Source organism: Akkermansia sp. 54_46, assembly GCF_001917295.1.
GTDB lineage: Bacteria > Verrucomicrobiota > Verrucomicrobiia > Verrucomicrobiales > Akkermansiaceae > Akkermansia > Akkermansia muciniphila.
The window spans coordinates 403,700-461,370 of the sequence record NZ_MNUD01000036.1 but is presented as its reverse complement, the minus strand read 5'-3'; the positions used below and the strand labels follow the sequence as shown (position 1 = coordinate 461,370).

Below are 57,671 nucleotides of genomic sequence, written 5' to 3'. Positions count from 1 at the left end.
ATGGGGGAACTTACCAAGGTGGAGGCGGAGGTTATGGCTCTGCAGTGGAATGCCCTGGAAGCGGACCGTGTGGGTTTGCCGGAAGACGCCCGCGTTTTCCGCGCAAGGGCGGCAGCCTATCAGGAGCAGATAAGCGCCATCCGTAAAAAAAGGGAAACCGCAGAACAGTATTGGCAGGATTTGGAGAAGAAATACCTGGCCTTGAAAGACGGTACCCAGAAGAAGATTGCAGATTTGAATAAGCAGGTTTCCCAATTGCAGGGGGAAGTGAGGGAGGTGGCCAGCCAGCCGAGAACGGAACGCATCATTGTCCCTCCGATTATCAGGACGTGGAATTACCCGCCGCCGCCTGTCATTATCCGGCCCCAGCCGCCCCCTCCCCGTCCCGTGCCTCCGCGTCCGATACCTTTGCCCGTAAAGCCGAGTTTGTACAGAAGTTAAAGATGCTCCGGAGCGTTCCCTTTTCTGTCCATGGGCCTGTGCCGTTTACTGGAAAAAGGGACGGACGGATGGGAATACGGGGAACAGGCCGCCCGTGCGGCTGCCGCCAAGGCCTGCCGGAACATTCCTTTGCCGCGGAGGGAAAGCATCAGATTCCGGGCAGGGGGAACAGTTTCATGCGGCCCCCCTGGAAGGAGGCCAGATGCCTGAATCCTGCCTGCCGGGCCAGTTCCCCGGCCCGCTTGAAATCCCGCCCTACATCCTCCGGCCTGTGGGCGTCTGAACTGATGGTGAGGGGAATTCCCGCCTCCGCCGCCATTTTCAGGAATTGCCCGTCCGGATATTGTTCCCCGCACTTGTTGTGCCAACCGGCTGTGTTAAGTTCCAGGCAGGCTCCGGTTTCCCGCATGGCTTCCAGCGACGGTTCATAATAACGGCGCAGGTCTCCAGAAGGGCGGAAGCCGAATTTTTTAATCAGGTCCGCGTGCCCCATGATGTGGAACATTCCGGAGGCGGCCATGTTCCGGAAGCGTTCCCAATACTGTTCCCATGCGTCCTCCACATCCGTCCGGTGCCAGAAATCCATCCTGTGGGGATTGTCGAATTCCTCCTTTTCCCCCAGATAATGGACGGAACCGATCAGGTAATCCCATGCGTGCAGGCCCTGCAGGTGCTCTATCCATGGTTCGATGCCGGGAAACCAGTCGCATTCCAGAGCGGAACGGACCGTCAGTCCGTGCAGCGCGGCGCATTCACGGGCTTCCGTGAGCCAGTCCAGGTAGGCCGGCATGTCCGCCTGCTTCATGCGCCAGTCGTCAAAAGGTTCCCCAGGCATCGGGGCATGGTCTGAAATGCCGTATTCCCGGAGTCCGGCTCGGACGGCTGCCTGCACATATTCCTGCGGAGTGCCGGAGGCGTGCAGGCACAGGGGGGTATGGGTATGGTAATCGCAGTACATGGAGGGGAATGCCCATGCTAGCATGGCGGAGCGGACGGTTCAACCCGGAGGGATGTCTTTGTTCATTATTTGCCGTCTTTGACTTTATGAGTTGATTTTATGGACAGGATTTTTTAGAGTTGCGTTAAATAGGACACGTGACATATGAGTGACTGGCAAGGCTTTTCCCCGCTGAATGATTTTACAGGGCCGCTCCTGGATAACCTGAAGCGCCACCCCAAGCGCATTGTTTTTCCGGAAGGGGAGGATGTCCGCGTGCTGCGCGTGTCCCAGCGCTTTGTGGAAGAGCAGGCCGGCGCGCCTATCCTGCTGGGGAGGAGGGAAGTCATCACGAGAATGGCGGAAATGAACGGAATTTCCCTGAAATTCGTCCGTATCATTGAACCGGAAAAAAGCTCGGATCTTCAGATGTTCTGCGACCGTTATGAACGGGCGGAGCAGATGTTCGGCAACGGGTTGCCTATGAATACCCGTGAAATTGTTTCCGAACCGGTTCATTTTGCCGCCATGATGGTGCTCTACGGCCAGGCGGACGCCATTGTGGCCGGGAACATGAAAAGGGTGGCTTCCGTTTTCCGCGCAGTAAACAAGTACAGGCAGGATCCCGTTCCCACCAAGCCCCTGTTTGCCATTTCCATTGTGCTCGTTCCCGAATTTTCCAAGAAATTCGGCGGCCGCGGCGTCTATTTTCTGGCGGATACCGGGGTAAACCCTGAACCCACGGTGGAAAATATGGCCTATTTTGCCGTAGAGACGGCCAAAATGGCCCGCCACATGCTGGGTAAAAGCGTTCGCGTCGCCATGCTGAGCGCGTCCACTTCGGGCTCCGTTCCGGAACTGGCTGCGGACCGCACCAGGGCCGCTGCGGCGCTGGCGAAGAGCATGGTGCAGAAGGATTGCCTGAACAATGAAATCTCCATAGAGGGGGAAATCCAGATTGATGCCGCTCTGTCGTCAGATTCCTACAGCGTGCGCGTGCACCGCAACTCCATGCTTCAGCCAAGTGAGGTTTGGGTCTTCCCGACTCTGGATGCTGCGGATATCTCCAAAAAACTGTTGTGCATGATGCCGTCCGTATACAACTATGGCCTTATTCTGGGCGGTCTGCTCTTCCCGATTGCCCAGCTGCCGCGGCTGACAGATGAAGACAGGATGTTCGGTACTGCGCTGGTGGTGGGGAATGAAGCCATTAAATTCCACCTGTTGTATCCGCAGGGGGTTGCTCCGCTTTATTGACCGGGCGCGGCGTGTCCGTGACCAGCAGGCGCTTTTCCTTGCGTACGGCCAGTTTTCCGCCGGGCAGGGAAGTTCGGGAAGGGCCGTCCGTATTCAGGATGTCCATTACCCGGAGTACGGCGTTTTCCGTCAGGTCCGGAATATGTTGCCGGCGCAGGTAATCATGCACGGCGCATTGTCTCAGCTCCGCAGGAAGCAGGTTGATTTTCGGCAGGAACAGGCGCCCCTGGGGATCTGTCAGGTTCATGGAGTCCAGCGCCTGGGAAAGCGCCGTGCGGATTTGATTTTCCAGGCGGCAGGCACGTGAAAAGGGAAGGCTGGTGTCCCTTTGGAACAGCGCATTCAATTTGGGAATAATCTCATGGCGCAGGGCGTTCCTGGTATATTCGGCAGACTGGTTGCTGGAATCTTCCCTCCATGGAATATGGCGATGCTCCAGATAGGAGGTGATATCCTCCCGGGAAAAATCCAGCATGGGGCGTACGACGGTCAATCCGTTGGCCCAGGTGGAGACGGGGAACATACCGTGAATGCCGGAGGCACCGCGGCAGAGGTGAAGAAGGGCCGTTTCCTGCTGGTCGTTCCGGTGGTGGGCCAGAGCCACGAGAGCCCCCGGGTAACCGGCGGCCCATTTCAGAAACGAGGCCTGCCTGGCTTCCCTGGCCGCTTCTTCAATGGCTATTCCGCGGGTATGGGCCATACTGCGGACATTGACGCGTTCCCGGACACAGGGAATACCCAGGGTGGCGGCGTAACGGAGCACAAACATTTCCTCTTCCTCCGCTTCCGGACGCAGCTGGTGATTTACATGGCATGCAACCAGATTGCATCCCGGCATGCCGGACAGCAGGGAAAGCAAAGCCATGGAGTCCCTCCCCCCGCTGATTCCGGCAAGGACGGGGCGGCCGGAGCGGAGGAGTTCCGCGGACTGGCTGTCAAAATGGTCCGGTGTCAACATGGTGCTGCTGCGAGTGAATCAGGAAAAAGAGATCAAAGGAAGCCTGCAAATAAAAACCCCGTTTTCCGGGAAGGAAACGGGGTTGGAAAATTGCTGAAGGCAGTTCTTACTTGTTGAGCTTGGGCTTGCCTCCGCTGCGGCGGACGGTGCCGAAGCGCTTCTGGAATTTGTCGATGCGGCCTTCCGTGTCCACAAACTGGTTCTTGCCGGTGAAGAACGGGTGGGAATCAGAGGTGATACCGCAGGAAACCACGAAATGTTCAACCCCGTCAATAACTTCCGTCTTGGGAGAACGAACAGTGGAACGGGTGATGAAGCGGCGTCCGGTGGTGATGTCAACAAAAACGACCGGATTATACTGGGGGTGAATATCTTTCTTCATGGTGATGTATTGCGTTTCCGACGCAAGGGGAACGCAAGTATAAATATGTTTCATTGCATGTCAAGCATCCCCGCGTAAAAATAAGGAAGTTTGTGGATGACGGTTCGGGAGCTTGCGGAAGGAACGGTTGTGGAGATGATATGACGGAAAAATGGAGCAGGTGTTGAAGAGGCCCCCCTGGTGGGCGTGGTTTTCCCTGATGGGATTGGAAATCCCTTCTGCCGCCATTGCCTGGGCTTTTGCCGTCAGTCAGTCCCATCTGGTGGTAGTTTCCTCCCCCTGGCTGTATCAATTCCTGTTTGTGGCTGTCTGGTGCGTCAATATGCTGGACCGGGTGCTGAAAATATTCCGGGGCGGTTCCGCTGTCTACACGGATGAATGCCTGCTTTTTGCCAAAAAGCATTGTTTCGTTATCTCCCTGCTCATTATGGTGGCGGCCGTGACGGGGCTTTGGATCATGTTTTTCCAATTGGGTGTGGTTATTTTTCAATTTGCCTTTCTGCCTGGCGTCTGCAGTCTGCTCTTTCTCTATTTCTCTTCCAACCCTCATCAGAAAGGGAGCCTGTCTTCCGGATTCGTCATGGGGGCGTTTTTTGCCGCCGTTTCCTTCGCTACGGGTGCCGGAATACCGGCCTACTTTTACGGGACGGTAGGCGGCGGCTGGGGAGGCCAGCTTTCCGAACCCACCTGGTATCTGGTAGCGCTGGTCATCCTCTGCATGTTCAGCCGCAAACGGTGGAGTGAAGAAGAGGATGAGGACGGGCAGGATTCCGCCGACCGCGACATGGTATCCCTGGTATGGATGGGGGTGATAGTCATTTACGTTGTATTCTGTCTGGCCGCCGCCGCCAGGGAATATACCGGGGATGCGTGGATTTATTATGGGCTGGCAATGGCGGGGGCATTCATGTTTGTGCTGGACAGGCTGAAGATGAACATGCCTCCCCTCCTCCTGCACACGCTATCCTGGGCGGCACTGATTTTCCCATTGCTGTTGAGCGGTATTCTGGCGCAGGCTTCCTCCTGATTGGCTGGGCGGATTCCTGCTATGGAGCGCGGCAAAATACAGGGAAGTTGAAAAAATAATATTTTGTGGTTGCAATATTGGGAAGAGGATGATAGATTCTGCCCCGCAAGCACGTTCTGCGTGCAGGCAAGTGGCTCGGTAGCTCAGTCGGTAGAGCAGGGGATTGAAAATCCCCGTGTCGGCGGTTCGATCCCGTCCCGAGCCACCATTTTTTCTCCCAATTTCTAATCCCTCCTTTTTATACGGGAAGTAGCTCAGCCTGGTGGAGCGCCTGCTTTGGGAGCAGGATGTCGCAGGTTCGAATCCTGTCTTCCCGACCAATTTTCCATTTGCGAGGCCTCGTAGAACCCTTCATTCTACAAGGCCTCGCGCTTTTTCAGCTTGTGAGGTATTCCACCTGATTGCATGGTTCTGCTATGCACTTTGTTATACATCTCCTCTCTGATGTATAGCAGTTACCTAAACTCAAACATACACCACAATTATGGCTGGAATCGTACAACGTCAGAAAACATGGTACGCCTGCTTCCGGGTTGGAGGCAAACTCAAGGTTCGTACCACCGGCATCAAGGTCTGTCCCTCCGTGCCTCCGGGCAAATCAAAAAATGCCGTGATGAGGGAATCAGAACTTCAAGCACGCATCATTGCAGAAGAACTGGAGAAAGAAGCAAAAGGAGCAACCCTGAATGTGGAAGTCATTGTTTCCCTCGCCGGAAATAATGCAAAGTCCGTCCTGCGCAATAAGAGATACATGCCCAGCGTCAGAGAACATTTGAATAAATGGCTCTCAGAACGCCCCAGTCTCCGTTCCAGCAACCGTTATGCCAAGGCAGTCAGAAACTTCCTCGACTTCCTGGGAACGGATCAGGACATGCCTCTTGATGCAGTCACGGAAGCCCATGCAAGAAAGTTCATGGAGCAGCAACTGGAACTCCTCCATTCCGGCACCGTCGGACTCTATATGCAGGGATTGAGCACTGCTTTCCAGCAGGCGGTCAATAACCGGCTCTTTCCCTATAATCCTTTCAAGGGCGTCAAACCTTCCAAAATAGACAGAAGTGACACCATGGAACGGAGGGCTTTCACCATGGAGGAAGTCAAACGTCTTACTGAAATTCTGCCCGGAGAATGGCCTGATATGATCCGCGTCTGCCTCTATACGGGAGGCCAGCGCTTGGGGGACATTGCCACCCTCAAATGGGAGCAGATCAACCTAGAGGGAGGCCTGATCTCCATGACCACCCAGAAAACCAAGCGGCGCATGAACAAGCCCGTTATTGCACCACTGAAAGAAGTCCTTGAAAAACGCCTTGCCTGCCGCATGAGTGATTACGTGTTCCCCGTAGCGGCCATGCGTCATGCCCAGGCAAACAACACTTCCAGCAAGCTCTCTATTGAATTTAATATCCTGTTGAAAAAATTCGGATTCATTGAAACAGAAAAAAACGTCTTGCCTGGAATGCGCCGCCAACTCTCCACATTGAGCTTCCACAGCCTGCGGGCTACTGCCGTCACCGCCCTGCGCCTGGCGGGCGTCCCGGCAGATTTGTGCCGGGTCATCGTGGGACACGGCAGTGAAATCATCGAACGCATCTACTTCCGCCCGGATGATGAAGTGATAGCTGAAGCCATGGAAAAACTGACGCTGGCATAACCGGCTTCAGCGGCGCAGGCGGTATTCCACGTCACAGGAAACAGACAGGACATAGGCATCCACATCTTCCACATTGTACTTGCGCACTCCCCCGTTGGGCTGTCTTGTCCTGATCTTTCCCGTTTCCATTCCACCGGCCAACAGGCGGCACATGTTGGACTTGGACATGTCATAACGCTTGGCGAGCGTCGCCTGGCTGGCCCACACCACCTCACCGGAACCTCCCCCCTGCTGGGACAGGAGGTCCAGCAAATGGTGGATTTGGCGAAGTTCTTCGATGACATCTTCTGCGGCAATAAAAGTTCCCGATAATGTTTTCATGGTCATGAGAGCATTTCTATGTGCTCCCCGCCATACACGGAAGGGTTCGCAGAATGAATCCCCCCCTCATGGAATGAGGGGGAGGGAAACCTCCCTTACTTCATCTCCACGGCGGCACGCTCATCCACTTCCGCCGTCAGAAAATCCCGGGGTCGAATCTGGGGCTGGAGGAGGGCTTTCTCCATTTCCTTGTCGGATGCGTTGTAATGGCAAAAGGCCAGCCCTTCCGGATCGGCGGTTACTCTCCGGGTTCCATGCCTCATCTGCCAGTACCAGTGGATGTCCGCCGCCTTGACGTCGCGTAAACGCACTAAATTCTTCTCCCCGCCGTCCGCCTGCGGCAGGTGCGCCGTGTCACGGCGGATGTCCCGCGGACCGTCCTTGCTCCATCTCCGGCGGAATTTCCAGGCTTTCAGCATGATCCGGGACACGTCGGGCGTTTTTGACTCCACCTGTTCCAGAATGGCGCCGACACTCGTTCTGGGTCGGCAGTAGAGGTATTCGTCCACGTCCAGGAACGCGCACCAGTCCAGTTCCTTCCTCCAGCGGCGGATGAAGTCTTCATAAGCCTCCACCTGGCCGTGGATGATTTGCCCCGTCTCCGGATCTCTCGGCTGCCACGGCACAATGCGCACCCGCTCCCTGCCGTACCGGGCCGCCAGACCGTCGAGCTTGTTTTTAATATCTTCGTCACTCAAATGTGCCGTCAGCCTTCCATATTCCTCTCCCCTCTTGCTTATTCCGCTGCGCTGCAACTGGCCCGCCTGGAAGACGGAATCAACCCTGCGGCTCCCAGTGCTGCCCGTATTGTCGTAAATCACGACGCGGAAGGCTCCAGCCCGCAGGTGGAATTCGATCCAGTCGCGCAGCCAATAGTAGGATTCCCTGGGCAAGGCCACCGCACACACGCCCCAGCGCACCGGAGGATCGGCCAAAGCCCTCTCCACCAGGTCAAGGGATTCCTGCCTCCTGCCGGGATTGAAGGCCGCCTTCCTGCGCAGGGCAGCGGTATGGTGCAGGCGGTAGGGCCCCTCCTCCTTGTCACGGATGAATTGTTCCCTTCCCCATCGCTCCCATTGCAGGACAAGCTCCCGCTCCGTGAAGCGCAGGACAGTTGCTTTTTCCGGGAGTTTCACGCGGCAGCCGTTCACGCCCAGGATGCGGAAGTTGTCCGTCCAGTACGGATGTTCCAGTTCCACCAGGTATTCGGCGCTGGCCGGATCGTCCGTGATGGCTTCATGCAGGTTTTCCTCCATTTCCACCAGGGGATTGTTCAGGCTGACCGCTGGAGAGGGACGTACCATGAGAAATGTCTCTTTTTCGATGTCGGAAAGGTTCCAGCCTCCGGAATGGCGGACAAGCTGCATCATCAGGGCATCGGCATCGTGTCCGTAGGCCCCGTGTTCCGGGTCCTGGCGGTCGGGGTAAAGCCCGGCAATCTTCGCCGGGTTCCGTTCGCACGCTATCAGACATTCCGCCGCTTCCCTGGTCAGTGTGTAGAAGAGCGGCCTGGCGGGTTTGGCGGGAGGTTCCGCGTACTGGACGCCGTTGCGCGTCGTCAACATACGGCATTCCCCCCGTTCACAGGAACAGTGATGCGGGGAGAGCCGGGCATGCAATCGGTTGATGCGTTCCAGAAGTCCGGAAGGGCACAGCAGTTCTTCCCTGGGAAAGACAAACAGGTCGTACGGTGAAAGTTCCACTCCTCTTATCGTGTCAATCAGATCGGAAACCTGGTTCTTGCCCGGATAATGCCGGAGCGTGACGCGCCCCTGCCTGATCCAGTGTTCATAGCGCGGCAGGACGAGGGAGGAGAAGTTGTCCGCCGTCATTCCCTTGACGGCGGCAAAGACATGGCAGTTTCCGTAAGGCTGGGCCATGAAGAGGGAGAGCAGCCTGTCCAGGTTTTCCAGATGGCGTACGACCAGGCAAACGGCGATGGAGCTCTCCGGAGTATCGGATTCAGAGACAGCTTGAGCCCGTTGCGTCCTGGGCTTCTGGTAAAAGAGGTTGCTTTCCGCAACCCGGATGTTGAGCGTTCCCCGGGCGGCGGCCAGTTCCAGGGCGCGGTCCGGAGGCAGCGGCGTATTGCAAAGGACATCCGCCACCTTCTTCCGGTGAACGGAAGGAACGACGAAGGCGTGCAGGCCGGAGACGTAGAGGGAGGCCTTGCTCCGTTCCCTGCCGGGCTGAAAAGCGGAAAAACGCAGGGATGCCACCACTTTCCGGGGATCGTTGGGAGAATGGGCCTTGTGATGGAAGAGGCGCAGGAGATGTGTCTCCGGATGAGCGTTCAGTTCCTTTTCCAGGGCGGCGCGCAGAGTAGCAGCTTCCACCAGCGGCATGGCGTCACTTTCTCCAAAGATGAGGAAATCCTCCTTTTGCCAGCGGGGATCGGCCAGCATCCGGGCCAGAGAGGCACGGCGGGAGCGGACCTCCGGCAGGTCGCCATGGCGCCAGTCGGGGGCATAGGCATGCAGCGGAAGTTCTTCCGGTTCCGTATCATCCAGGCAGGAGGCGTCTTGCCTGGAAGGAAAGGCTTCCACGGCATACCCCAGCCGGAGGAAGTCTTTTTCACCTTCCAGGAGTTCTCCCGGCGCCTGGAGCAGCAGGCAATGAAGAGGCGTATTCATGGAGAGACAGGGAAACAGTCCCTAATCCTACTGATTTATTCCAAGAAAATCCACCATGAAAATGATACCGATTCCTCATTGATATTCTAATTCGACGCTTATGTAAAATTATCTCTACAAAGGGTTATCAAGTAGTTTAAGCAAATCCCGGGCTTGCTCATGCCCTTGCTGGGCCGCTTTTTCCAACCACTTCCGGGCTTCTGCCTCATTTTCTTCCGTTCCCCTTCCTAGTTGATAAAGCACACCCAATCGAAATTGCGCGTTAGCATTCCCTGATCTGGCCGCCCTTCCATACCATCTGAATGCCTCCTGATCATTCTGTTCTACTCCGGAGCCTTCCTGGTACATCCATGCCAGGTTATATTGAGCATCCACATGCCCTTGTTGAGCCGCGGCAGAAAACCATTTCACAGCCTCCTGAGCGTTTTGGGGAATACCATTTCCTTGAAAATACAACATTCCCAAGTTATTTTGGGCATCAGCGAATCCCTGTTGAGCCGCAAGGGAAAACCATTTGACCGCTTCTTTTAAATCTTTTTCAACTCCTTTTCCCTGGACATACAAAGTACCCAGATTATTTTGGGACGGAGCATATTGTTGCCTAGCCGCAACAGAAAACAACTTGAAAGCTTCCAGCCAATCCTGTTCAACGCCCTGACCTTGCGCATACAATACTCCAAGATTGTGTTGCGCTGGAGCAAACTGCTGCTGGGCCGCAGCGGTATACCATTTCACGGCTTCTTTCCAATTTTGCTCCACTCCTGTTCCTTTTTCATAAAAAGCGCCCAGATTGTACTGAGCCGGAGCACATTGTTGGTGGGCCGCAGAAAAAAACAGTTCAAATGCTTTTTTCAAGTCTTCTTTAATCCCTCGACCTTGAGAATACAACACGCCAAGCTCAAGTTGAGCCGGAGCATATTGTTGCTCCGCAGCTTTTGAAAGCCACTTGAATGCTTCCCTATCATCTTTTGCAATCCCCTGTCCCTGTGAATACATGATTCCAAGATTACACTGGGCTTTAGCATCTCCCTGTTGAGCCGACTTTTTTATTGAATCTATCTGCGCAATACTAGAACAAGAAGATGACTGAGACATGGCAGAAGGAAGAGCCGCTTCCTGGGAAGGATATGCAACCGAAGTCAAAAAAAGACATGCAAATATGTTATATATATAAAATTTAATCTCCCTTCGCTTCAACAGAGAAGGGAGATTAAGAAATGGAATAGCATCAGGATAATTTGACATTACGATATACATATATATCACAACACCAAAATATCAAATATTTTTTTACAAAGGAATACTTATCCCTCCAAAAAACGTATATCCTACATGTCCTCCATTAGTTGGAATATTAACATTTCCACCAACCCTCCATGAACCACCTCTACTGCCAAAAGAACCACTGGCACTTGCCCCGAAACTAACGCTTGGGATGGTTCCTTGGACTGGGCTGATATTTCCACCTGTCGTAATCCCGTTTGAACCTATGTTCACGGTACCAGTTGCAGATCCCCCCCATCCAGAATTTCCGATAGGCTGTGTAAAAGTGCCAGTGAAACTAATTTTAGTCCCTTGGTCTCCAGAGTCATCACCGCCACCTTTTCCCTTATCTGTTCCTCCAGTTTTTGAAGTAGTCTTCCCCAAACTATCTTCCGCCTTTTTGGCGATCATCATGGCAATTTCTTCCAGTTTCTTTTCCAGATCTTTGCCGATTTGGGTACAAACTTCATCCGGAGTTCCTTTGGGAGCATGCTTTTTACAAAATGCAATACATCTCTGCTGGGCTTCTGCCCGAGCCTTCTTCTCCAGTCTTTCTTTAAGTTGCTTCAAGACATTATCAAGCTCAATTAATCCAAGATAATCTATCGACAACTTATTACTTACAAAGCAGTAGAGATTGAACCCGGCATTTTCCGCCATCGGATCGCGATTGATCCAGCGTCCATCAAGTACGTTGTAGTAGCGGTAATTGTAGTAAACCAGCCCAAGGTCGTCATCCAGATATTCGCTGGAGAAGCGGAACGGATTGATCTCCGCCGCGTTTCCTTCCATCTTGATGATGTCTCCATAGGGTCCGTATTCATACAGGGCGCGCCTTCCTCCCTGGATGCCAAACAAGGCCGTCGTGTTCTTGAGCAAGTCGTGCGTGTAGTACAGGTCTTCCTGATAAACACCGGCTTCGTCAAAGACACTCATGGCAAGGATGCGAGTCGCTACGGACTCCACCGGGTCCCACAGATAGGTCTTGCGCAGGATGGGGGAGGCCGTCTCCGTCTCATTTGTGGCGTCCAGTTCCGCTACCTGCAAATAGCCCAGGTAAATGAACCGCTTCCTGGACACCAGCGTTTCCCCGTCGTAGACAGTCTTTTCCACACGCCGGTTCAGGTAGTCGTACACACATTCAATGCGTTTGCTCCCCTGGGTGAAGGTGGTTGCCTGGTTCAGGGCGTTGTATGAAACCATCCATTCTCCAGTGGACGTGAGAATGGCTGTCTGGTTGCCATCCTCGTCATAGAGCATGAAAACCGTCGTGCCGTCATCATCGCAAATGGAGGAATACTGGTTAAGCATATTACTCGCGTAACTGCGCTGTCCGGACGCTTTCAGCGAATTTGTCCGATTGCCTCCGTTGTCGTAGGCAAAAGTGTATGTTCCGCCCCGGCTTAGGGCGTCGGCAATTACTTCACTGCGGTCATTGTACGTGTAGGTATGAACAAGATCCGGAGTAGGAGTATTGAAATAATCCTTCTTCGTCGCCGGGCGTCCCAGGGCGTCATACGTGTAATCCACCTTGGCCGGGTAGTTCTGGCTTCCTGGGCGCAGGTAGTCCATCTTGACCACCAGGTCCCGCTTCTCTTCCAGCGTGTACTGTCTTTTCAACGTATTGGGATAGTTCAGCGTCTCCAGCAATCCGTTGGCGGCATTGTAGCCATAGGTAAACGGAGTGGCCACCGCGTTGAGGGAAACCGTGGAAGGCCTTCCTGCGGAATCATACCCCCAGCCCGTTTGCAGAACAGTACTGCCTCCGTATTGCAGGCTGTAGCCTGAAGCTCGCCCGTAGGCGTCCTTCACTACCGCCAGGGAACTTTCTACAAGTCCCAGCGTGCTTTCCCCTTCCACTTCCCCGTACTGGTTGTAGGTGAAGCTGCGCGTCCCGCTGGCATCGGTAATGCCGGTGAGCTGGCCCAGATGGTTATAGGCCGCCGTGATGGAGGGAGTGCCGTCGCCATAAGTCTCGCCTGTCAGCAGCCCGGTCAGGGCGTCATAGCTGAACGTCATGACATTTCCTCTTCCGTTCGTAAAGGTGGAAACGCGGTTGAGCGTATCGTAACTGATGTCCTTATGGGTGTTGTCTGCATAGGTCTTTCGGGTAGGCAATCCCGTAGCGGCGTTATAATTCCATGCAGTCATGTCTCCATCCGTTCGTTCTCGCGGATCAGTCGTGATGGCTTCCGAGGAACCGCGGAACGTCGTCAGGCCGGTGATCTGGTCCGCATCGTTGTAAGAGAACACGGCTGGCTGAATCGCCGTTCCCCATTCGGCCTCCTTGCGTCCCCTGGCGTCATAGGCATAACAGGCCGTCTTGCCCATGGCGTCGGTGATGCAGGTAGGCTGGTCCAGCGGCTGCCCGTAGGCATAGGATGTGCTGTTTTCCGCGGCATCCGTCACAGAAAGGAGGCGCAGGGCTGTATCGTACACTTCCGTCGTGGTATTGCCGCAGCTGTCCGTATAGGCCATCGTCATGCCTTGAGCCGTATAGGCGCGGCTCTGGCTGGTGGAGATTCCTGCATAATCGGTCACCGTGGTGGTAAAACCGTCCACGGTATGAATCACGGCGGCATCCGATACTCCGGGCTGGGTCACTTTCCGTACCCTGGCGGCAGGTTCCCCGTATTCCGTCCAATCGGCGCTGTCATGCCCCCTGGCGTCCGTCGTAACCACCTTGCTTTTCAGCACGGGGTTCAGTGAAGAAACCAGCGTGGCTTCCTTCCGGACAATGGGCGTGCCTTCCGCTGCGTATTCCGTCGTCGTGACAAGTCCGTAGACGCCCTCTTCCCGTTGTTCACGGGTGTAGGCATATTCCATAACCCGTGAATTGAGCGTGGTCGGTTCATCGGAAAGAGCCACGGTTTCCTTCGTCTTGTTGCCAAAGGAATCATATTCATACAGGGTGGGAGCCAGTGTTTCAAGCTGGTCGCGGACAAGCTGGCCTTTGGCGTTGTAAGTCAGATGGCGGTAATTGCTGCCATTCCTCGTATGCACCGTTGCCACACGGATTTGCTGGCCGAAGCCGTCCGTAATGACGCGTCCCCGGACAACGCGCGCCGTCCCGTTGAGAACGGTCGTTGTCACGCGGAGGCCGTCACTTGCCATATCGGTTTCAAACTTGAGGTCCTGCTGGCCCGTCCCGTGCTGGCGCAGGATCGTTCCATCCGCATGGCGCTGGGTGATGAGCGTTCCTCCCATGGGAGTCGTGACGGTTTCCGTCAGGCCGTTCGCGCTGTAGCTGTGAGTGGTTATCCGTCCCAGAGAGTCTGTCTCGCTGGTGATGCGTCCCAGCAGGTCGTAGGCCGTTTCCGTGGTGACACTCATGGCTCCGGTGTCGGTCCGGGTCGCAGTGGTCCGGTCCAGGGCATCCTTCGTGTAACTGACGATGGTTTCCGGAGTTGTCGCTGTGGAGGAACGGATCGTCTCAACCAGCAGCCTCGCACTGTCGTAACCGTAGTCTGTCCGCACGCCGTCTTCATCCTTTTCCCAAAGGATGCGTCCGTCGCAGATGGATTCCTGTTCGGAGACGCGCCCGTTGCCACGGGTGCGCTTCGTCCAGCGGTTCATTGTGTCAAATTCATAGTCCGCGCTGTCCGTAAGCGTCCAGGTATTGTCGGAAAGCAGTACATGACTTTCTTCCCTCACCGTATTGCCCTGGGGGGTAATGAAGGAGACCTTTTTGACGCTCAATCCCGGAACCACTTCTCCGTTGACGCGGGTTTCCTGCGTTTCCGTATAAGCGGCTCCATGCTGCGTCGTGGCGGCATATTCATAATGGGTCTGCACGCCATTGACGGCCTGGGTCATCTTGGTGCGGCCCTGCGCGTAGCTGTTGGGAGCGCTCCCCAGCCACGTTTCCTGCACTTCGAGCTGGACGGTCTCCGTCTCAAGAGCGGTCGTGCGGATTTCCACGCGCCTGACATGATCGGCTTGGCTGTACGTGTAGGTTTTCTTCCACAATTCAATGGGGTTATTGGAACCGTCGCGCATGAGGCGGCGTTCTTCGGCAACATCGCTGCTTACCTCGCTGTCTCCATCCCCGGTCACATACCGGTATGTCGTGTCCTGGGATTTGCCGCCGCACCAGGGCTGCCTTTCCAGCGTCAGGCGTCCCAGCATGTCGTAGGACCATTCCCATACGCCTCCATCCGGACGCGTTTCCTTCTTCTTCCTGCCGTAGTAGTCGTATTCATAGGTGGTCGTCTGTGCAAGATCGCTGCCATAGCCATCCACTTTGGTAAGAAGCAGGTCGCCATAAGCCGTCGTCTGGTACACTTCGCAGACATGGGAGGCGGCAGCTCCGTCTTCTCCCCTGGAAACCGCCGTAACGAGCTGCCAGGTATCTTTCTCCAGTTCCGTCCGCGTGCGGCGGGTCACGATGGCTTCAGCATCCGTTCCCTGCGCCATGTTCCAGGCTTTGCCGTTAAGCCACCATTCCGTTTTGAAATCCAGCCTTCCCGGCGTCTGTTCGGTGACGGAGAAACGGCCCGTGGCGGCATCTCCGGCCATCACGAACTTCTTGAACGGTTCTCCCGTAACAGTGTAAAGCCCCTGTTCATCCTGCCCGGTAATCTGGGAGGGAGTGTAAAGGGCAATCGTATAGCCGTCAGCCGTGACGGCTTCAATGTTGAGCAGGCCGTCCCAGAGGTTCCATACCTGGAGGAGGTCTCCTGCACTGTCCCTGTTGACGCGCAGATAGGCGCCAATCTGCTCGGCTGTGTAAATATTGCCCCACCTGGTCGTGTAGGAAACAAGGGCTCCGGTTCTGGCGTTATACACGGCAACGCTCTTGTCCGTCTTCATCCACTGGACGCACAAAACACCGTCCACCGTTGTGAAGAAGGCACGGTTCCCGGAGGACGTAAACTCGCCGACGATCGTCAGCGTTTCCCTGTCCACTTCACATTGAACGCAAACACGCCCGGCTCCCGTGACAATATCAAACGTGCCTCCAGCCACAATGCCGACTTCCGGAATATCCAGGAAGCTTGCCAACATGGAGTCGTAGCAGAGGGCATGGGGATGGTTCAGCCCATCGGTGGAATCGGTCGCCAGCAACTCAATGGAGCCGGTGGGAATGCCGCCCAGCCCGCGGAAATGGCCGAAGTCCGCCCCCCAGTACATCAGGGAAGCGTCGCTGATTGCCTGTGCGTTTTCACCTCCGGAGGAAGTGTTTCCAAAAACGGGGGCCGCGCTTCTTGATCTTCCTGCCGGGGGCGGAGGACAGCCCCCTCCTTGACCATCAAAATTGCAACAATCGCAGGTTGGCTTTTTCTTGCCGCCTGCGGTAGCGGGACCTTCCTTGTCGATGTGGGCTTCAAATTCGTAATCACATACGGAAATATTATTTTCCGGAGGATCATAGTCGATATTACTCTGTTCCACATGCAGGGTGTATTCACCGGATTTCAAGGTGAACTCACCGCTTTCCTTGGTCCATTTGGCATGCCCTCCCTGCGGGCCTTCTCCTCCCGAAGTCATGTCGATTTCCTGGGCAACCGTGCTGGATTGTCCCACGGACATTTTGCCCCAGTCATCCACGGTAAGGGTCATGTTGCACGTCGCTTCCAATGGTTCGGGGGGAGTGGGGGTGGGGTCTTCTTCTGTCGGTTGTGGAGTGGGAGCCGACGGTACGGTAAAGGATTTTTCGGCTGTCTCCATGTGGTCTCCACTGGTAGAGGGCTTCCCTTTGTAGTAACTGTCTGAAAAGCTTTTATTCCAGACAACATGCCAGGGTTCAGGTTCCGGTTCAGGTTCCTCATTCAGAACCATGGCTCTTCCACGGGCTACTTGAACCATTTTGGGGCTGGAATACCACCTCTGGTAGACGGGAACGGAGGAAACTCCGTTCTGAATGTTCATGGAATTATTTGTTTTCATGATTTTAATTTAATTTGTTGATGTTGATATGATGGTGCAGCCGCCCTGGAAAATGCCCGGAAGGCTGGCGGCTGCCAGGGACCTTTCCGGGAGAAATAAACAGAAAAAAAAGTGCAGTGGGTTATCTCCCTCGGCAATTCATGGGGTGTGATAGCATAACGTTGGATATTTTGTAAAATAATGGATTTTTTGTATTGTCTGAATAATTGATGATCTTTACTTTACAGGCAAACATCCGGACACGTTATGCTATCGCACATTTATACCTATGCCTCTTTGCAGGGCATCAGGAAGACGGTCTTGTTGTCCAGGCGCGTGGCGCCCAGGGCAGCTTTCACGGTGATCTGTTCGCGCACGTCCACGTATTCGGAACGGGCTTCCACGCGGAACTGCGCGTCCCGCCACACCCCAAACTTGACGCGCGAGCGCAGCCACGCGCAACAAAGCCGGTTGCCCTGCTCATCAATGGGCAGCATGTTGGTCACCAGGAATTTCACTTTTAAAAACTCGTTGACTTCCCCATTAGTCAGGGAGGAAAAGCCGTAGTTCCTGTTTTGCGTTTGTTCCATGAGCAACATATCCATGTGCTGCTTGGGGGAAATAGCCACCACAATGTCGTCCCCCTTTCCGGCGCGCCAGGCGTTGATGATCTGGTAGCGGCACTTCAGTTCGGCAATCTTGTCGATGATCATGCCCGCAACTGTTTTGGTGCCTTTGGCGACAAAATCCACCGGGATCACCTGGAAAGAATTTTCCGACGTGTCAATGGCCTCCACCGTAGAACCGTCGTCTCCCGTATAATTAATTCCAAAAATTCCGCCGCAAATGCCGTCCTCCTGGGTGCGGATGCGATAGGTGTTGTCCGTGTCCTCCGTCACGCCCAGAATCACCTCGTCGTGCATCCGGGAGAGGGCGTTGCGCTGCTCACCCATCACTTCCGCGGCCCGCAGGTCCAGCGTGTCCATTTCCAGCTTGTCGTCCTCGGAGAGAGGAATGGAATCGTAAAACTTGCGCGGCTTGATGTGCCGCTTGCCAAAATCCATTTCGCTCCATTCGATCTTTAAGAGGCGCCCCGTATATTCCTTCATCTTCGTCTTGCCGTGGAAGGGCAGTTCCACGCTCTTGCCCCGGCAGTTGGGATGGAGGGTGACGAAGGGCTTGATGAGTTCCATATCCTGCTGGATGACTGTATTCCACAATGTCTCCTGCTTGGTGCGGAACATCTTGGTGATGTCAGGTGTGAGTTCCATGGTTTTTGATATTCCATGGTTTCTGAAAAACGGGAACTGCTCGCGGAATGAGGGGTAGGTGCTTGCGGAATGCCACTGTTATTTGTCATATGGAGGCAAGAGAAATGAAAAGAGGAAAAGTGTGTTCCTCTATTATTCCCTCGTTCAACCAACCCCAATCATGATGATGAAACATCCTTCACCAATCCTGCATTTAGCAACAACCACGGAACGGTTTCTGTTCCACTGCCGCTATGAAAAAAATCTCAATGAGAAAACAATTAAAGCCTATTCCACTGATTTGGAGCAATTTAAAAATTATATGAACGAATCATTAAACATAAAAGATTTACGCAAAATCAGACCTGATTCCATGAAGCACTATTTGAAATCACTATCGGAGTTCCAGCCCAAAACTATCAAAAGAAAAATGGCATCCGTTAAGGCAATGCTCAACTTTGTCGAAATGGAAGATGAGAGTTTCTATAATCCGATGAGAAGGCTTCGAATTCAGATTAAAGTTCCATTCTTGCTACCTGATGTCATGAATGCAGACGAAGTTGCTTCTCTGTTAAGGGAGCTGTATCAGGAAAAAAAATTATGTAGAAGGAAGGAAGACTACAAATATTTCGAGATATTGAGGCATATTGCTATCGTGGAATTACTATTCGGAACAGGCCTGCGTGTTTCAGAATTGTGTTCTTTATCTGTAACGGATGTCGATTTAAAAAGTTGTTTTGTCAAAGTGTACGGAAAAGGCAGCAAGGAACGCATCGTTCAGATCTGTCAACCTGCTATTCTGGAGGCTCTCAGTGAATATAGAGAACAGTTTCAAAAACTGCCTGAAAAGTATTCCAAAAATATAAATTTCTTTGTAAACAGATTAAATGGCGGAATTTCTCCTCAATCGGTCAGAGTGCTGGTAAAGAAACTTGCAGATAAAGCAGGTATCAATAAACATATAACTCCACATACATTTCGACATACATTTGCCACACTTTTACTGGAAGAAGGGGTAGATATTAAATATATTCAAACGATTCTGGGGCATAGTTCTCTGTCTACAACCCAGATTTATACGCATGTCAGTTCCACTCGACAAAAAGAAATTTTGAGGGATTACCATCCCAGGCGAAATTTAGATGTCTCCTTTTGAAGGGAAGATAACTGTTGATTATAGTATGAAAAACAACGACCCTCTATCTCTAAATAATACAAAAAATAGATATAATAATATTAAAGAGATATGGCCTGATAGTGATTTGTGGCATAAATATACTCATTCCTGCATTGAAAAATTTATTAATGATGCTTCAAAAAATTATCTGAAAAATAGAAAAAGCATATTAAATTTAGGTTCTGGCGGTAATAATCATTGTTTCAATGAAAATAATGTTATGCATGTCGATATTGCTGAAGATAAAATAAAGGCATGTAAAAATTATTTAGTATCCGATATTCAAAAAATAAATATAAACAATCGTAAATTTGATGTAATTTTATGTGTTGGAAGTGTCGTTAATTACTGTGATCCATCATTGGTCATAAAAGAGGCAAAGAGGTTATGTAATAAAAATGGAATTTTTATACTTGAATTTGAATCAAGCAGATCATTTGAATTTTTATTCTCAAAATATTATGCTCAAAGTGCCACTGTAGTATCCAGTTTTTATCAAAATGAAGAAGAAAAAATATGGGTATATTCTGAATCATATATAAATAATATATTGAAAGAAAACAATTTCAATATATTAAATAAAACATATTTTCATATACTAACTCCATTAATTTACTTTTTTACTAAAAAAAGTAATTTTTCAAGTAAATTTTCTAAAGTTGATAATATAGCTAAGCATATTCCATTTATTAGAAAATATGCTTGCAATATTATTCTTTTAGCTTCCAGTGTTTAATCTCTTTAAATAATGCAGGAATAGTAGAAAATATTGTTTGATCACGCATGAGACACCCAATTGTAATATAAGTAAAGAGAGCAAGCAAAATAGGCATTATAATGATAACAAGAATACCAACATGGTGATTATTTCCAAAAAAGTTAGAATCCATTAATATTAATGACACAGCACTAAAAATATAAACAACAAATGATATGATTATCGTGCTTTTTTGTGGCAATGCAGGAAGCACTCCATCTCCTAACGAGATAAAAGAAGAGGAGCTTCCATCCAAATCAATTTTTTCTTTACCTTTTAAAAAAGTACTTAGATTATCACGCTCTTTACACAAATATTGAAAATATTCATTATATTGATCTTCTTTTAAAAAATCTTTGTACCAAAATGCATAATGATCAAAAAATATTGTATCAAGTATACATTTGATAGATTCAACTGATATAGAATTAATAGTAGCATTATTTGGGCATAATACGAGAAAACTATCTAATTCAGTTTCACGGTTATTAATTCCTAACTCGGGTTGCTTATAAGGAATTTTTACTATACAAAAACCTAATTCTTTAACTAATCTTAGTAATGAATTTCCATAACAGCTATCGTTGAATATAGGAATTTCGGCGATGAAATAAGATATCTCATAGTCATCATTTATAATAAAATAGTCCCTTATTTGATGAACAAATTCATAAAAAGCTCTCCCTCTATAATCTTTCATTATCGCAATGTAATCAATAAAAATAAATCTACATTTTGAAAAATAAACAACTTGCGAATAACCTATTAATTCATTATTTAAGTATAAAGCAAATATTATAAATTTATTTTTACTTTTATTATTATAATTATCGATCCAATACGTAATTTCACGAGGTGATGTTAGTATTCTCATATCTATACTCTCCGTATAAATATGAAGAGCTTTATTGAAATCCAAGTCTTTACTGCCAGAAAGAACTCTTATAGTATAGGAAGCTTTCATAGTATTCATAATCAACAGTTATCGTTTATTGAGCGACAGCCGAGAACCTAACTATTATTCTCAACATGGCTTACGCTCATATCCTTGAGCGTATAACAGTCTCAGTATTCATCAAGTAAAAACTACCGGAATCAAACCCAAAAATTCTAATTCCGTTAACTCTTCTCTTCCCCCCTTCACATCACGCACACCACCCCCTGCATGACATGACCCCTCCCCCCGGAACTAGGCAGCCCCCATGCTGGGGGGATGAAACGCATCTCCTTCAACGCCGGGGAACTCTCCCCGGAACTCCTCCAGCGCTCCGATCTGGACGCCTTCCACCGGGGCGCCTCCACCCTCATCAACTGGGACGTTTCCCAGATGGGAGGCATCCGACGCCGCAGGGGCATGCTTCCCTTCGCGGAGGCCTGGGAACATTCCCGCCTCGCCCCCTACATCTACTCCAACTCCGGCAACGAACGCTTCCTCATTGAAGTCTCAGGGGATGCCCTGCGCGTCCTCTCTCCGGACTCCGGCGAGGAACTGGCCCGGTTTGACGCTGAATTCGGAGAGGTGGAATCCCTGCGCTGGAAGCAGGTCAACAACCTCCTCCTCTTCACCCATCCGGCATGCCCTCCGCATGTCCTGAAACGGGAAAACAGCCAATGGAAGTTTGAGCCCTTCTCCTTCAAGGCCCACCCCTGGCGGCACACCGGCTACCGGGATGATCCCGTTCTCATCCTCACCCAGGCGGACGGCTCCTATTCCGTCGTCCTGCCGGACTCCCTCCCGGACGCGGAACGCTCCATGGAAAGCGGAGACATCCTGCGCGCCTCCTTCTACACAGAACAACAGGAAGCCTTCTCCTACCGTTCCTCCCTGCTGGCCGGAGTCCGCAAAACGGAACTCCTCTCCCCTACCTCCTCCTTCGCCTCCGGCGCCAGGCTCGCCCTGCGAGGAGACTCCAGTTTAGCCTACTACGTCTGCATCAAGGACCTGGAGGCGGGCAGCTTCATTAATGGACTCAACGCTCCGGAAAACTACCCGGACAACTTTTTGAAAGCGGAAAGCACGGACGGATTCGATTCCCTTACCCCCATCTCCGGCCTCTCGGAACGCAACTACACCAAGAACGAAAAACTCGTCCTCAAATCCGGCTACTGGGAATACTTCACCTGCATCCGCGCCTTCTCCGGTGCGGACGACTACGTGGAAGGGGCCGTTTCACCTGCCGACTACCCCGGCCACTTCGTCAGGGGCCTACCCATCGGGGATGCCCTGCCGTGCAAGGGCAACTGGGAATTCTACTGTTCCGGCGGCTGGTACGGCTCCTACGAGGTCCGCCGTTCCTATGACGGCCCCGGCCTGGACCGGGAATGGGAAACGCGCGGCTCCTCCTTCTCCCGCCTGGGCGCTGCCAGCAATACGCTCATCACCGGTACGGAATCCGGGGAGGAATGCCATGTGCGCCTCTTCCTAACCCGCAGCAAATACGTGGATGACTCCCTGGAAAACGGGTTCCCGGACGACACCTGCTCCAACAAGCTCGTCGTCTCCTCCTACAAGCACGACATGCTTCTGAAATACACGGAAACTATGGACGAAGACACGGACGTTCCCGTCACCTCCGGCTGGCAGTACGTCAGCCCCATCAAGAACGGCTTCACCGGGCGGAGGGAGGTGATCGACTGGAGCTGGTGCGCTTTCCGCCCCGCCTACGGCTACCCCATCCTCGCGGAAATCTTCGGCCAGCGGCTCGTCTTCGCTTCCACCGCCGCCCAGCCGCAATCCCTCTGGATGTCAAAAACGGACGACCTCAACAACTTTGACACCGGCACGCAGGATGACAGCGCCCTGGCCCTCACCCTCTCCACCACCTCCCAGAACGGTATCTGCTGGCTCATGGCCCACTCCTTCCGCCTGCTGCTGGGCACGGCGGACGCGGAATACATCATCTCTTCGGGCAACGCCGCCTCCCTGACGCACGCTACCGTCCGGGTGGAAAACCACGGTTACGTCGGCAGCGCCCCTGTTCCGGCCATCATGGCCGTGGACAAAGTCCTCTACTGCGAACGCGGAGGAGGCCGCCTGTATCAATACGGCTATGATTTCCAGTCAGACTCCTACGTCTCGCGGGATCTCACCGTCTTTGCCGATCACATCCTCGCGCAGGGCGGCGGCGTCACCGGGGGAACCATCCTGCGCAAGCCGGAAGCCCGCGCCGTCTTCACTTTGAAAGACGGGACGCTGGCCCTGATGACCTACAACTCCATGCACGAAGTCCACTGCTGGCACAGGTATGAGACTGCGGGGAAAATCACCTCCGTCGTCTCTCTCCCCAACGGTACGGACAGCGACTCCCTCTTCCTGGCCGTAGACCGGGAAGAGGGGCGGTATCTCGAAGTCATCCGGGACGATGACGTATATGTGGACCATGACCGGGAGGACTACACCTCCACCCTCGTCACCAACGCCCTTACCTCCGTAGAGGCCAAAGTGCAGAAAGCCCCCGTCGCCACCGTCCAGGTCTGCCTGGCCGGGGAAACGCTGGTGGACGGCGTGGAAGTCTCCTGCGACGGTGTGCGCTGGGACAAGCTGGACCGCAACGACAGGATGCTCCCTACCGGCTGGAACAACCTCATCACCTCCGGCCACTGGGATTACGAAACCGTCGTCGGCCTCCGCGTCCGTGGGGACCGCCCCCTGCGCCTTCTCGCCCTCCAGGGCTGATAACCGCCTGTCCGCCTCCCGTATCCTTCCTCTCCTCGCTCATGGAACTGACTCCGGAACAGTACCAGGAAATCAAGACGCTGCTCGATGACCGCAAGTGGCGTCTCAACAACCTCTACTGGATCATTGACAAGGAGGGGCTGCTCCAGCGTTTCTGCATGAATTGGGCGCAGGAAGAACTCTACGACAAGCTCCACTACCGCAACGACATCCTGAAAGTGCGCCAGCTTGGCATCTCCACCTTTGCTGCCATCCTGGAGCTGGACGCCGCCCTCTTCACCCCCAACATCACCTGCGGCGTCATCGACCGCACCCGCCCGGAGGCGGAAAAGAAGATGGACAAGATGCACTTCGCTTTCGACCACCTGGACTACCTTCCGGAAAACCCCACGGAACGGGACCGCCTCATCGCCTTCATCGGCTCCCTGATCAAGGACGAGATGAAAGGGGCGGCCTTCACCCAGTCCGATGTCAAATTCCCGAACGGCTCCACTGTCTATGCCGCCACCTCCCTGCGTGGCGGAACCCTTCAAATTCTCCATATCTCGGAACTGGGAGCCATTGCCGCCCACGATCCCAAAAAGGCCTCGGAAATCATGACCGGCGGCTTCAACACTATCTCCAAAACCGGCATCATCATCAAGGAATCCACCCACGAAGGCGGACAATACGGCCTCAACTACTCTCTCACGGTGGCCGCCATGGACATGGTAGGCAAGCCCCTCTCTCCTCTGGACTTCCGTTTCTTCTTCTTCTCCTGGATTCGTCAGCATGAATACCGGTTGGAAGGCTGCAAGCCCTCCGGCGACCGGGAAATGCAGAAATACTTCAAATCCCTGGAAAAGGATTACAACATCATTCTCGATGATGAACAGAAAGCCTGGTATGAATCCATGGCCCGCACCCAGGGCTGGCTCATGCGCCAGGAATACCCCACCGTTCCGGATGAAGCGCTCAACCCCATCGCGGCAGGCACCATTTTCGGAAGTCAAATCAACCGCCTCCGGGAACTGGGCCGCCTCACGGCGGAGTTTGAGGTGGACACCTTCTTGCCCGTCTATGCCGCGTGGGACATCGGGGTGGCGGACTTCATGTCCATCTGGATCATCCAGCCCGGATCGGACGGCAAATTCTACTTCCTGGACAACATCACCGCCAACGGCCTGACACTGGACTGGTACATCGCTGAAATCCACAAACGCGAAGCCCGGGACGGCTACCACATCCGGGACTGCCTCCTTCCCCACGACTGTGAAAACCGCGTTCCTGGCGGCACCTCCTTCCTCGCCTCCCTGGAGCGCGCCGGGTTTTCCTGCCTCCGCATCCCTTGTACCCGGGACCGCTGGGCCTCCATTGACGCCGCCCGCCGCCTCCTGCGCCACGCCGTCATCCACGCCAGATGCTCGGAGAAAACGAATGTCGAGGGCATCAAGGAAGGCTACCTCTCCGGCGTCAGCGCCCTCTCCAATTACAGCTCCCACGCCGCCGATGCTTTGCGCACCTTCAGCGAAGCGCACGAAGCCGGTTATATCTCAAAACAACTCGGCTGGCGGCAGGATGAAGTGGAGGAACGTCCCTCTCCTTACAAGGGCCTTGCCAAGGGCACGGACATACTCTGGTAATTAAAAAATAATAAAAATTATAATCAATCATCTTTATTCAACATAATACGACAAGGACCACAATAATTATCATCTTCGCTAACTTCTTCAATGGGAATTGAAGAACCACAACACTCGCAACAATTAGATTGTTCATATCCACAGTTGTCGCATTTGAAAATCATTTCATCGCCGTCTTCTTCCAGCGTTTCTTCATCGCATTGAGGGCATATCCCTAAAGTAGGATCACCGCCGTTCTTGATATTGTAGTGCTCATCATGCTCACTCTGGATTATTTCTATCGGAGAATATTTCTTTTTGCAATAACGGCATTCCATAACCGGATCATCCTTCTTTCCAGTCGGACTCAATAAGGAAGAAAAACAATTAGGACATAACGAATGTTTCATTCTCGCTTCTAATTGTTCTGGGAAAAAACAAAAATTCTTATACTCCTCTTCTATCCTCTTTTTTTCTTCCTGAACGAGTTGGTAGGATTGCTCAATCTTTTTCCACTGATCTCTGTCTATCCAGTTTTCAATGGTCTCATCTTCAAATCCGTTAATGAAATTTAAAATAATACGATGAGCTTTCACCAAAAGCTCTTCCAGATAATCATCGGAAACATCCGCGCTGAAATGTTCCAATTCATTTCGTGCCTGATTGAGTTGATCCAAATACTTTTTCTGATAATCCACATGAAATTTTTTGAATAATTTTTTAATCTCATGGACATTGACGGTTTTTGCCTTTTTATTCAGTATTTTCTCATTCAGCCATGCCTTGTTTGATTCCTTGTCCGATTCCAGAAAGATGAGACACCTGTCTGTAGACAGTCTCAAAAGCCGTTCCTTGAACATGATTAGAATCCCGGCATAGATATTTCTGAGCGCGGAAATCATGCGGAATTTCTTATCCCGGTCATGCTTGTCTTTCGCCAGAAAATAATCTTCTATTCCTATTCGAATACTTCCCTTGGCATTCTCCATAAGGGGGCTTGGCTGACACGGTATATAGCTCATCACAAAAAATAGTTGTTCTTATACTGATAACACATTCCAACATGCCCGTCCATCCCGGAGCCAACGGCACCCGGAGCTCCCACGCCGCCGATGCTTTGCGCACCTTCAGCGAAGCGCACGAAGCCGGTTATATCTCAAAACAACTCGGCTGGCGGCAGGATGAAGTGGAGGAACATCCCTCTCCTTACAAGGGCCTTGCCAAGGGCACGGACATCCTGTGGTAGAGCGAACAATGCCATCTCGGACAACGGGATCGGCTGGTTTTTTTGCGCCAGGAAGGGAAAAAATGTAGAGGATTCTTGGCGGCGCGTGGAGGATGTGGTAAGGTGAGAGCCTGATCAACCATGAGCAGGGCGTTAAAAAGGATTTTCGTGCATGGGTTCCCGTCGCTTTACGGCGGGGCGGGGACGGAGCTGCACCACCAGATGATCGTGTGGCGGAAGATGGGGATGGAGGTCCACCTCATCCCGACCGGGGACGGTTTCTACCCGGAAGGCCTTTATGTGGAACTGCTGCGGCTGGGGGTGGTCATCCACGCGGCGGACGACTGGACGGCTCTGGAGCCGGGCGACCCGGTGATGGGGTTCTGCAACAGCGAGTTTCTGGACGCCATCCCGGAGATCCGGAAACATACGAAGCGCACCGTCTTTGTGAACTGCATGACATGGCTCTTCGACAAGGAGAAGGAATTGATGAAGGAAGGGCTGATTGCCATGTTTCTCTACCAGAACGAGGAAGTGAGGCAGAAGAACATGCCCCTCCTGCAAGGACTGAACGCGGACCCGTCCGTCCGGTTCATGACGTTTAAGCCGTACTTCCACAGCGACGCCTTCCCGTTCGTCCGGGGGAGGGAGGAAGAGTACTTCGGGTGCGGACGGATTTCCCGCCAGGACGCGGACAAGTTCGCCCGGAACACGCTGCAAATCTATGAATACTTCGTCTCCCCGGTGCCCAAGCGCGGCCTCTTCCTGGGGTTCGACCACCGGAGCGAGGAGAAGATCGGCAAGCCCTACGACTGGATCAGAACGGCGCGGGACCAGACGGAAGTTTCCCAGCAGGAATTTTACAAGCACTGCAAGATCGTGCTGCAACCCACGGACACGACGGAGAACTGGCCGCGCGTGGGCTTTGAGGCGATGGCCTCCGGCAGCGTGCTGATTGTCGATAACCGGGGCGGGTGGCGGCAGATGGTGGAACACGGCAGGACCGGCTGGCTCTGCGACCATGAGAGGGACTTTATCTACTACGCCTCCCGGATGGCATACGAGCCGCACTGGCGCGACGACATGGCGGAGGCGGCGCGGGAGCGCGGCCTGGAACTCGGCGGCTTGGAAGCGTCGTCCGCCAGTTGGGAGGAAGTGTTCGACGCGATGGCGAAGCTGCCCGAATAGGGACAGGAGGGTAGCGAGTCCCTACATCCGAAACCTTGGGTTCCCCCTCAATGACACGAAACGAGCTTATGAACGAGAAGAAGAAAGTTTCCATCCTGGTGGGCATCTGTTCCGGCCAGGGGCTGGAGGAACGGCGCAACGCCGTGCGGGACTCCTGGCTCCGGCACCCGCAGGAGGGCGTGGAGTGCCTGTTCTTCATCGGCGGCGAAGCGGCGGAAGAGGAAACGGGGCGATACCGTAGGGCTGGACGCCCCGGACACGTACAACGGGCTTCCGGCCAAGGTGCTGGCCTTCTTCCGCTACGGACTTGAGCACTACGACTTTGACTGGATTTTCAAGTGCGACGACGACACATACCTGGACCTTTCCCGGCTGCCTGAACTGGCGGACTCCCGGTACGGGCTGATCGGGGATGCCCTGCTGGGCGAGCGGAAAGCCCCCAGCGGCGGGGCGGGCTACTTCCTCTCCCGCGCGGTGGTGGAGGAGATTGCCGCCAGGCCGGACGTGCCGCTCACAGGGGCGGAAGACCTCATCTTCGGGAAGCTGGCCCTTGAAACCGGGGCGGAGTACCTGGTGACGCCGAGGCTCTTCCTCTCCAACGTGCGCTACCCGCTGCCGGACAACGATACGGTGACGGCGCACTGGTGCATCCCCTCCGTGCTGCGCGCCATGGACGTACTGCGTCACGGTACGCCCGCCGCCGTGTACCGGGGCATCCACCCCCACTGGGACGACTCCTTCCTCTTTTACCGGGAGGGGGTGTTCCGGAGGGCGTCCTCCCCGGACTTCGGATGGTGGAAACTCGGCGGGGAGACCCGGGACACGCTGACATTGGCCTGGAAGCGGTGGGACCCGATGGAACTGGAATGGAAGGGGGAAAATTTCCAAGGCCCCTCCGTGACCCTGGCGAGGCTGGATGGTTCCCGCTCGCTCTGGGAACTGCCGCCTCCGGACGAAGGAGCGCTGGAATCATTCTGCTAAGAGTAGTGAAGCCTCTTCATGTATGAACAGAATATTTTTAGAAGGCTAAAGCCCGTCAGAAACGTAAAACGATTGGGAGAAACCGTTCCTCCGACAAGTAGAATGGTCGCCGAAAAGCAATTATGGCAGTGAAGCGATTTCTTCGATCTTAATACTATCGGAAATAACTAACGCCCTCTCGAAACTTCCACTATATCTGTATTCTTCTCGAACTTTTTCTCCGCTCATTAACTTTTTAAGTTGATCAATACTTGAGACTCCAAAAAGGGGGAGAATTTTCTGACAATATTTTCGAGATTTCATCTTTCTCCATTTTTCTTTTTGCTCCCATCCGTATCCATCATAACAATACGTTCCAGGGAACCACAGACGAAATTCATTATCTAGAAAAAGATTGGATAATTGGAAGAGCAATAGATCTGCAAAGATCAGATTTTTACGCGTCAGGATTGGCTTACTTTCTCTCGCGAGTAAAATGTCTGCCATATTTGAAAATCTACAAGGCGATTGATTTATTTCTTCAGGATAAATTTTGTCTATGCTTTCAAGATAACATCTGAATTTAATAAAATTTGTTTCCTCTTCTAAATTTCCGTATCGTTTCAAGAAAAATGTATGATTGATTAGTTGATATATAACTTCAAATTCTTCATAGTATAACAGAGTCGTTATAGTACATATAAAAATTTCCCAGATAAAAAATAAATAATGATCGTCACCATATTGGTGAGATGAAGGTTTTTCATGGATTCTATTATAGCAAGTTTCCATAAAGTCCGTTATGAGATCTTCCAAGGAAACCTCCAGAGAAATGATTGTGGAGAGGTATTCCATATACATATCCCGGAGGGGTTTTAGTTCGCTTATTTTATCGACGACCTGCGTACCGGTTATATTTCCGGCTATCTCATATTGGGAAAGTTTTTCGATGAATTCATCCCGAAACTGCCGCAGCAGCATATCCTGCTTTTTTTTGCTTCTGCCGTCATCCGACTTGAGTTGCCTGATCATTCTTTCCAGTGAATATAGATTCACATTTTTTTCATCAAGCCACTCCGGCTTGCGGCCAAGGGCCGGTTTTTGATAAGCCGGGCAGTCGTACAAGTTCCGCAAAAGTTTTTCATATTCCCGGTCGTATATATCAGGATCAGAAAGGTCTATGTAGATTCGAGTTTTTATATAGGCCGGGCAATAAGCTTCTCCGTTATCATCTTTTTCAAAGATCACAGGAATGAATTTTTCCTGTGCAGCCTTTCCGTAAACCTCGGAAGATATAATAGTTGTTTCATTCCCCACACCGCCTTTTCTCTCATTTGCTTTCGTCGCATAGACTTCATCGCATATCAACAGCACCCGCTTGATACCGGTATCGACGACGCACTTTTCCATGAAAGCATACTTATCCTGTCCTTCCTTTAAATCCCACTTATCCCAGATCACTGAAATGCCATCTGACATCAACCGTTCCGCCAACTCGAAAACTTTTTTCTCATGCTCTTCCGTTGACCATGCGTATGAAATGAATACTGTAAGTGATGTAGTAGCATCGGTACTGACCATGCTTTGATTATGGTATTTTAAGGTAATTGCTCAAGCCATTTAACGAGTATCAAGGGAAGTTTCTTTTTCTTCATCAACTCTCTTAGGAGAGAGCCGGTATAGCAGTTGTTATGGTTTTTGTTCTATTTGGAGTCAGAAAAGAAGGCAATTCCGGGCGTGACAGCACTTCCAAAAAAAGATAAAAAGGCGGGATGGAAAAGAGTTCTGACGGTACGGAGTCCAAGGAGATCAAGGCCTATATCTACATGACGTATGAGAACATGCTCAAAATATTGGCCGGAGGAGCCCTGAAGGTGCGCACCATTGACGAGTGCAACGATCCCTATGAGTTCATGCCCGCCGGAGCGGAAGGAAAAGCCCTCCAGGAAATTTATGAACTGAGCTTTATCTGTTTTTCCTCCCTTTACAATTCCGGAGCGATGTGGGGGCATTACGGAGACAAACACAAGGGAGTATGCCTGGAGTTTACTTTTCCCCTGATTTCTTCCTCTCCGTATGAAGAAGAAAAGGATTTCCAATATCACATCCTCGACATATCCGTGGATATGAAGGAGTTTTCTTTTTCTCCCGTCCGTGATGCAGTGACAAACCGCTGGCTGCTCTTAGACATGATCTACCGGAAAGAACGAGCACAGTTTGGATTTGCATTGGCTACGTTCGGAAATGGTGGAGTTTGCGGCATTGACAAAGCCTATGTTACAAAAGACCCGGCTTGGAGCTATGAGGAAGAACTGCGGATATTCATCCCCTTGCCGGAGAAGGATGTTAGGAAGGAGGAGGACTATTTCGTAGATTGCTTCCACAAGTATTTGACGGGGATTATCCTGGGAATCAAATGCCGGAAGGACGCGGAAAGCGTTAAGAAGATTGTCGAACTTTTCCGGGAAGACGGAGACGGGCCTATCCAGGTGTACCAGGCCCAGTATTCCGAAAAGACATTTGACGTTCTCGTCCCCGGGATCGACAAGGCCCCGGGAACCCCTAGAGCCGGGGATTGAGACAACAGCAAAAGAGCGGATGCCATGTACAAGATACTCGTCGTAAGTTTGCCCGGCTCCCCGAAGAGGGAGGCCCTAAGCGCCCGGCTCCTGGAACAGGGGCTGGCCTGGGAGTGGGTGGACGGCGTGCGCCTGGAAGCCGTGGAAGAAGCTGCGCCGGAGGAGTACAGCGACCTGGAGGCCTACCGCATTCCGCGCCTGAAGACGGACCCGGACTACATCCGCCGCGCGGTGGGCTGCAAGCGGGCCATGCGGAATGCGCTGGCGTGGGCCGCGTGCTGCGAAGAGGAATGGGTGGTCATCCTCCAGGACGACGCGCGGGTGATGCCGGAGTTTGACGTGAAGCTGCGGGATATCCTCAGCAAGGCGCCAGCCACCGCTGGAGCCGTGATGCTGCATTACGAGGGGAGCGCCGTCCTTGATTGCGGGGAATGGAAGGAAGTCACGGGAGACTTGCGCAGCATGGCCGCCTTTGCCGTGCGCCCGGCGTACGCGGAGGCGATGGAAGATTTCCTCTCCTCCTGGGGAGGCGAGGATGACCGCATCTGGGCTCCCCTTGTCCGGCGAGGCGACCTGATCCTGGCCGCCAAGCCGATGCTCGTCCGGACCAACCACAAGGGAAGCGACATAACCAGCGGCATTCCGGAACTGACCGGGTATTGGAAATAGGTTTCTCAGGAAGAAGCTTTTGTGTGGAAGAGACGTTCCAATGCTTCCTTAGCTTTTTCATGTCCCTGGTCCGCCGCTTTTTGAAGCCATTTCCGTGATTCCTGGATATCACGAGGAATATCTTTAAAATATGGTATTTCCCCGGAATAACAGCCTCCCAAATGATATTGCGCTTCCGCGTGTCCTTGTGTTGCCGCTTTTTTCCACCATTCCATTGCTTTAATTGTGTCCATGCGCAATCCTCCCAATCCCAGAATATAGAATATTCCCATATTGTTCTGGGCATTAGCATCCCCCTGTTCCGCTGCTTTATTGAACCAATAGACCATTTTCTCAATCTTGCTCTGTACTTCAGGTTCTATCTGCGAATATTTTTTTTGAGCAATTTCTTGTGACTGGTCTTTTGTTTTTTCAAATATCAGTTTCGACGATTGATTCAGAATTTCCTGTACATCTTTATCATTGAAGTATAAGCAAGCCAAATTATATTGAGCATCCGGATGGCCTTGTTCCGCTGATTTTTCCAACCAATAAAATTCCTGAGAGATGTCTTTTTTTGCACCTTTTCCCAATGAATAACATGCTGCCATATAATATTGAGCATCCGGATGGTTTTGTTTTGCTGATTTTTCAAACCAGAAAAAAGCTTTCTTCTCGTCTTGAGGAACCCCTTCGGCTCCTAAATAATACATTAAGCCCAGATTATATTGAGCATTCCGGTTTCCTTGATTTGCTGATTTTTCAAACAAGGGGAAAGCTTTTTTCTCGTCTTTGGGAATTCCTTCAACTCCGTAATAATACGTTACTCCCAAATTATATTGCGCTTCAGCATCCCCCTGTCTGGCAGCTTTTTGAAGCCATTCTACCGCCAGGGGCATGTCTTTCCTGATTCCTTTCCCTTGCAGGTAACAACTAGCAACAATAGATGCTCCCTTGGCATTCCCCTGTTCGGCAGATTTCATTGCCCAGGTAAACGCTTTCCCGTAATCCTGAGTGACGCCGTTACCTTTCCCATAGCAGATACTCACTTGAGCCTGCGCATCTGCATTGCCCTCTTCAGCAGCCCGTAAGAGCTTCTCAAAACTGCCATATGTACCAAACGGAGATTCCTGCGTAACAACTGTTTTTTCAGGTGTTTCCTGTTGCTGGGCTAATGCAGCGGGCATTTGAAGAAACAGTCCCGAAACGAGCAAACAGAGAGACAGCCGGGCAGGAAAACGCCAGAGGATGTCTTGTGGAGTTCTGTCTTTGGCAGCAGCCAAAGACAAGTTGAATGTCATGTTTTTCATAATATATTTATTTTCATGGTTCAATTAATCAAAAAGTGTAGTCAAAAGAAAGGACCCCTGAATGATTACCTCTATAATCCGTCGTTCCTCCAGCTTTCATACTCCAACGTTGACTCAATGGTATACTAACTCCCGCTGAGCCCGTTGCACCGGTTTTGGTATCATACCCTGCTCCAATGTATCCTTTGATACCACCTACAGAAGCTGACACATCAACTCCTGCTGAACCGCTGCCTCCACCAGCTGATGACCCCGAACCTGTTATACCTACATCTACTCCTCCTAGAGGCACTGTCACAGTTGCTTTTCCTCCAACATCCCCATTTGTGTTTAGAGTAGAAGTTCCTTGAATTTTTGTTCCTCCAGGAGTTTTTCCTGTTCCTGTTACACTCACACCATCATCAGTAAGCTGAACTTTAATAGGTGGATCTCCTTTAGGTTTTTCCCTAATTGCGCTGGGGGGAACTTTAGTTTCTCCACCATCCCCACCATCCCCACCATCCCCACCGTCTCTTTTTCTTTCTTCTTCGAGTCGTCCTCGTCTTCCGGGGTAGTCGGATCATCAGTTTCATCATCATCATCATCATCGTTTCCCGCATTTGGTTCTTCGGGTTCGGGTTGAGGATTCGGGCAAGTCTGGCCGTTTGTCGGCGCGGGCGTGCCGGGATCTCCGGGAACAACGGGGGTAGAACCACTGCCCGATTCTTCTTCCAGGCCCATCCAGTCCGACACCATGCGGTTCCCGGCGAAGGCGTAGAGGTTGAGGCCGCCTTCCTCCCCGAGGGGATCGCGGCTCACCCACCTGCCGTCCTGCGGGTTGTAGTAGCGGTAGTTGTAATAGACGAGGCCCGTCTCTTCGTCACAGACTTCACTGCCCCATTGCACGGGGCTGGCGACCGTGCCGGAGAAGGCCTTTTTCCCGAAGGGGGAGTAGTCGTACTGGCCGACGAGCCGCCCGGTGATGTCGAACACTTCCGTGACGTTCTTGTTCTGGTCATGCCCGAAGAGGTAGGCCTGGTGGTTTTTCACCAGCGCGAGGGGACGCGTCGCCCGGGGGGCGGTCGGGTCCCACAGGAGGGCGTGGTTCACGGAACTGCCGTTCTGGAGGTTCAGGGAGGCCACCTGCACGTACCCGCGGTAGAGGTAGCGTTCATGCAGGATGATGACGGAGCCTTGGAGCGTCACTTTTTTGGAATGGCGGCGCCCTTCGGCGTCGTAGCCGCATTCGACGACGGTGGCACCGTCCGACGACGTGAAGCGGACGGGACGGTTCCACGCGTCGTAGAGGACGTTCCAGATACCGGTGGGAGTCAGGATTTTCGTCTGGTTTCCGTCCGCATCGTAGGCCGGGGTGAAGCTTTCCGCCGTCTTCTCAAGCAGGGTGTACTGGTCCAGGGAGTTGGCCGTGTAGGCCGTGGAGGTTCCCGTCTCCATGGCCGTCTGCCGGTTGCCGATGTTGTCGTAGGCGTACTGGTAGGCGTCCGTCCCCAGGGTGGCCCCGATGAGTTCGCCGCGGCCATTGTAGGAGAAGGAGTGGGACGCCGCCGCACCGGAACCGCGTTTCTGCGAACGGGCGGTGAGGCGGGAGAGATCGTCATAGGAGTAGGAACGCTCCGCCAGGGGGGAGGAGGAAGAGGATGGCCTGATCCGGGCGGATGCGAGCAAGTCGCGGTCCGGCTCGTAGGAACGCTCGTCCAGGAGGCTTCCGGGGAGCGATATGCTCCGGATGAATTCGGAGCCGGGCAGGTAATCGAAGGCGAAGCTCTGCTCCAGGGCGCCGGAGGTGAGGACTGCCGTGCCGATCCTGCCGTCCGCCGCGTATCCGATGGCCGTGGAGAACAGGCTGGAGGTGGCCGACGAGAGGCCGTATTCATCCAGCCGCCCGTGGGCGTCGTAGCTGTTGAGGAGGCTGTAGTCGGAAGCATTCGACGCGAAGGTCTCCCCGGTGATGTCCCCGTAGTGGTTATACTCCACGGTGCGGGTTCCGGAACCGTCCGTCACGCCCGTGATCCAGCCGAGGTGGTTGTACGAGTAGGTGACGGAAGGCGTGGCGGCGTCCGAAGAGACGATGGAGAGGAGTTCCCCGGTCAGGGGGTTGTAGGTGCGGGAGGAGGTTGCCCCCCGGACATTGGTGGTGGAGATCAAACGGTTCATGGCGCCGTAGGCCATGTGCTCGGAAGTGGCGTCCGGGTAGTTTTTTTGGATGGGGAGGTCCCCCTGCCAGGCGTATACCCAGGTGGTCGTGTCCCCGTCGGTGCGCCCGGTGGGGTCCGTGACGATGGAGCCGGAAGGTACGCGGGAGGTCGTCAGCGAGGAGAGGTTGCCGTTGGCGTCATACCCGCAGCAGACGGGCTGGACCCCGGTGCCGTATACGGCGGTGAGGCGGGCGCAGGAGTCGTACTTATAGCAGGTGGTGAAGCCCAGGGCGTTGGTGACGAGGGAGGGCAGGCCCGTGACGGGGTCATAGGCCGTGGCGGTTTCCTTCCCGGCGCCGTCCCTGACGAGGACGACGCGCCCGGCGGGATCGCGCTTGACGGTGACGGCAATGCCGCGGCCATCCGTCTCCGTCACCGTCGTACCGGCAGAGGTGAAGGAGCGCGAGGCGGTCGTCACGGTTCCGGAGTGGTCCTTGCGGTAGGTGGCGAAGCCGTCCTCCAGGCGGATTTCCGCCATGACGGAGGAGGTGGGGATGGTGCGCCGCCACGTGCGCTTTCCGTCGCCGTCGTATTGCGTCCACTCGATGGTGACGTTGCCGTACAGATCCGTCGAGACGGTCTTGCTTTCCAGCGTGGGGCTGAGTTCCGAAACCAGTTGCGCCCGCGACCGGGAGAGGGGCTGGCCGGAGGCGTCATACGAGGTGGCGGTCACAACGGAGTACACCCCGTCGGCACGCTCTTCATAGGTGCGGACGTATTCCACGATGCGGGAATTCTGCGGGGTGGGCTCGGGAGAGAGAGGCATGAGCTTGCGGGAGAGTTTGCCCATGGCGTCGTATTCGTAGAGGAAGGGGACGCCGAGCCTGCTCTCCGAGACGAGCTGGTTTTTCGCGTTGTAGCTCTTCTCCGCGACGAGCTGCATGGCGAGGGAGGAATCGACGGGGGCGAGGTATTCACGGCGTTTTCTGCCGAGCCAGTCGGTCTCCTCGCTGCCGGGAACCTGGGAGGAGGAATAGCTGCGGATGGTCGTACAGAAGGCCTCCTCGGCGGCATAGGAGTAGGAGACGGGACGCTTCCCGGCGGCAGCCAGGGCGTGCAGGGAGGAGTCCTTGTTGTAGTCGGTCGTTTCCTGGGCGCCCGCGGGGAGGGTGACGATTTTGCGCAGCCCCTTGTTCTGGTAGCTGTACGCAGTGGTGAGGCCCCGGGCGTCCGTCTCCGAGGTCAGGCGTCCGAGAATGTCGTAGGTCCTGGCGGTCGTGCGGCTCATGGCGCCGATGTCTTCCCGGATGGAGAGGGCGCGGCCGAAGGAGTCCCGCGTGTAGGTGGTGATGGATTCCGGAGTCGTCGCCGTGGCGGAGCGGATGATTTCCACAAGCTGGCGGGCGGAGTTGTAGCCGTAGGAGAGAATCACGCCATCCTCGTCCACGCGGCGCAGAGGGCCGCAGCATCCCCATTCCGCCGTGCTGACGCGGCCATTGCCGCGGGTGGTCTTGATCAGGCGTTTTTCCCCGTCGTACTCGTAACCGGCGGATGAGACGAGGCTCCATCCCTGGCCGGTGTGGACGTATTTCTCATTGCGCAGGAGGGTTTCATCCTCCGCGATGTACTGGATTGTGCGTTCGCTGCGGCCCGGCATGACGGCGCCGTTGACGCGGGTTTCCGTCGTAACCTTCCACCGGGCGCCGTACGAGGTTGTGTCTTCATAGACAGCGACCTTCTGGACGCCGTTGAATCCCTGTTTCATCCGGGTGCGCCCCCGGGAGTATTCATTGGAGGCCTGTTCCCCGTAGAGTTCCCGGATTTTGACGAGGGGCACGGTTTCCCCGGCTGCGAGGATGCTGGTCGTGATGCGGTTGAGGAGGGGGGAGTCCTCGTAGGTGAAGGTGGTCGTCTTGAGTACGGTCTCCTGCCCGGTGGAAACGTGTTCCAGGGAGACCTGCCTGGTGGCCGGGCGGCAGTCGTTGAAGCGCAGGTCGGCGTAGGTGGTGCGCACGACGTATTCGTAGTCCCCGTCCGTCCAGGGGGAGGCTTCCATGGTGACGCGCCCCTGGGAGTCGTACTCGTAACGGGTGTAGCCGCCGTCCGGCAGGGCCTTGACGGAGACGCGGAACTGGCTGTTATAGGTGTAGGACGTGGTGCGGGCCAGCGCGGTGCCGTAGCCCTCCGTGCGGCTCAGGACGAGCCATCCGCCGTCCGTGTACTTCTTCACGACGCGCTCGCAGAAGGAGGGGGCCGTTTCCCGGAATCCCTGGACGGTCTTGATTTCCTCCCACTTGTCTCCGGGAAGCATGTTGCGCTCATAGGTGGTGACGATGCGCTCGTCCCCCGAGCCTTCGGTGATGATGGTCTTGTTCCCCTCGATGCGGCGTTCCTTGACGAGGGCTTCGTGCCCGGCCTCCTGGGTGGTGATGTTCATCGTCCTGACGGAGGGGTTCCATTCATAGGTGTAGACCTTGACGGGAGTGCCCTGGGGGAGGGTTTCCCCGCGGGCGTTCCTGGCGAGCCGTGCCGGGGGGAAGTGGGAGATGGTCAGCTTGTTGGGCGTGCGTGCAAATTCCAGCACGCCGTCCCTGGAGCTGGCGATGCGTTCGATGTCCCCCAGGGAGTTCCTGGTGACTTCCACCTGGGAGTCAAACGAGCTTTTCGGAATGACGGCCCCGGTCCTGGTGGTCATGGAGTGGACCTGCCCGGAGGCCAGGTCAAGCGTCTGGGAGGAACCGTCCCCCTGGACGATTTTGACGAAGGCCGGGGAATTGTCCGTACAGGGGGTCATGTCCGCCTTGAGGAACTGTCCGAGGGCAATGCCCCGGCGCGTGATCCCGTCGCGGCTGGCCGTCGCGTTCCCCGGAATGCCCTTGAAGAAGAGGGAGCCGCCCGCGGACTGGTTGACCTGGACGGACCTGGTGGAAGCATCGTAGCGGACGGTCATGCCCATGGGAGTGGCGAAACCGACCTTGACGGCGCAGTTGACATCCCCCGCATCCGCAAGAGGGGAGTTGGCCACCCGGGCAGGGTTGTCCCCGGAGGGGGCGCCGCCAACGTTGACGGACCCTTCGCACATGCCGCCATCCGGCGTGCCGCCAAAGCCGATGCGCCCGGCATAGTCCCCGTCCCCGTTGGCGCAGCTTTCATTGCATGGATCGTTGCAGGGCTGGCATGGAGTGTCTTCCTGGGTGGGGGAAGCACTGCTGGAGCTGGAGGATGACTCGGAGGACGAACTGGAAGAAGGCTCCGAAGAGGAGCTGCTGGAGGAAGAGGAGGAACTGCTGCTCGAAGAAGATGGAGAAGAACTGCTGCTTGACGAGGAAGACGGCACGCTGGAACTCGACGAAGAGGATGGTACGCTGGAACTTGACGAAGAGGAGGGCACACTGCTGCTCGATGAGGACGTGGGAGGGCTTGACGAAGATGAGGGAGAACTGGAACTAGCCGACGAGGACGGAGAACTTGAGCTAGCCGATGAGGAGGGGGCGCTGGAGCTTGCCGAAGACGAGGGAAGAGCAGAGGAACTGGAAACCGGAGCAGCGCTGCTGGAGAGCGAGGGGGCCGCCCCGGGCAGACGGGAGGCGGGGGTGGCGTTTTCCGGATTGGAGGCCGGAGAGGCGGAATCTGAAACAGGCGTATTCATGACAGGACGCAAAATGAATGGTTTGAGCACACACAGGACAGAAAAGCAGGAATAAAAACCTTCCTGTCACTCTACACAATCAATCTTCAAATCCCTTGTGTCAAGATTCAAAATAAATAATTTTCCAATCAAGAAAAGATTAGGAAGGAAGATGGAAACAGATGCCACGATTTCCCCGGAAAAGGCAAAGGGAGAGAATTTTCGTTTAGGAGGAGGTAATTGATTTTAAGGGATGTATTGAAAAACTGCATCTTTGTCACCCCAGGAAGGATGCTGCCAGTTGGAACGAATGAGTATCATTCCTGATGATATTTCCTTACCTATGATCCAATCGCCAAGAATCACCCATGGATGATGTCCTTGAATATGAAACAGCTTTACCGTCACAGGAACTGTGATTCCATTGAAATTCAAGGTTCCTTTGACTTGTTTCATCAAGGATAGTTTTAAATTCTCCTTTTTTGATTCAACTTGTGCAACCTGTTTCCAAAATTGTTCGTAGGCTTTGTTTTTCAAGAGGCCCACTCCATCATCAAACCAGAAAGACGACAGCCATGAATCGTGGTCCAATGCTGTCATAAATTGTTCCATGCTGAGGGAGGGGTTCATATTCAAACGTTTTTCCCAAGATGGGTCCGGCAACCATTCCTCAGAAACTGAATTTTCCAGTGTATATCCATTGGAAAATACGATGCGATTGGAATTCCGAGATGTTTCTTTCCATACGGGGAACATGGGAGATTTGGAAAAAGCTGTTGCAAAGAGAGTCGAATACTTGGCGTGGTCGTTTTCAGCTAACGACCAATCACCCCATACGTTCAGGATGGGGGAAAAGGCATAAGAAAGCTTATAAGCCGGTCTACAAAGTTGTATTACCATAGCAATCAACAAGAGAAAAGAGATCATGCCTGCCAGGATTTTTATCTTCCGTTTTCTGGAAACACTCCAAAACAGGAGAAGCATCATAGCTGTGCCTGTGTGAAATGGTAACGGAGGCCCAGCATCTGCGACTTTTTGCAAGAGGTGTTGAGCAGAGGGACGAGACAGTGCAAAATTGGCAAACAGAGTGCTATCTCCAAAAAGGACGATGTTTCCTAAACCAAAAGGAGAAGTGAGGCCAATAGGATAGATACCAGGTATTTCTTCATCTGATATTTGGTTATCTGAAAAGAAGGAATTTTTGCTGTAGTCAGTACGTTCCGAATATCCATTTTCAACCAACCAAGTTTCTCCCCGTCCAGAAAAACTGTTAGCACTGAGTCCTTTAAATTTTTGGAAGAGATTTTGATAAGTGCCACCGTCCCCTGTCGAATCAAGGATGCAGTCCTTTTGAATACGGAGTCCCATGGATTCTAAAAGAGGATTGAGTACAGAGGCATGACCAAATAGATCTGTATGGTCCGTGATTACAACCAAGCGGCCTCCCCTGAGAACCCATTTTCGTATTTTTTCTATTTCTTGTGAGGAGAACGGCTGAGTTGGAGTAATCATCCACAAATCCGTATAGGCCTCCAACCTGGATAGATTGGGAATATCCCGACTCCCAATGATCTTTTTTACCATATCGTAGGAGTACTGACTGCGAATGACAAGTGAGTTGTCATGCGACTGGGATATCCCCCAATGCCCTCTTTCCAAATAAGCAAGAGACCGACTCTGCGTCTGTTGTAACAGGAGTGAGGGAAGAGAAGAATGCATTAAACACCATCCCGCACCAAAAAGAAGAATGATTCCCAGCAGGCGTTCTTGGGGATATTTCTCCGCCAAGCGAATCAATAGAGCTGCCAACAAGCAGATGGCTGTGGGAATACTCCAATAGACCCAAGGGCCGTGAGGCAATCCTGCCATGAGCAACGCTACTGTGCCCAAGATGATCCCCGTGTGCAGCAGAATCTTCCAAGATATAGTGGGGCGATACGCCAGCGTACTTGCAATAAGAACGACCATGCAAACAATCCCTGCCGAATAGGAACAGATGAGGGCATTGAACATGCAGAAGACGAGACCTACCAAAGTGAGCAAGCGCATGGTATTCATAAGAGAGAACGAAAATATTGGGTTTCCAATGTTGTTGGAGAACCGGTTGCTATTATGGTAACCTGCTCAAGTTTTATGATGGGGGAAGGTTGTTTTTCTCCATTTTTCAGAATAGACCGGGCATCCAGAATTCCATCCCACTCACCCATAGGAACATCCTGAGCTTCATAGATTGTTCCCTTGATTTTCACTTTGGCTCCCGGTTCTAGGATGATGATTTTTTCATTCTTCCAGGACGCAGTGTAATCTGAACCTACAACGAGTAGTTTTGTTCCTACTGATCCAAAGATCACATTCATGCCACAATCCTGAAGATGACGAACGATGCCCTCACCCAATTCAGTGTGGGGCCAGTAGTGATGATTACCAATATAACGAATTTCACCTTGGATTGGCCACCAAACCGCACACAAGTAAGCCAGTACTGGAAATAAGGGTAGCCAGGGGCAAACATACCATGGCAAGATAAAGAGGATTAAAGAACAGATGATATGGAAAGCCAGAAATCCCGGATCTGTTCCTGTGATTCGTCGGATCAGGGAAGATTGGTAGGGAGCCATACCATTTACGACGAAATCGGAATCCGCTAGAATCAATTTATATTGTTCATTGAGAGCCAAAGGGACCACGGTAAAGCCGTCCATTTGCCCATAGAGCGGATGGTAGGAATCCTGTTTGAGAGCAGAACCAATGTTGGAGATGAGGATACCATCCCTTTGGACGGCCATACGCCAAGGTTCTCCCGCCATGATGAGATTTCTACTCCAAGGACGGCCTTGGTAGAAATTGCCATCGTCCCAGTCCGTATAAGCATCATGATCTAGGTACAGAGTCCCTGCCAGAGTGACTTTTTGATACTCTGTATTATTATATACAAGCTGCCCTGCACCCGTCCCCGGTTTGCCCGTGATTTTTTCCAAGGCGCTCCCAATCTGATATCCAGGCGCAACATTTCTTTCAGGGACCGGTGAAAGATTCCATGAGGAACAAGTTGTGAATATCAACAAGATTCCGTAAATCATGCATATTCCTGTGAATCCCCAACGGAGAAATCTTGGAAAGAAGAGGAAGAAAATCGTTGCTGCCACCATTAGGCCAATGCCAAGGAAAGGGGAGAGTACAACCCATGAAGGGCAAGGAAGAAATGGACTGATTAACGTCGGAAGTTGAGAGAAAAGAAAGGAGGCTGCCAAGGAACGATGCCCTGTAACTATTAGAAGTATAGCTAAAAGGCTTGCCGAATGTCCCAGGGAAGGCTCCAAGGATATAGCCGTCAGGACGGCAATACAGCTGAACAAATTTTTGGGACGCTCAGGGTAACTTTCAAGAACTAGAAGGGATAGAACTATCCCCAAAATTGCCGTGTAAACAAAAGCATGGCCTAAGCCATTACCCGCAACAAAACAGAGGGAAAAGAACAAGATAAAGCGTTTCACACGATTCTTCTGCATGATGACAGAATGGGAATAGTGAAACGCTTTTCTGACTTACTCCAAATTCAGGCAATCATTATTTGCCGTTTCTCCCGCCACAAATTTTGCAATCTGTTCCTTGAGGAGAAGTTGTCAGATATCCGTTGGAAGATTGGTAATACCGGCACGATTGATTGTGAATTTTCCCTGAAGAATAAGTCACCCAGTAAGAAACAGCTTTTTGCGATACAGTTGTTTCGGGGGATGGTTTAGGGGATAATGACGATGTCTGCGCCGCAGGAGAAATTATCAATTTAACTGTTCCATCCGTCATGGGAGACTTCTTTTTGCCACCACATTTGGGGCAATCTTCTCCAAGTGGAACCGTGGTCGGAGACCCTTTTCCTTTGGCGAATTGAGAACAGGTGGCATTATGGATTTTCCAAGAGTATCCGTCTTCCCAGTAAATTTCCCGTTGTTGGTCTGGTTGGATCTTCGGTCTTTCTGGTTCCTTCTGGGATATGGGAGCGACCGGGGTCACTGTTTTAGAAGGTTGGGTATAAGATGATGTACGAGAAGGATAGGAAGTGCTCCTACGCGTTGAGGTACACCTCGTCGAACAACTTGTGGAACAGCTGGTAGAGCAACTTGTCGAACACCGGGTTGAGCAGCTTGTGGAGCAACTTGTCGAGCACCGGGTAGAACAACTGGATGAACGGGCTGCCAGCATCATGCTCTCCTTATCTTTCAGAATAGCGCTGGCTCGTTCCAGATCGCTCGGAGATATTTGCATGTTGCCTCCTGACTGAAAGGAGGAAGCCGCCGCCGGAGATGAAAAATCTGAGGCAGGAGTTGCTCCTGATACCAAGACCATGGACAACATTATCCAGAATATGAATGAAGAGATGAGAGCTTTCACGGTAAATTTCAACATATCATAGAATGATAATATATCAACCGATTTTTGGAGAATTACTTATTGTGATTGAAATCAAGAAAGTTATCCATAAGAGATCTTTTTCTCAAAAGAGGGTCACTTCGCCAGGTAAGAAAGGGCTTATTCTGCTTTCCAGCCAGGAAAGGAAAGACTGCCGTCAGAGGACATTGAGTATTTTGCTGGAGGGAGGGAAATCTTCATCAGGATTTTTCAACGGAATGCGATGGTGAGGGGGCTGACTCTTCTTCACTACATCTTTTCGTAACGCTGGGTGGGCCAATTTTTTTGGAAGCTTCATTGTCTATATATTGGATGTAATTTTGTATCTTCAACTTGTCCCATCTTGAAGCTCTTTTTTGAATTGTATCAAGATTCTCTCTGATAGATTGGAGACATTCCCATTCCCTTGATTTTGTATCAGTCCCTTCTCGATAAAATCTATTTGTTATGATATAGAGTAATCCGAGCCCGTTGTCGTAAGAAGCATCTTTTAGGTAATTGCAAATAAAAGAAACACCACATAGCTCAAGGATGCTAATATTTTGAAAATTTGTATTATTCAATTTATTGATTTGATCTCCTGTCAATTCTTGTTTATATAATAATTGATCTCTTAATGATTTTCTGAATCTGTCATTAATTTTATCCAAGAATTTATCTTTCAAATAATCTTTTAATTCCAACCATTCTTCCGAATCCGATTTATAAAATCCAAGTCCGTACATCCCTGTAAGGCGAGATGTTTCAAAATCAAAATTTTCCTCTGATAGGGACGATACTATTTCATCAACATACTGTCTGCATTCTTTTCCAATCTCGGCGGTTCCTTGGGTAAGCAAACCGTTTTTTGAAAAAAAGAGTCTCAACCCGAAAACGTGCAGAATGACACCTATATCAGAATATTTTCTCTCTTTAAAATCTTGTTCAAATTGTTCCAACATAGAATCCAACTCTTCGCTTTTCTGATCTCTCCAGTGCCATAGATTTCTCCATGGTTCCTTTGATGGAAAATAAACAGGAAGATCATCCAATTCCTGTTTGATGTCGTCTTCAGGAAAGAACCCATCTTCCAAAATATGAGACAGCATCAACTCGGAAAAAATGTTTCTATATGCAATGATGTTTACAAAGTATTCTCCGTATTTTGATAAATAATCTTTTTTGTTTTGATTTTTATCATTATCTTTTTCTGGATCATTTGAAGTGCTGAATAATCCTCCCATACTATTCCTTAATATATCCTGTTGCCATTCCTCTAAATCATGACAAGAAAAATGTCCGGCTTTGATTTCAAAGGAAAGGATGAAAAAGAGCATGACAAGGTCTTTCATGAACATCTCATGTTTTTTATGCTTATCTTCAAGGTAGGCGTACAGCCTTTCAAAATCATTAAGCGATTGCTGCAAGATACGTAGATTATCCAATTTGGATGTCTGGTACATCTGAATGATCAAGTCCCGTTGAGACTTCAGGAATTTCCTTCCTTCTCCCTTCTGAAGTTGATCCAGAAAATAATTGAGAGCATTCTCCGTTTCCGGCATCATCCGCAGAGTTTTACCAATGACCTTTTCTTTAATGGATTTATAGGATGCTTTCTTTTGATTGTCAGCATAGGGGGCAATTTCCTCCTCATTCCCAATAATGATCACCTTGCAGTTGTTGTTTTCCACAAAGGAATTAATGTACCCAAGTGATGCTTCTATCGGCATGCAGCATCTCTCCAAATCATCAAATATATAGATTGATTCAGGATGATAGATGTTAAAAAAATCATCTGTTTTCAAATTATCAAGATCGATACCTTGCGACTTTAAAAGAGAAGAAAATATTTTTCCAGTCAATCTGGCGGATTTCTTATTCATGAAAGGATGAAATTCCTTAATAATCATATCATCAATTTCATCCTTCGTTTGGACTCCATTTAAACTGATTTTAATTATTTTCGGAATTTTTTCTGATTCATCTTCTTGCTTAGGAAAAATTTTCTCCATATATCTGGTGATGAAAAACGTCTTGCCGATTCCCCATTTTCCTGTGAGCAAGACAGCATAGTGAGGTGCAGTCAATGCAGTATAGTAATCCAAAAAGCTTTCAATATGCGTATTATTGGGGAAGTTGCTTTGATCCGACATTCCTATAAAATATTCCTTGGAGAAGAAGAGCGCAATCTCAGAATCGAAACATAGCAGGAATGATCCTTATGACGTACGGAAATGGCACAAAATGATTGGCAATAGGCAAGGCATATGAAACCTTGTGGGCAACAAACCTCCCCCGCCTAGCCTATTAGTCCGTTGACTCGATAGTGATGCGCACACGGGGAGGTCTTTTTGTTTCTACCTATGCGATACTCCACCCCCATCTCTCCTTTGCCGGCCAGGCTTCCCTTCTCCTCAACGGGAGGATGACTGCTACCCAGCAGGGATTGATGAACGTTTGAGATGGAGGGCGGGTAGGAAAACTACTGATGGGCCCCGAGGAGAATGTCCTCGAACGTCTCCGTCTGGCCGGTTCTTCGGCGTCCATTGCCAGTCTTTCCTAGAGGGAGGGATGGACACGAATAAAGGATGACAAAAGAAAATTTGATAATTATCTCCGCGTATGGTTGAATCCTTGCAGAGGTTCGGCTGAGGAGCGGCCCCTGGTGGCTCCGATTGCATTACCTCTTTTTTACTCTCATATGGAGAATCTGTCAGCACCAGGCCACAGATTCTTTTTCGTTTGTTGGGAGGATCGGAGTAGTAAACCATTCCGTCTAAAAGGGGGGTAAAGCGGGTTACGAGTTCTTCTTTCCGTTCGTCATTCTGGATATTCTCGAAACAGTTTTTCCTGTACCCCCAGTTCAGCAGGTAGATGCACAGGTCCGCCAGCTCGATAAAGTAACTGTTTACGGAATCCACAAAAAGAGGTTCCGGGACAATATGTCGGCTTTATCCGTCCGGAGGAAATAGTTGTGAACCTGTTTTGTAAATTTGCTGTCGAATACTTCTTCCTCACTGTCCAGAAGGAGCAATCCATTTGTGTGTTGTCTTTCAAGGAATTTAGCGTAGCGCTCAAACAGGAATACCAAGTTTTTTCGCAGATAGCCTTCCGAGGCATATCCTTTGGGCTTTTGAATGCCTCTAGGTATGGCTGCTGCAAAAAGTTTCACTTCATGTTTACACAAGATCTCCAACGCTCTTTGCACGAAGAGGAGCCTAGCCTGACCATAGGCGTAAAAATTTTTTCTTGTAGGGGCCTTTTTCCCAAGACCGCCGTTAGAAAACGACGAATATGTTTTTGCCGTTTATCCAGAAGGAGTTCTTCCGTATAATTGTCTGCTCGCTTGAATGTTTCCTTCTGCAATAATTTACGTCCTTTGAGCTCTACATTGTATTCCTTCAAATGGCAGCCGAAGACTTTCTTTTCCTTCATGCGAGCTTCAAAAGGTCAATACAAATCACAGTGTTAATTGTTGATGTACAACAAAGTTTCTTTTTTGGAATAAGTTTCTCTTTTGAGAAACTTTGTTCTGAAAGGAAACATTTGCTTATCTATTTCTCAAAGGGCAAACCAGAGTCTCAATTCCTGTGCAATAGCCATTTGTGACTCTCTGTGCCAGTAACGGGAAGTGAAATCGAAGCCTTGCCGTCCCGGGGCGGAAAAGTAATCGTCCACTATGATTTGGCATTTGTGGTAGAGCTCCTGTTGCTCCAAGTGTTGGCGAAGTTTCTGGAGGTTACGCCTTTCTTCTTCCGTTTCCATTGCCACGATACGAAAGATGTCTCTGGCATGCTTTTGCGCCTCGTCAAGATCAGAGGATTTGCCTGCAACATTCTGTGAGGATTCCCACCTGGCTTGAAAAGCCATAAGTTTCATGGTTGCCGCCGTCAGGATGTTGGGAATGGCCAGACGCAATCCGTCCAGATCGAAGAAAAAGGGGTGAGCCAGTCCGATCAGTTCCGGGTTTGTGCGCCCATGGATGCCATAGTGGAGGGAGGGACGCGGTTTGATCCGGTGGCTATCGGTTCGCAGGTTTTTGCTGTATTCGTTATCAGGGAGCGGAGCGTGGAATTCTAATTCAATAATCTCACCTTCTTCTCCTTGTTTGAACAGACCCCACTGTTTCTTCCATTCGACATACTGGAAACCTGCGTTTTGCAAGACCTCAGCCAGTTCTCCCTGCTTGCCGGGATTTGCAATCAATGAGGGACTGACTCCCACATCCATATCTTTCGTCGTGCGTGGTATGCTTTCGCCCGTCCACTGAGTCATTGGAATGAAATGAGTGACGGCTCCCAAAGAGTCTCGCAGCCAGGTCTGTTTCAGATAGAGGCCATATCCCCCGATTATCTGAACATTCGGATCGAGCTGTTGCAACTGGGGCCAAATTTCTTGAAGGGATTGATTCATGCCGAAGGAAGAGGTTTTCATAAGCGGGAGAATGCAGTCAAGGTGGAATAGTGGAAACTGGTAAGGGCTTGGGCCAGGGCATGGGCTGTCTCCTGCTGGCGAGCGTCGCCCCGTGCCGCCTCAATCCAGGTCATGACCGGGCCGGACCAGACCAGTCCGTTTTTGTCCCTTTCCGTTTGGAAATACGCGAGAGGGGATTTTACCATGGTCAAATTCAACTGGGAAAAAGCGGGCGAGGCCGTTTTTTCCAATTGTCCTTCTTTCAGGAAAAAGGAGGGATCCTCCGTCCATAGATAAAGAGGGCCGCTCTCGCCAAGGGTCGCATAACGTCCCAGGGAAGATTGTGGGGCAACGCACCACTTAATTCCGCATTCCGTGGCTTTTTGAAGAATTCTGCGCTTGTCCAGCCCCGGAGCAACGATATAATCCTGCCCTTTTTCCGTGACGGGGGGACGCCACTGTTCCCGAAGTCTGTCCAGCAATTTACAGGGATTGTAAACAATCAGTTCAAACCTTCCCGGCCTGCTCAGGATGCCGTCCTCCTCGTAACAGGGAATCAGTTTGGACAACTGCCCTTTGGCCATCGAACCTCCCCGCAGTGCGATACGGTCCAAGACGGGTTTCTGTCCAGGCCACATTTTTTGTTCCAGCAAAATCATGGCCGCCTGAGCGGCAATTTTGTCGTAGGGACGCGATGTTCTGCGGGTGTCGGGATAGGCATTGGGTCTGCCCGAAGAACGAAGGTAAATGGGGAGCTGCTTAATCAGACCATTGCCGGACAAGTCCACCGCCATGATCTGTTCCTCCTCATCAAGACGTTTTAGAATTGCCTCAGACAAAAAAGGAATAAGCAACAGGCGCGGGGGCTTGCCCTGTTTTTTTCGTTCGCGCTCTTCGATGACAAATCGATCTAGGATGATGGGAGGCAGCGCTTTTTTTATTTCAGGGATAGCGAGGAAGTCTCCCCCCTGCGTGTGAAAGGTCATCAGCTCTTCGTCGAGTAGCCCTTTCCAACGGAGGATTCCTTCCATCAGGGTGTTTCTCTCCCGCAGATTATTCAGGATTGTCCATTCCGTCATCATGATGTTAGAAAATTAGTGAAGTTTCCTTTTAAGGTCAAGTTTCAAATTCGGGAAACTTATTATTAAAAAGAAACTTTTTTGATTTTTAATGTGATATTGATGAACTACCGAATATCGTTCAAGGAGGAAATTATTTTTCAGAAGAAGTCTTTTTCTTACGTTTATGCTTCTTTTTGCGGTCTTCCTCCGGCGTGCCGAAGAGGCGGGTGAGGAGGTCTTTGGCGGTGCGGGAGATGTTGGCGCCGGTGGCGGCGGAGAGGGAAAGTGCGCCGTAGCTTGAGACGATGGCGGAGGAGGAACGGGAGAAGGCCCCGCCGACGCCCGCGGCGCGGACCAGGGCCGTCAGGTTGTTGAAGTGGGTGTCCCAGTCCATTTCTTTTTTGTCCGCAACGTGTTCGTATTCCCGGGTAATGGTGCGGGCGATGCCCTGAACGTCAATCAGGGTGCGGGCGTAGGAGTCCGCAAAGACATGTTCCCCGGTGAAGAGGCTGGCGAGGTAGTTGACTCCCTCCCCGGCCAGGGGGATGGTGGTGAGGTCGCCCAGGAGGGCGGTGGCGCCGTACTTTTTCCACTTCTTTGCCTTGTCGTCGTCATCGTCTTCCATGCCTTTGATCCACGCGATGAACCAGGCGAGCAGGGACGAGGTGACGCCCAGGGCCAGCCAGGACTGTGCAGCGCAGACGCGGTTGCGCACGGAGCCGGTTTTCCACTCCGCCGCCATGAGGCCAATTTTGTTCAACTGCTCGGACTTCATCACAAAGGCGAGCTTGGATAAAATTCCGCCCGCGGCCTGGCTCATGCTTTTTTGCGTCTTGGTCAGGGGCTGGGCGCCGAGTTCCAATGACATGCCGACCTGTTCCAGGGCGGCCTGGCGCAGTTCTTCGTCCGTAAAGGGGGAGCCGTTTTCCCGGTTGAGGCTCCTTGAGCGGGCGTAGTAGGCGTTGGCGAGGGCGTGCATGGCAAGCAGGTTGGCTTTGACATCCACGGCTTCGATCAGGTCCATGGATTTCTCCGGAAGTTTTTCCATCCGGGAGTAACGCTGGCCGGGCATCTGGTTGCCGATCTGGGCGAGCATGGCTCCCTCCCCCCGCATGCGGGCGGTGAAGTACGGCGTGGCGGCAACCTCCTTCATGGCGATGTCCCCCAGGCCGAGCTTGGAGGCGGCGAGGTGGAAGAGGAAGGAGGAAAACGAGATGTGCTTGTGGGCGAGTTCGCGGGTTCCGTCCGCTTTTTCGAGGATGGCGGAGGGCACCCAGCCCGCGAAGAAACCATGGAGGATGGCGGTGGCCTGCTTGAGCAAGACGTAGCCGTTGCCCGCCAGCACGGAAATGGCAAAGGCTTTTTGAAGCATGCCCTGCATGCGGGAAAGGTTCAGGAAGGCGCGGTTGTTTTCCAGGCTGGCGCCGTCAATGAGGTCCATCCAGGAGGAGAGCTTGCCCATCATGTCTTCCCCCAGGTGCTGCTTGAGCTTTTGCTCCAGCGGTTTGTTTTTCAGCAGGGCGCGCCAGGCGGTCGTAATGTGGGAGGTGTAGATGTAGTTATCCTGTTCCGCGGCGGCGGCCAGGAAGACGAGGGTGCCGGATTTGGAGAAGTCCAGGTTCTCGGAATGCACAACGCGGTCAATGAGGAGGCCGTACTTGCCCCCGCCGATGGAGCCCGTTTTGGGCTCGGTGAGGGCGTCCTTCTCCCTGGTGGAGTTCCGGTCGAAAGTGGCGCGGAAGTAGTCGGGCTTGAGCGTGAAGGGAACGCCCATGCGCTCTTCATAGACCTGGGCGAGGGTGAGGCCGGTTTCATTGAGTTTCCGGCGCAGGGCGTACCCGTATTCCAGGCCGTCCGGGCCGACGTAATCATAGAGGTCTCCAATACCTTTGTCGTCCAGTCCCTCCCGGCGCAGGAATCCCTTGCGGATGAGGTTGCCCTCGCTGTCGTACACGTCGGCGTAGTCCGGCTGCTCGTGGAGCAGGATGGCGTAGAGGGCGCAGTCGCGCGAGCAGATAAGCTGGCTGGCGGCTTCCGTGTTGGGGACTTCCCGCTTCGAGGTGACGTTGTGCTGGCATTGCCGCTGCTCCGGGGTGCGGGACTCGTATTCGTCCAGGGCCTGGCGGAGGAGAGGGATGTCTTCTTCCCCCGGGACGTTTTCCGTGAGGGTTTCCGTGCGCCGGTCTTCCTCCCGGATGGCCTGTCTGCGAGCCTCCCGCTCTTGACTGGAGAGGGAGAGCCATTCCTGCGCGTCCTCAATGGAGAGGGAGACCTTCACGGTGAGGACCGGGGCGATGGGGATACCCGTTGCTTGTGGCGTGTTGAATTGGACGAGCCATTGTTCCGCCGCGCTTTCAGACTTTACTCCGGCAATGCGGCGGATGGTGTCGGACAGCCACGCGGAGCGGTCGTTGGAGGCGTTGAGCAGGGAGGCGTTGGCTTCCGTGATTTCCTTGATGCGGGCACGGGAGAAGCGCTGGCCGAGGACTGGTTCCAGAGCCAGCATGAGCTGGGCGTAGCTCATGAAGCTGTACGGGAGGGAGGAGAGCAGCTTGCGCAGTTTGGTACGGTGGCTGATTTTTGCTCCGGCCCGGCTGGAACCCGAATTCACGGCAGGCAGATTCTTCTGGATTTGACGGGCGGCGTATTTGATGCGGCCCGCTTCCCGGGTCAGTTTTCTTTCCCACGAGTTGCGTCCGGAGAGGATGAATTCGAGGAGTTTTTCCATGGCTTCCCGGGCTTGGGGGAGGCTCATCCCGGCGTAATCCCCGTATGTCTTCCAAGCGAGAATATCCCTTTCGTGCTCCTGCCGCTTTTCTTCGTCTTCCTCCTGGTTGTACAAGGCTTCCAGCGTGGTCATGGCCTCCGCCTTGGCCTGGGATTGAGCGTCCAGCATCTGACGGTAGCGGGCGAGGGTGCGGTAGGCTGCCGCCTCCAGACGGCCCCGTGGAGATTTTTTGCCGGGTTCCTTTTTGGGGTAGACGGCTTCCACCCGCCGCATCGTCTTTTGGTACAGCTCGTCCTTGGCGAAATAGACGAGCTGGGTGCGCACGCGGTCCAGAACCTTGGACATGACGTGATCCAGGCGCTGGCTGCCGATGGAGGCCAGGATCTGCCGGACTTCCTCCGGCGTGGCGGCGGAAGTGGTGGCATTGATCATGCTTGTCTCAAATTTTTTATAGAAGGAGTCCCCCGAACGGAGGGTGCCCTTGGGGGGGATTTCCCCGGATTCCGCCATGGCCGCGTAGACGGAAGCCCATTGCATCTGCAAGTCCACATTGGAACGGTATCCTTTGGGCAGGACGTAGCGGGCCGAGGAAAGAAGGGAGTTGATCATGCCGAAGAGCTCCGCCCCGACGCGGGCGGAGGGTTTTTCCTCCTTGCCGGACATGACCCGCCGCCAGTTTTCCGCCGCCTTGCCGAAGTCTTTTACGAGTTCGGAAGCGCGGGTGGCCTGCATGGACGGGGCGGCAAGGCCGGAAACGATTTCCTCCAGCGAGGTTAGAGAGAAAGTGGTTCCGGCAGGTCCGGACAGGGGGGAGAAGGAGACCAGGGCCTCCCCCGGGTATTCCAAAGCGTCATTGAAAGGCGATTCGGCACGTTCCCCGGCGGAGAGTCCGCTGCGGCGTTCCACGGCGCAGGCCTCTATTTCACCGGCGAGGCGGCGGTAGAGTTCATAGGGGGAAAGGGATGAAAGGCGTTCGTATTTGAGAAAGTCCCGGTGCAGGGCGGCCATGTCCGGCTTGGGAGTGCGGCGGTAGGCGAGGCGGCGGCTGGGAGTGGCCTTGGCCGCCGCCAGGCATTCCTTGATACCGGCAGGGGTATTGAGCGCATAGTTGCCGGGCCATGGGAGCTCAAATTGCGAGTCCGTGCTCCAGCTTCTGTCATAGAATTGTTCCAACAGGCCGGAGAGGTCCTTGAGGGCGTAGCGGGCCATGTCCAGGATGCGTTCCTCCCCCGTCAGCCTGTGGGAGATACCGTCATAGGAATAGCGGTAGGAAGTCCGCAGGACGCGGCGCGGATTGCGCGCCAGGGAGAGCATGTATTCCAGAGTGGAGATCATTCCGTCCCTTGCATTGAGCCAGGACATGAACCGGCTGGCCTGATCGTAGGCTTCATAAGCCGCTTCCCGCATGGATTCATAGAAGAGTTTGGCGGATTCTCTCGTGCCGCCCCAGGCAAAGCCTTCGATATGCTGGATGGCGTGCTGGATCTCGTGGAGGAGGATGGAGCGGAGTTGCTGTGGAGCGTCCAGGTTGCGGTGGATGTAAATGGCCCGTTCCGCCGGGGAGTACATGCCGAGGTAGCCGCTGAGGTGTTGGAGGATGACAGGCATGGAGCGCAGTGCCGGGTAGGCCGCAAACAACTCCGGATAGTCCAGCCACGCGTCCAGAGGCAGGGCGGTATTGGCCGCTGCCAGGGTTGCGAGGGATTGGAGCAGCCCGTCGTCTTCCCGCAGAAGGAGTTCCAGCGAGGAGACCTGCTCCGTCAGGCCGGAGGCGGCAAGGTGACTGGTACTGTACAAGCCGGTACGCAGGACGGCAGCGGACAGGAGGCGCCCCCAGCTTTCCCGGTCGTGGTCCAGGGTGAGGTATTCCCGCCATTTGGAGATGTTGTTTTCCGGACGAAGCGTCCGTTTATTTCTGTAGAATTGACGGTGGAGGGAGAGGTAGCGGGCAATCCGCTTTTTCGTTTCCGCAGAAAGGGTATGGCGCAGGGCGGAGAGCTCCCGGCGCAGGGTGGGCAGGTATGGGGCGGCACGGTCTTTCAGGGCGGCCCGGGAGGCGTCGATCTCCGCCCGGGGCTTGCCGTCGTCACGGCCCCGGAAGGTGTTTTTTTTGTACTGTTCCCAAGTGGCGGCATGGGGGCCGATGACGGAGAAGGTGATGTCCGGGGAGGAGGGGGCGAACGTGCCGATGTTGTCCGTGGCGGATTTGATCTGGGAGGGATGGAGGGCGACATAAGTGTCCGTTACCTTGTTGCCGGTGTCGTCTCCAGGGTCGATGACGTTATGGATGACAGCGCCATCCCTGTGCAGGAGCTTCGCCTCTTCAACAACGGTGTGGATCGTGCGGCTGCTGAATATCCTGATGAGCATGTAGTCGGTGAGGCCGTGGGAGGATATGTAGTCGATGGCCGCCTGCTCCGATGTCCAGTATTCCCCGCCGTCCGGCGGGGAGATGTAACTGCCGGACTGCTTATCGTACAAATCGAACCAGGGCTCTCCTTTTTCATACCACCATAATCCCCCGAAATCTTCTTCTAGCGGGGAGCGAAAATTAAGGAAACAGGAGTAGATGCCGGGCGCTCCCGTGTTTGCAAGAGGAGAACGAAGGTCCGCCTTTTCCCGGGTTCCGTAGTACGAGGCGGCGACTTCCGGATCTGCGGTAAAGAAGGAACTTCCTGCCAGGATTCCGGAGGATGGATTCCCTTTCCGGCTGTCAAAAACAGTAAAGCCTGCGCGATGCGTGCCGTGGTAGACGACGCGTGGCTCCCCGTTTTCATCCACGACGCGGGAGGCATGGGCGGGGTCGTGTTGCCAGTCCCCGAACCAGTCACGGAAGGCAGCCGTGCGCACCTGCGCCCACTGGCGGGACGTGAGGCGGGAGGGTTCTCCATTGGGAGCCTTGAGCCAGGTACCGGAGGCAAGGGCCATTTCCGTGATGGCCCGCTCCTCCTCCGACAGGGAAGCCATGTAGTCCGAATTCGGCAAACGGAGCCAGGAAGGCCCCGGAGCGAGGGAGAAGGACGCGGAAGAGCCGATGAGGGACGCAAGAGCCTGAAAACGCCCTTCCCTGGTTCCGTCATGGTAAAGAGGACGGATTTGGTGACGCTTGAGAACGTCCCTGACCTGCTTGTTCTTCCGCAGGGCGGCGGGAAGAACGGCGTGGGAGAATTCCCGGAGCTGGACGGAGCGCCGGGGGACGGCTTCATAGTAGTCCCGCAGTTCTGCATGAAGGGCGGAGAGGGCTGCCGAACCCAGTCCGGGGAGGTGACTGTCTCTGGCGATGCGGCCCTGGAAGGATGTCCCCCGGTAGAGGCGGCAAAGAGCGGCAAGAACTTTTTGGGGCGTGGGGGCGCCCCTGACCAGGGAGAGGGCTTTGACGGCATTGTCGAAAGCGGAAAAACTCCCGTCAATCCGGCTGAGGGCCATTTGGAATTGATGGATCAGGTCCTGGGCTTTCTGCTGGGAGGCCTTTTCCTCTTCTGTGGTGACAAGATTGTTCCGGCTGGCCTTGATTTCTTCCAGGCTGTTGAAACGCCTGGCTTGCCTGGCACGGAGAAGTCCCGTGGAAAAGACGAGGCCTCGTTCCGCTCCCATGCCCTTGCTCTCCAGCATGTGCCGGGTGATGTTTTCGAGCGTGGCCGGAAGTCCCGTCTCCCTGATGCGGGGAACGGGATTGAGCCAGCGAGCCAGCTTGTCCTCTACCCAGGCGTTGAAGGCTTTCTTGTGCTGGGCCGCGTACTTTTCAAAGCGTTTGTAGTTGGCGTGGCTGTCCAGGGCCTTCTTCCCGGCTTGGCGGGCATCCTGGAGGGCCAGGTAGGAAATGGACTGGAAACCGTCTCCCCGGGCTTCCCTCAGTTCCTTTTCCATCGCCCGCAGGTTGCTTTTTCGGGTCAGGGTCTGCGGGACGGTCAATTGAGCGTCCCGGGAATCCTGGGAGAATTGGCTGCGGTAGCGCTCGATAGCCCTTTCCATGGCCTTACAGAAGTCATCCTGCCGGTCGGGAGAGAGGGTGTTGGCATCTTTCCACGGGAGCATTTTGCGGATTTCCGCATAGAAGATCTTGTCTCCGGTGTTGAGGCGGCCAGGAATTTTTGCCGTGACGGGCCGCGGGGAGTAGCCGCGCTCTGCGGCGAAAACGGCCAGCGAGAAGTCGTTATGGCGCAGCTTGTTTTCCAGCTCGCCGCGGTGGTCTCCGTCCAGGGCGTTTTTCAGGAAGCGGAGGGTGGAAATGTCCGTGCTTCCGTAGTAGCGGAGGGCGGCTTCCTGCGCCTGATTGTAGAAGTCCTCCCGTTCCTTTTCCTCCTGCCTGCTCCAGCGGAGTTCCGGGAAGTACCCGCTCCACGCGTCGCGGTCATGGATTTCCACACCGCGGGCCGGGTCCGCCAGGGCTGGGGAGCCGACGAGGTAGATGTTCCCTTCCCCGCCCCAGGTGTAGGGCCGGTCCAGACGGGTGACGGCGATGGAAGGCAGCGGCAGGCCGCCCAGTTTGTCCACCGCCAGAAATTTTTCTTCATCCAGGCTGTGGATGGCGGCGAGGTTGGACAGGGAGAAGGTGATGTCCGGCTCGGACGCGCTGAACGCGCCGGAGTTGTACTCCGAGGATTTGACCTGGGTTGACTTGAAAGCGACGGCAATGAGGGCCCCCATGTCCGTGGGGTCATGGCCGAGGTAGCCGTCATGGTGCTCACGGACCCAGCCGAGGAAGTCGCTCCAGCGTTGCCCCATGTCGTATTCGTAGAGGCTGCCTTCCCGGATCATGTCGCGGACGGATTCCCTGTCCATGGATTCTCCGGAGTAGCGGTCCGTCCAGCCTTCCTCTTCCTGCCAGTAGTCAATGTACCTGTCTACCCATGGGAGGCGGGCGCTGGCCTCATCCTGGGCGAGGAAGGGATTTTTGAGGTTGAGCCAGGCGGTGGTGATGCCGCCTCCCTGGTAAGCTTGATAGCTTTTCGCCAGCTCGGTGGAATCGGAAAAGAAGATGCCGTCTACATGGGGAACGCCGTCAAAGACGGAGGGAGAGAGGCGGATGTCGAAGGAACCGCCATGGTACAGGACGATGGGTTCCCCGTTTTCATCCAGGGTTTTGGAGGCGTTGGCCGGATCGTGGAGCCAGTCCCCGAACCAGGCGAGGAAGGCTTTGGTCCTGGCCTGCGCCCATTGCTTCTCCGTCAGGCGGGTGGGCTGGCCGTTGGGGGCCAGGAGGTCGTTCCCCGCGTCCCTGGCGCGGGCGAGAATGGATTGCTCCTCCGCCGTCAGGGGGGAGGCGGAACGCTCCATGACGGTATAGGAGTCTTCCGCATCGTCCCACAGGGAGAAGGTGATGTCCGGATCAAGAGAGTCAAAGGTGCCGCGGTTATGTGTGGCGGATTTAAGCTGGCTGGATTGTGCCGCCAGAATCCATGAGCTTTCCCTCCCCTTCAGGATGATGCCGTCGTAGTCCCGCCCGGCTGCGTCTCCCTCCCGGAATTCTTTCTGCGCCTGAAGCGCAAAACGGGGGCTGTCCCATGCGTCGGGTTCCGTTTGGGGGAATCCTTGGAAGAGTTCCACCGGATGGGCGTCCAGGTCATAGACGAGGGGATTGCGCAGGTTGGCGAAGAGGGCGTATTGCCGCTGGGATTTTTCCTCAAGCAGTTTTTCTCCGCGGGCAAACCTTCTTTCGTTTTCGAATTCGCGTGCGATTTTGGCGGCATGGTCGGCATAATCGTCATCCGTGGTGGTGAAGATGAATCCGTGGTCCAGGTCTTGCCGGTCGTAGTTGTTTCCGGCCAGGGAGAGGTCAAACTCCGTGAATTTGAAGTTGCTCCCGTGGTAGATGACGAGCGGTTCCCCGTTGTCGTCCACGACGCGGGAGGATTGCTCCGGGGCGTGGAGCCAGTCTCCGAACCAGTCCCGGAAGGCACGGGTGCGGACGGTGGCCCAGAGTTTGGGTCCCAGGAGGGAGGGTTGTCCGTTGGGGGCCTGGAGCCAGGTGCCGTCCGCTTTTGCTTGTTCCGTGATCAATCGTTCCTCCGGAGAAAGGGCGAAGGTGATGTCCGGGTTGCCGGAGTCGAAGGAGCCGTTATTGTCCGTGGCGGATTTAAGCTGGTAGGGACTGAAGGGGATGTAGACGGTGTGGATGTCCGAGTGGAATTTGCCGCCCTGGTCGATGATTCCGTCATAGCCGAGGCGCTTGAGGCAGGCGGTTACCCAGTCCGGGATGGTGGTCCAG

Annotated in this window: 35 protein-coding genes and 2 tRNA genes (2 of these 37 running past the window's edge); 17 read left to right on the top strand and 20 right to left on the bottom strand. The window is 53.2% G+C overall.

Annotated features, from left to right (window positions below):
- Window positions 1-441, top strand: partial view of a hypothetical protein gene (locus BHW66_RS12740; protein ID WP_046437019.1) — the 3' portion only. The gene continues 393 nt to the left of window position 1, outside the view; 441 of the gene's 834 nt are visible here — the last part of the coding sequence; its start codon lies off the left edge, out of view; it ends in the stop codon at window positions 439-441.
- Between the two features lie 148 nt (window positions 442-589).
- On the opposite strand, the gene BHW66_RS12735 is transcribed toward BHW66_RS12740, so the two are convergent.
- A complete protein-coding gene (locus tag BHW66_RS12735; RefSeq protein ID WP_022197570.1) occupies window positions 590-1,423 on the bottom strand; it encodes a histidinol-phosphatase in 834 nt (277 codons plus the stop codon).
- A 120-nt stretch (window positions 1,424-1,543) separates the two neighbouring features.
- On the opposite strand from BHW66_RS12735, the gene BHW66_RS12730 reads away from it, so the two are divergent.
- Window positions 1,544-2,635: a phosphate acyltransferase gene (locus tag BHW66_RS12730; RefSeq protein ID WP_012420465.1), complete on the top strand. Its 1,092-nt coding sequence runs from the start codon at window positions 1,544-1,546 to the stop codon at window positions 2,633-2,635.
- Here the strand turns inward: BHW66_RS12730 and tilS are convergent.
- A complete protein-coding gene (tilS, locus tag BHW66_RS12725; RefSeq protein WP_102758517.1) occupies window positions 2,589-3,593 on the bottom strand; it encodes a tRNA lysidine(34) synthetase TilS in 1,005 nt (334 codons plus the stop codon). The two genes, BHW66_RS12730 and tilS, sit on opposite strands and share 47 nt — an antisense overlap.
- A gap of 106 nt (window positions 3,594-3,699) precedes the next feature.
- The gene (locus BHW66_RS12720; protein WP_035196558.1) at window positions 3,700-3,975 is read right to left on the bottom strand and encodes a type B 50S ribosomal protein L31; all 276 of its coding nucleotides are present in this window, start codon (window positions 3,973-3,975) and stop codon (window positions 3,700-3,702) included.
- Between the two features lie 151 nt (window positions 3,976-4,126).
- Here BHW66_RS12720 and BHW66_RS12715 point away from each other — a divergent pair, with 151 nt between their 5' ends.
- The 4 genes from BHW66_RS12715 to BHW66_RS12700 all read left to right on the top strand — a co-directional run bounded on the left by BHW66_RS12715 (window position 4,127) and on the right by BHW66_RS12700 (window position 6,656).
- A complete protein-coding gene (locus BHW66_RS12715) occupies window positions 4,127-5,002 on the top strand; it encodes a hypothetical protein (RefSeq protein ID WP_012420468.1) in 876 nt (291 codons plus the stop codon).
- 132 nt (window positions 5,003-5,134) lie between these two features.
- Window positions 5,135-5,210: transfer RNA gene (locus BHW66_RS12710), tRNA-Phe, on the top strand.
- Window positions 5,211-5,245: 35 nt separating this feature from the next.
- Window positions 5,246-5,322, top strand: a tRNA-Pro gene (locus BHW66_RS12705).
- Between the two features lie 164 nt (window positions 5,323-5,486).
- Window positions 5,487-6,656 carry a tyrosine-type recombinase/integrase gene (locus BHW66_RS12700; RefSeq protein ID WP_286689096.1) on the top strand — a complete coding sequence of 390 codons (1,170 nt, stop codon included), beginning with the start codon at window positions 5,487-5,489 and terminating at the stop codon, window positions 6,654-6,656.
- A gap of 6 nt (window positions 6,657-6,662) precedes the next feature.
- Here BHW66_RS12700 and BHW66_RS12695 read toward each other — a convergent pair whose 3' ends face one another.
- The 5 genes from BHW66_RS12695 to BHW66_RS12675 all read right to left on the bottom strand — a co-directional run bounded on the left by BHW66_RS12695 (window position 6,663) and on the right by BHW66_RS12675 (window position 18,012).
- Window positions 6,663-6,977, bottom strand: coding sequence for a hypothetical protein (locus BHW66_RS12695; protein WP_286689095.1), 315 nt, complete (start codon window positions 6,975-6,977; stop codon window positions 6,663-6,665).
- 95 nt (window positions 6,978-7,072) lie between these two features.
- Window positions 7,073-9,610, bottom strand: a complete 2,538-nt coding sequence (locus BHW66_RS12690; RefSeq protein ID WP_286689094.1) for a glycosyltransferase family 92 protein — start codon at window positions 9,608-9,610, stop codon at window positions 7,073-7,075.
- Window positions 9,611-9,724: 114 nt separating this feature from the next.
- Window positions 9,725-10,867: an SEL1-like repeat protein gene (locus BHW66_RS12685; RefSeq protein WP_286689093.1), complete on the bottom strand. Its 1,143-nt coding sequence runs from the start codon at window positions 10,865-10,867 to the stop codon at window positions 9,725-9,727.
- Between the two features lie 33 nt (window positions 10,868-10,900).
- Entirely contained in the window at window positions 10,901-16,762 is a 5,862-nt protein-coding gene (locus tag BHW66_RS12680) for an RHS repeat-associated core domain-containing protein (protein WP_286689092.1), read from the bottom strand.
- A gap of 266 nt (window positions 16,763-17,028) precedes the next feature.
- Window positions 17,029-18,012: a phage capsid protein gene (locus BHW66_RS12675; protein ID WP_215453566.1), complete on the bottom strand. Its 984-nt coding sequence runs from the start codon at window positions 18,010-18,012 to the stop codon at window positions 17,029-17,031.
- A gap of 160 nt (window positions 18,013-18,172) precedes the next feature.
- On the opposite strand from BHW66_RS12675, the gene BHW66_RS12670 reads away from it, so the two are divergent.
- Both BHW66_RS12670 and BHW66_RS12665 read left to right on the top strand, forming a co-directional pair.
- On the top strand, window positions 18,173-19,147 hold the full coding sequence (locus tag BHW66_RS12670) for a tyrosine-type recombinase/integrase (protein WP_205575402.1): 975 nt from the start codon (window positions 18,173-18,175) through the stop codon (window positions 19,145-19,147).
- Between the two features lie 25 nt (window positions 19,148-19,172).
- Window positions 19,173-19,904 (top strand): methyltransferase domain-containing protein, encoded by a 732-nt coding sequence (locus tag BHW66_RS12665; protein ID WP_286689091.1) that lies wholly within the window; start codon window positions 19,173-19,175, stop codon window positions 19,902-19,904.
- Here BHW66_RS12665 and BHW66_RS12660 read toward each other — a convergent pair.
- Complete coding sequence (locus BHW66_RS12660; protein ID WP_286689090.1) at window positions 19,879-20,889, bottom strand: hypothetical protein; 1,011 nt, start codon at window positions 20,887-20,889, stop codon at window positions 19,879-19,881. The two genes, BHW66_RS12665 and BHW66_RS12660, sit on opposite strands and share 26 nt — an antisense overlap.
- A 249-nt stretch (window positions 20,890-21,138) precedes the next feature.
- Here BHW66_RS12660 and BHW66_RS12655 point away from each other — a divergent pair, with 249 nt between their 5' ends.
- Both BHW66_RS12655 and BHW66_RS12650 read left to right on the top strand, forming a co-directional pair.
- Window positions 21,139-23,601 (top strand): hypothetical protein, encoded by a 2,463-nt coding sequence (locus tag BHW66_RS12655; RefSeq protein WP_286689089.1) that lies wholly within the window; start codon window positions 21,139-21,141, stop codon window positions 23,599-23,601.
- A gap of 41 nt (window positions 23,602-23,642) precedes the next feature.
- Window positions 23,643-25,223 (top strand): hypothetical protein, encoded by a 1,581-nt coding sequence (locus tag BHW66_RS12650; RefSeq protein ID WP_286689088.1) that lies wholly within the window; start codon window positions 23,643-23,645, stop codon window positions 25,221-25,223.
- A gap of 23 nt (window positions 25,224-25,246) precedes the next feature.
- Here BHW66_RS12650 and BHW66_RS12645 read toward each other — a convergent pair whose 3' ends face one another.
- Window positions 25,247-26,224 carry a hypothetical protein gene (locus tag BHW66_RS12645; protein WP_205575408.1) on the bottom strand — a complete coding sequence of 326 codons (978 nt, stop codon included), beginning with the start codon at window positions 26,222-26,224 and terminating at the stop codon, window positions 25,247-25,249.
- Between the two features lie 41 nt (window positions 26,225-26,265).
- Here BHW66_RS12645 and BHW66_RS12640 point away from each other — a divergent pair, with 41 nt between their 5' ends.
- The 4 genes from BHW66_RS12640 to BHW66_RS12625 all read left to right on the top strand — a co-directional run bounded on the left by BHW66_RS12640 (window position 26,266) and on the right by BHW66_RS12625 (window position 28,596).
- Window positions 26,266-26,448 carry a hypothetical protein gene (locus BHW66_RS12640; protein ID WP_286689087.1) on the top strand — a complete coding sequence of 61 codons (183 nt, stop codon included), beginning with the start codon at window positions 26,266-26,268 and terminating at the stop codon, window positions 26,446-26,448.
- Window positions 26,449-26,568: 120 nt separating this feature from the next.
- Complete coding sequence (locus tag BHW66_RS12635) at window positions 26,569-27,615, top strand: glycosyltransferase (protein ID WP_250714937.1); 1,047 nt, start codon at window positions 26,569-26,571, stop codon at window positions 27,613-27,615.
- A gap of 68 nt (window positions 27,616-27,683) precedes the next feature.
- The gene (locus BHW66_RS12630) at window positions 27,684-27,926 is read left to right on the top strand and encodes a hypothetical protein (protein WP_286689086.1); all 243 of its coding nucleotides are present in this window, start codon (window positions 27,684-27,686) and stop codon (window positions 27,924-27,926) included.
- A complete protein-coding gene (locus BHW66_RS12625) occupies window positions 27,859-28,596 on the top strand; it encodes a hypothetical protein (RefSeq protein WP_286689098.1) in 738 nt (245 codons plus the stop codon). The genes BHW66_RS12630 and BHW66_RS12625 overlap by 68 nt, the downstream gene beginning before the upstream one ends.
- Before the next feature lie 120 nt (window positions 28,597-28,716).
- On the opposite strand, the gene BHW66_RS12620 is transcribed toward BHW66_RS12625, so the two are convergent.
- Window positions 28,717-30,156, bottom strand: a complete 1,440-nt coding sequence (locus BHW66_RS12620) for an SEFIR domain-containing protein (protein ID WP_286689085.1) — start codon at window positions 30,154-30,156, stop codon at window positions 28,717-28,719.
- Window positions 30,157-30,347: 191 nt separating this feature from the next.
- On the opposite strand from BHW66_RS12620, the gene BHW66_RS12615 reads away from it, so the two are divergent.
- Window positions 30,348-31,154, top strand: a complete 807-nt coding sequence (locus BHW66_RS12615; RefSeq protein WP_250714934.1) for a DUF2971 domain-containing protein — start codon at window positions 30,348-30,350, stop codon at window positions 31,152-31,154.
- 24 nt (window positions 31,155-31,178) lie between these two features.
- Window positions 31,179-31,823: a hypothetical protein gene (locus BHW66_RS12610; protein ID WP_250714933.1), complete on the top strand. Its 645-nt coding sequence runs from the start codon at window positions 31,179-31,181 to the stop codon at window positions 31,821-31,823.
- A gap of 5 nt (window positions 31,824-31,828) precedes the next feature.
- Here the strand turns inward: BHW66_RS12610 and BHW66_RS12605 are convergent, their stop codons facing one another.
- Genes BHW66_RS12605 through BHW66_RS12595 form a run of 3 tightly spaced genes read right to left on the bottom strand, consistent with a single transcriptional unit; the run spans window position 31,829 to window position 38,329 of the window.
- Window positions 31,829-33,112 (bottom strand): SEL1-like repeat protein, encoded by a 1,284-nt coding sequence (locus BHW66_RS12605; RefSeq protein WP_286689084.1) that lies wholly within the window; start codon window positions 33,110-33,112, stop codon window positions 31,829-31,831.
- A gap of 28 nt (window positions 33,113-33,140) precedes the next feature.
- Window positions 33,141-33,506 carry a hypothetical protein gene (locus tag BHW66_RS12600; RefSeq protein ID WP_286689083.1) on the bottom strand — a complete coding sequence of 122 codons (366 nt, stop codon included), beginning with the start codon at window positions 33,504-33,506 and terminating at the stop codon, window positions 33,141-33,143.
- Window positions 33,503-38,329, bottom strand: a complete 4,827-nt coding sequence (locus BHW66_RS12595; protein WP_286689082.1) for an RHS repeat-associated core domain-containing protein — start codon at window positions 38,327-38,329, stop codon at window positions 33,503-33,505. Before BHW66_RS12595 ends, BHW66_RS12600 begins: the two co-directional genes overlap by 4 nt.
- Window positions 38,330-38,399: 70 nt before the next feature.
- Between BHW66_RS12595 and BHW66_RS12590 the strand changes: the two genes are divergently transcribed.
- Window positions 38,400-38,951 (top strand): hypothetical protein, encoded by a 552-nt coding sequence (locus BHW66_RS12590; RefSeq protein ID WP_286689081.1) that lies wholly within the window; start codon window positions 38,400-38,402, stop codon window positions 38,949-38,951.
- Window positions 38,952-39,121: 170 nt separating this feature from the next.
- On the opposite strand, the gene BHW66_RS12585 is transcribed toward BHW66_RS12590, so the two are convergent.
- From BHW66_RS12585 to BHW66_RS12560, 6 genes are all read right to left on the bottom strand, one after another.
- The gene (locus BHW66_RS12585; RefSeq protein WP_286689080.1) at window positions 39,122-40,933 is read right to left on the bottom strand and encodes a DUF4350 domain-containing protein; all 1,812 of its coding nucleotides are present in this window, start codon (window positions 40,931-40,933) and stop codon (window positions 39,122-39,124) included.
- Window positions 40,930-42,384, bottom strand: coding sequence for a hypothetical protein (locus BHW66_RS12580; protein ID WP_286689079.1), 1,455 nt, complete (start codon window positions 42,382-42,384; stop codon window positions 40,930-40,932). Before BHW66_RS12580 ends, BHW66_RS12585 begins: the two co-directional genes overlap by 4 nt.
- Window positions 42,385-43,482: 1,098 nt before the next feature.
- Entirely contained in the window at window positions 43,483-45,414 is a 1,932-nt protein-coding gene (locus BHW66_RS12575; protein ID WP_286689078.1) for a P-loop NTPase fold protein, read from the bottom strand.
- Window positions 45,415-46,822: 1,408 nt separating this feature from the next.
- A complete protein-coding gene (locus tag BHW66_RS12570) occupies window positions 46,823-47,674 on the bottom strand; it encodes a hypothetical protein (RefSeq protein WP_250714925.1) in 852 nt (283 codons plus the stop codon).
- 17 nt (window positions 47,675-47,691) lie between these two features.
- Entirely contained in the window at window positions 47,692-48,756 is a 1,065-nt protein-coding gene (locus BHW66_RS12565; RefSeq protein ID WP_205575421.1) for a hypothetical protein, read from the bottom strand.
- 130 nt (window positions 48,757-48,886) lie between these two features.
- A protein-coding gene (locus BHW66_RS12560) for a hypothetical protein (RefSeq protein ID WP_286689077.1) crosses the window boundary here: on the bottom strand, window positions 48,887-57,671 show its 3' portion. Its footprint extends 8,126 nt past the window's final position; 8,785 of the gene's 16,911 nt are visible here — the last part of the coding sequence; its start codon lies off the right edge, out of view; the stop codon is at window positions 48,887-48,889.

Bases quoted from the DNA above. Each gene is read 5' to 3' on its own strand.
- BHW66_RS12735 (WP_022197570.1), bottom strand. From the start codon at position 1,423: ATGCTAGCATGGGCATTCCCCTCCATGTACTGCGATTACCATACCCAT.
- BHW66_RS12730 (WP_012420465.1), top strand. From the start codon at position 1,544: ATGAGTGACTGGCAAGGCTTTTCCCCGCTGAATGATTTTACAGGGCCG.
- tilS (WP_102758517.1), bottom strand. From the start codon at position 3,593: ATGTTGACACCGGACCATTTTGACAGCCAGTCCGCGGAACTCCTCCGC.
- BHW66_RS12720 (WP_035196558.1), bottom strand. From the start codon at position 3,975: ATGAAGAAAGATATTCACCCCCAGTATAATCCGGTCGTTTTTGTTGAC.
- BHW66_RS12715 (WP_012420468.1), top strand. From the start codon at position 4,127: ATGGAGCAGGTGTTGAAGAGGCCCCCCTGGTGGGCGTGGTTTTCCCTG.
- BHW66_RS12700 (WP_286689096.1), top strand. From the start codon at position 5,487: ATGGCTGGAATCGTACAACGTCAGAAAACATGGTACGCCTGCTTCCGG.
- BHW66_RS12695 (WP_286689095.1), bottom strand. From the start codon at position 6,977: ATGAAAACATTATCGGGAACTTTTATTGCCGCAGAAGATGTCATCGAA.
- BHW66_RS12690 (WP_286689094.1), bottom strand. From the start codon at position 9,610: ATGAATACGCCTCTTCATTGCCTGCTGCTCCAGGCGCCGGGAGAACTC.
- BHW66_RS12685 (WP_286689093.1), bottom strand. From the start codon at position 10,867: ATGTATATCGTAATGTCAAATTATCCTGATGCTATTCCATTTCTTAAT.
- BHW66_RS12680 (WP_286689092.1), bottom strand. From the start codon at position 16,762: ATGAAAACAAATAATTCCATGAACATTCAGAACGGAGTTTCCTCCGTT.
- BHW66_RS12675 (WP_215453566.1), bottom strand. From the start codon at position 18,012: ATGGAACTCACACCTGACATCACCAAGATGTTCCGCACCAAGCAGGAG.
- BHW66_RS12670 (WP_205575402.1), top strand. From the start codon at position 18,173: ATGATGATGAAACATCCTTCACCAATCCTGCATTTAGCAACAACCACG.
- BHW66_RS12665 (WP_286689091.1), top strand. From the start codon at position 19,173: ATGAAAAACAACGACCCTCTATCTCTAAATAATACAAAAAATAGATAT.
- BHW66_RS12660 (WP_286689090.1), bottom strand. From the start codon at position 20,889: ATGAAAGCTTCCTATACTATAAGAGTTCTTTCTGGCAGTAAAGACTTG.
- BHW66_RS12655 (WP_286689089.1), top strand. From the start codon at position 21,139: ATGAAACGCATCTCCTTCAACGCCGGGGAACTCTCCCCGGAACTCCTC.
- BHW66_RS12650 (WP_286689088.1), top strand. From the start codon at position 23,643: ATGGAACTGACTCCGGAACAGTACCAGGAAATCAAGACGCTGCTCGAT.
- BHW66_RS12645 (WP_205575408.1), bottom strand. From the start codon at position 26,224: ATGAGCTATATACCGTGTCAGCCAAGCCCCCTTATGGAGAATGCCAAG.
- BHW66_RS12640 (WP_286689087.1), top strand. From the start codon at position 26,266: ATGCCCGTCCATCCCGGAGCCAACGGCACCCGGAGCTCCCACGCCGCC.
- BHW66_RS12635 (WP_250714937.1), top strand. From the start codon at position 26,569: ATGAGCAGGGCGTTAAAAAGGATTTTCGTGCATGGGTTCCCGTCGCTT.
- BHW66_RS12630 (WP_286689086.1), top strand. From the start codon at position 27,684: ATGAACGAGAAGAAGAAAGTTTCCATCCTGGTGGGCATCTGTTCCGGC.
- BHW66_RS12620 (WP_286689085.1), bottom strand. From the start codon at position 30,156: ATGGTCAGTACCGATGCTACTACATCACTTACAGTATTCATTTCATAC.
- BHW66_RS12615 (WP_250714934.1), top strand. From the start codon at position 30,348: ATGGAAAAGAGTTCTGACGGTACGGAGTCCAAGGAGATCAAGGCCTAT.
- BHW66_RS12610 (WP_250714933.1), top strand. From the start codon at position 31,179: ATGTACAAGATACTCGTCGTAAGTTTGCCCGGCTCCCCGAAGAGGGAG.
- BHW66_RS12605 (WP_286689084.1), bottom strand. From the start codon at position 33,112: ATGAAAAACATGACATTCAACTTGTCTTTGGCTGCTGCCAAAGACAGA.
- BHW66_RS12595 (WP_286689082.1), bottom strand. From the start codon at position 38,329: ATGTGCGAAGGGTCCGTCAACGTTGGCGGCGCCCCCTCCGGGGACAAC.
- BHW66_RS12585 (WP_286689080.1), bottom strand. From the start codon at position 40,933: ATGAATACCATGCGCTTGCTCACTTTGGTAGGTCTCGTCTTCTGCATG.
- BHW66_RS12580 (WP_286689079.1), bottom strand. From the start codon at position 42,384: ATGCAGAAGAATCGTGTGAAACGCTTTATCTTGTTCTTTTCCCTCTGT.
- BHW66_RS12575 (WP_286689078.1), bottom strand. From the start codon at position 45,414: ATGTCGGATCAAAGCAACTTCCCCAATAATACGCATATTGAAAGCTTT.
- BHW66_RS12570 (WP_250714925.1), bottom strand. From the start codon at position 47,674: ATGAATCAATCCCTTCAAGAAATTTGGCCCCAGTTGCAACAGCTCGAT.
- BHW66_RS12565 (WP_205575421.1), bottom strand. From the start codon at position 48,756: ATGATGACGGAATGGACAATCCTGAATAATCTGCGGGAGAGAAACACC.